This is a genomic window from Mucilaginibacter sp. NFX135, assembly GCF_048565145.1.
Taxonomy (GTDB): domain Bacteria; phylum Bacteroidota; class Bacteroidia; order Sphingobacteriales; family Sphingobacteriaceae; genus Mucilaginibacter.
Map to the genome: position 1 here is coordinate 1,670,680 of NZ_CP183412.1, position 57,671 is coordinate 1,728,350.

The following is a 57,671-nucleotide window of genomic DNA, read 5'->3' on the forward strand; positions in this document are numbered from 1 at the left end:
AACCCATGGATGATCTATTCTAAAGTTAAAGGCGTTGATCCTTCCCAGTTACAAACGTCCTTTTATGAAGGTGGTCAATTGCCAAACACAAGAAACTTAGGGTTTAACATTAAGCTAACATTCTAATAAGCTCAGAAAATCATGAAAAAAATATCTATAAGTAAATATATTATCGGGGCCGGTGTAATTATCCTGGCTTCATGTAAAGTGGGGGGCGATGTTAATGTTAACCCCAACCAGTCGCCAAACGCGCAAGGTGGCTATTTGTTAAATAGCGCGATACAATTTTTAGGCGGTGTAAATGGTGCTGGTGCTACAACTAACATCAATTCATTTGCTGGCGAATTATATTCCCAGTATATGTCTGAAACGTTTTATACCAATGAATCATTGTTTGCATTAAAGCAATATGATTACCAAACGTATTATACCGGGCCGTTGAAGGATCTGCAATCGGTTATTGATGTTAACACCAACGTGACAACTAAAGATCAGGCAACAACACTAAGATATGGTTCAAACAATAATCAGATAGCGGCTGCAAGGATACTTAAAGCATTTATCTTCTTGACAATAACCGACAGGTGGGGTGATATCCCTTATACGCAGGCATTAAAAGCAGATGCAAATTTCTCCCCGGCTTTTGATGCTCAGAAAGATGTATATGCAGCTTTAATGAAAGAATTGGATGATGCCCAAAATCAATTTGATGATAAAGGCACATTGACAAATGATATCTTATTTAGCGGAGATAATACCAAGTGGAAACATTGGGCAAACTCTTTACACGCTATTATGGCATTAAGGTTATCAAAAGTTGATCCAACAACGGGCCGCACCGAATTTGCAAAAGCGGTGGCAGCTGGTTTAATGGCATCAAATGCCGATAATGCATCATATACTTATCTGGCCGCTCAAACAAACGAAAATCCATATTTTGCTAATTACCGAAATCGGTATGATTATGCCGTTAGTAGTTTGGTGGTTAATACACTTACTACGCTTAACGATCCCCGATTAACTGTTTATGTAGCACCAACATCAGCCAATACCTATGTAGGTTTACCTTATGGTACCTTTGGTGATGCCCTGGACAATTATAACGCCGGTACAAGAGATAATCCAGGTAACGTGTCATTAATAGGTTTGGCGGTGTCAAACCAGAGCTCACCAACCGTATGGACGTCATATGCACAGGTGTTATTTACTGAGGCCGAAGCGGCTCATTTAGGATGGATACCTGGCGGTGATGTAGCCGCGGGTAACTTTTATGACCAGGGTGTAACAGCATCCTTAACGCAGAATGGTGTAAGCGACGCTGACGCTCAGACTTATTTGGGTCAAGCCTCCGTAAAGTTTTCTGCTGGTACTGCAATGGAGCAAATACATACGCAAAAATGGATTGCTGGATTTTTAGGAGACGGGTGGGAGTCATGGGCTGAATATCGCAGAACAGGCTTACCTAAGCTGCTTGATCCGGTACCAGGATCATTAAGCCCAGGCCAGAATATTCCGCGCAGACAACAGTATCCTCAAACAGAGATTGATCTGAATAGGACTAACTACAACGCTGTAGTTGCCCGTCAGGGTCCGGATGCGCTTAATACCAGGGTGTACTGGGATAAACAATAACTATATACTATAAACAACAATGGCTGCCTTAGCAGCCATTGTTGTTTATAGTAATAAAAATATGCATCTTATTTGATTTTCAAATATTTGTGCTTACCTTTGACCCTCCTTGAAAGGAGGTATTTTAGGAATTATGATCATTATCAACGTAAAAGAAGGCGAATCATTGGATAAAGCATTGAAACGCTTCAAGAAAAAATTTGAGAAAACAGGTGTGTTGAGAGAGCTTCGCAGTCGTCAGGCATTCGAGAAAAAATCTGTTACTCGTCGTCATGTTGTTAAACATGCAATCTACAAGCAAAATATGAATCAGGAAACTGTTTAATTCTTGTAAAAGAATTTTTCAAATTTCTTAACACTATATTAAAACTATTTGTACATTCAATCTCTGGATGTTCAAATGGTTTTTATGTTTTTAGAGCGGTTTATCCAATACATTAAGTTCGAAAAGCGATACTCTCCCCATACCGTATCCGCTTATAGATCAGACCTGGATCAGTTCATGCGCTTTTTGAACCCGGGAGAAACGAATAGCGTTCCCAAATCAACTATTACCCATCCTAATCAGATAAGTTATCATGACATCCGCAACTGGATGGTGGAGCTTATGGAGCAAAAAATTATAGCCCGTTCTGTAAACCGCAAAATGGCCACGCTGCGTAAGTATTTTAAATTTTTATTGCAGGAAGGCATTATTACGGATAATCCAACATCCAAAATACGGTCGCAAAAAATACCCAAGAATCTTCCGGTTGTTGTTGAGGACACTCGTTTGGCCCAGATGCTGGATGATAACGAAATATTTACAGATGATTTTATAGGTCAGCGCGACAAGCTGGTTGTTGAAATGTTATTTGGTACCGGTATGCGTTTGGCCGAGCTCTTGAGTCTTAAGGATCAGGATATTAACGAATATGAGGGCACACTAAAGGTTTTAGGTAAACGGAACAAAGAGCGCATCATTCCTGTAAATACAGAGCTGCGAACTTTGCTGGCTAAGTACCAAGAGTTAAAGAAAAATCAAAATTTTGATAACAATTCACTAACATTAATCGTTACAAATAAAGGAGCTGCTGCTTATCCGAAACTAATATATTTAATAGTGCATAAATACCTCTCCAACATATCAACCCAAGATAAAAAGAGCCCTCACGTACTCCGGCATACGTTTGCAACCAGCTTGCTCAATAACGGAGCCGATTTAAATTCAATAAAAGAACTTTTGGGTCATGCCAATTTAAGCGCGACTCAAATTTATACACACAATTCAGTTGAAAGATTAAAGTCTATTTACAAACAAGCCCATCCAAAGGCGTAATTCAAGGAGGAAACATGAAAATTACAGTGCAATCCATTCATTTTACCGCAGACAAGAAATTATTAGATTTTATTCAGAAAAAGGCTGATAAGCTGGATACGTTTTATGATCAGATAATTAGCGGGGAAGTTTATTTAAAACTGGAAAATGTAGAAGATGAGGCAAATAAAATAACGGAGATAAAATTGTTGCTTCCGGGTAACCAGATTTTTGCAAAAGAGAAATGCAAAAGTTTTGAAGAAGCTACCGATCTGGCCATTGAAAGTCTCCGCAAGCAGATAGAAAAGCACAAACAGAAGAAAACCATTGCCGACACCGCAGCCAAAAAGGCTATCTTGATGGCGGCCGAGGACGATTTATAGTATAAAAAAGCCCTTTTTTAGGCAAAAATCGACGAGTTTTTCACTCGTCGATTTTTTTTGATAAAAAATTTTGTACGGGTTTAATTTTTTGTAGATTTGCAATCCCTTTCAGAGAGGTGCTAAGCACTGAAAAAAAAGTTAGGATTGTTCTTTAAAATATAAAAAAGCTTATTAGTTTTGCCGCTCTCAATTTTGAAACCTCTTTAAGGTTATAAAATAAGAAAAGCTAAATAAATATAAGCCTCCTTAGCTCAGCTGGTAGAGCGACTGACTTGTAATCAGTAGGTCATTGGTTCGATCCCGATAGGAGGCTCAGTTTTTTTCGGATTGAAGTGTTTAGCTTCAACTTTGGACATTTTAAATCCGGAATTAACTAATGGGGGGATACCAGAGCGGTCAAATGGGACGGACTGTAAATCCGTTGCTTCGGCTACGAAGGTTCGAATCCTTCTCCCCCCACTGGAAATTCCAGAACAAGCTAAATTCTAAATTCTAAATCAATTAGAGTTTAGAGTTTAGTTTTTGGAGTTTAAAAAAGCGGAAGTAGCTCAGTTGGTAGAGCGATAGCCTTCCAAGCTATAGGTCGCGAGTTCGAACCTCGTCTTCCGCTCGGGAATTAATTAATGAGTTATTGAATTGCTGAATTAGTGATTAGTAGGAGTTTAAAATTCAATAATTCACTAAATCATTAATTCAATAATTAAAATAAGCCGACGTAGCTCAGGGGTAGAGCACTTCCTTGGTAAGGAAGAGGTCATGGGTTCAAATCCCATTGTTGGCTCAATAAAATAAAGAGTAAAACAAGAATACATTTTTAAGTATAAATTAACCTACAAAATAATTATAAATCATGGCAAAAGAAAAGTTTGACCGCAGTAAACCGCACTTAAACATCGGTACAATCGGTCACGTTGACCACGGCAAAACAACCCTTACTGCAGCTATCACTAAAGTATTAGCTGATGCAGGTTTATCAGAAGCTCGTTCATTTGATTCAATTGACTCAGCTCCTGAAGAAAAAGAGCGTGGTATCACCATCAATACAGCACACGTTGAGTATTCAACAGCTAACCGTCACTATGCACACGTTGACTGTCCAGGTCACGCGGATTATGTGAAAAACATGGTTACTGGTGCTGCTCAAATGGATGGTGCAATCATTGTTGTTGCTGCTACTGACGGTCCAATGCCACAAACCCGCGAACACATCCTGTTAGCACGTCAGGTAGGTGTACCTGCACTTGTTGTATTTATGAACAAGGTTGACATGGTTGATGATCCGGAATTATTAGAATTAGTAGAAATGGAAATTCGTGAATTATTATCATTCTACGAATATCCAGGTGATGATATCCCAGTTATCCAGGGTTCTGCATTAGGTGGTCTTAACGGCGATCCTACCTGGGTTGGCAAAATCATGGAGTTGATGGATGCTGTAGATAACTACATCCCTATCCCTCCACGTTTAACTGAGCTTCCTTTCCTGATGCCAGTTGAAGACGTATTCTCAATCACTGGTCGTGGTACTGTTGCTACCGGTCGTATTGAGCGTGGTGTAATCAACTCAGGTGAAGCAGTTGATATCTTAGGTATGGGTGCTGAGAACTTGAAATCAACCGTAACTGGTGTTGAGATGTTCCGCAAGATCCTTGACCGTGGTGAAGCTGGTGACAACGTAGGTTTATTGTTACGTGGTATTGAAAAAACTGATATCCGTCGTGGTATGGTTATTTGCAAACCAGGTTCAGTAACTCCACACACCGACTTTAAAGCAGAAGTTTACGTATTATCAAAAGCAGAAGGTGGCCGTCACACTCCATTCTTCAACAAATACCGCCCGCAATTCTATTTCCGTACAACTGACGTAACTGGTGAGATTTCACTGGCCGAAGGTGTAGAAATGGTTATGCCAGGTGATAACGTTACCATCACTGTAAAATTGATCAACGCTATCGCTATGGAAAAAGGCTTACGTTTCGCTATCCGTGAAGGTGGCAGAACAGTAGGTGCTGGCCAGGTAACTGAAATCTTAAAATAAGAATTTCAAAAAAGGTTAATTGGAAACATAAGTTTGACTGTAAAAAGCAAACTTATGTTTTCTTATTATAAAATATACACGGGAATAGTTCAACGGTAGAATAGAGGTCTCCAAAACCTTTGATCAGGGTTCGAATCCTTGTTCCCGTGCATAAGCAAACAATAAAAAATGGCAGGCGTAGCTGAATATATTAAAGAATCATACATCGAGTTAACTCAAAAAGTAACTTGGCCAACCTGGCGCGAACTGCAAAGCAGTGCTATATTAGTACTTGTGGCAGCAATTATTATAGCGTTAGTTATTGTGGGTATGGACCAGATCATTAATTATTTGCTTGGTATATTTTATCATTCGCTAACATAACATCAAGGAGACAACGATGAGTGATCAATTGAAATGGTATGTAGTTAGGGCCATCAGTGGTAAAGAAAAGAAGGTTAAGCAATACATAGATGCCGAAATTAGTCGTTTGGGCATTACGCATTTGGTACCGCAGGTATTAATACCTACCGAAAAGTACTATCAAATGCGCGACGGAAAAAAGATAGCTAAAGAGCGTAATTATTTTCCGGGTTATGTATTGATGGAAGCTGTGCTTGACGGTGAAACCGAACACATCATCAAAAATATAAACAGTGTGATAGGTTTTTTGGGTGATAAAGCCGGAAACGCTATTCCACTTCGCCAGGCAGAAGTTAACCGTATTTTAGGTAAGGTTGATGAAATGAGCGCGCAAGGCGAAACAATGAACGTACCTTATTACATCGGCGAAAACGTGAAAGTTATGGACGGACCGTTCAATGGCTTTAGCGGCGTTATTGAAGAGGTTAATGAAGAAAAAAAGAAACTGAAAGTAATGGTAAAGATATTCGGGCGCCGTACGCCGCTTGAATTGAATTACATGCAGGTAGAGAAAGAATAAGTTTGGTGAGCAGTGAATAGTTGATTAGAGAATGGTTGACTATAAACGATACACAATAATAAAATACAAATAAGCGTGTTTGATATTAGCGGAGTGATAACTACTCACCACTCACTAACCAACCACTCACAAAATCTTAAATGTTACTTAGCTTCCACTTACTAACATTGAGTTATAATTAAAGTAAATTAAAATGGCAAAAGAAATCGGTGCGATGGTAAAGCTGCAGGTAAAAGGCGGCGCTGCAAACCCATCACCTCCAATTGGACCTGCTTTAGGTGCAAAAGGGGTGAATATCATGGAGTTTTGCAAGCAGTTTAATGCACGTACCCAGGATAAGCCTGGTAAAGTGTTGCCTGTTTTGATTACTGTTTACGTTGATAAGTCTTTCGATTTTATCATTAAAACCCCTCCGGTTGCAATCCAATTATTGGAAGTAACAGGATTAAAAAGTGGTTCAGCAGAGCCCAACCGTAAAAAAGTTGCCAATGTAAATTGGGAACAGGTTGAAACTATTGCTAAAGATAAAATGGTGGATCTAAACGCATTCACAGTTGAATCAGCCATGAAAATGGTGGCAGGTACTGCCCGTAGTATGGGAATAACCGTATCAGGTACGGCTCCCTGGAATTAATTAATTTATATTAAAATCAGTTTAAGACAGTGGCTAGATTAACAAAAAATCAGAAAGTGGCACTCTCCAAAATTGAGGCTAACAAATCGTATTCATTACAGGATGCGTCATCTTTAGTAAAGGAATTAACCTTGACCAAATTTGATTCATCAGTTGATATAGACGTTCGTTTAGGTGTTGACCCGCGTAAAGCCAATCAAATGGTGCGTGGTATTGCAACATTACCTCATGGAACCGGTAAAACTGTACGTGTACTGGTGCTTTGTACTCCTGACAAGGAACAAGAAGCAAAAGACGCAGGTGCAGATTACGTAGGTTTGGATGATTATATTGCCAAGATTGAAGGTGGATGGACTGATGTTGATATTATCATCACTATGCCAAGTGTTATGGCTAAAGTAGGTCGTTTGGGTCGTATATTAGGCCCGCGTAACCTTATGCCTAACCCTAAATCAGGAACAGTAACTCCAGAAGTTGGAAAAGCGGTAACTGACGTAAAAGGTGGTAAAATCGACTTCAAAGTTGATAAAACAGGTATCATCCATGCCTCAATAGGAAAAGCATCTTTCTCTGCGGATAAAATTTATGAGAATGCATTAGAAGTATTGCAAACTATCTCAAAATTAAAACCATCTGCAGCTAAAGGAACATATTTCAAGAGTATCCATATCTCTTCAACTATGTCGCCAGGAATTGCAATTGAAACCAAAACAGTAGCGGGGATTTAATCATGAATAAAGAAGAAAAATACGATCTTGTTCTTGCCCTTACTGAGCAAATGAAAGAGTACGGTAATTTTTATATTACCGATACCTCTGATTTGACGGTTGCAAAGATCAATGACATTCGTCGCAAATGTTTCGACAGCGACATCAAAATGCAGGTAGCAAAAAATAGCTTGATCAAAAAAGCTATGGAAGCTGCAGGCGGCGACTTTAGCCCGATATATGATGTATTAAAAGGTTCATCATCAATCCTTTTCTCTAAATCAGCAACTGCTCCGGCAAAGCTGATCAAACAATTGAGAAAAGCAGGTGACAAACCAGTTTTAAAAGCAGCATATATTGACTCAGCAGTGTTTATTGGCGACAACCAGATCGATACATTGATCAAGTTGAAATCAAAAGAACAACTGATTGGCGAGATAATAGGATTACTACAATCACCTGCCAAAAACGTTATTTCTGCATTACAATCAGGCGGAAATACAATTGCAGGCCTTGTAAAAACATTACAGGAAAGAGGTTAACGAACGCCTTATTAAAGTTCGATATTAACAAACAAAAAGCATTAAAAGTAAAATTTAAATAAAATGGCGGATTTAAAAGCGTTTGCTGAACAGTTGGTAAACTTAACAGTAAAAGAAGTAAACGAATTAGCTCAGATCTTAAAAGATGAGTATGGTATTGAGCCTGCTGCTGCAGCTGTAGCTGTTGCTGCTGCTCCTGCTGGTGGCGATGATGCCCCTGCTGCTGCTGCAGAACAAACTGCATTTGACGTTATCCTGAAAGAAGCAGGTGGTTCAAAATTAGCAGTTGTTAAATTAGTAAAAGATTTAACCGGCTTAGGTTTGAAGGAAGCTAAAGATCTTGTTGACGGCGCACCAAAAGAATTAAAAACTGGTGTAACTAAAGAAGAAGCTCAATCTTTGAAAACTCAATTAGAAGAAGCTGGAGCAGTAGTTGAGGTTAAATAAGTTAACCCAATAAAAATATAGCATCAGACTCCGACCTATTTTGGTCGGGGTCTATTGCTGTTTATATACAATAGACTTGAGATATTAGATTTGGGATTTGAGATCTTTTGCGGGATATAGCCTGCGAAATTTTTTAGTCTCAATACTTACGTCTCATATCTCACTTCTAAATACAGGTTTATTAATAAACTAAAATTATAATACCTTGGCAAACAACAATAATCAAAGAGTAAACTTTGCAACCAGCAGAAAGGTACTTGATTACCCTGATTTCCTGGATGTGCAGTTACAATCTTTCCAGGAATTTTTTCAATTGGAAACCACCTCAGACAACCGTTATAAAGAAGGTTTGTTTAAAGTGTTTGCTGAAAATTTTCCGATATCGGATTCAAGAAACATCTTTGTTTTAGAGTTTCTTGATTACTTTATTGATCCGCCACGTTACGATATACAAGAGTGTATAGAGCGCGGATTAACTTACAGTGTGCCTTTAAAAGCCAAGCTTCGCCTTTCATGTAATGATGAGGAGCACGAAGATTTTGAAACTATTGTACAGGACGTGTACCTGGGAACTATCCCATACATGACCCCTAAAGGTACATTTGTTATAAATGGTGCCGAGCGTGTAATTGTTTCACAGTTACACCGTTCGCCAGGTGTGTTCTTTGGCCAAAGCCGCCATACCAACGGTACAAAATTATACTCTGCCCGTGTTATTCCTTTCAAAGGTTCATGGATTGAGTTTGCTACAGACGTCAACAACGTGATGTATGCTTACATTGACCGTAAAAAGAAATTCCCGGTTACTACACTGCTTCGCGCCATTGGTTATGACTCTGATAAAGATATATTAGAGCTGTTTGAACTGGCCGACGAAGTAAAAGTAAGCAAATCTGGTCTGAAGAAATTCATTGGCCGTAAGCTTGCTGCAAGGGTGCTTAAAAAATGGGTTGAAGACTTCGTGGATGAGGATACTGGTGAAGTGGTTTCTATCGACCGTAATGAGATCATCCTTGAGCGTGAAACCGTATTGGAAGACGATCATATTGATATGATCATTGATGCCGGTGTTAAAACCATCATTCTGAACAAGGAAGATGCTGCCACCAGCGGTGATTATACTATTATATACAATACCTTACAGAAAGATACTTCGAACTCGGAGAAAGAAGCGGTTGAGCACATCTACCGTCAGTTACGTAACGCTGAACCACCTGATGAAGAAACAGCTCGTGGTATCATCGATCGTTTATTCTTCTCTGATAAAAGATATGATTTGGGCGATGTGGGCCGCTACCGCATCAACCGTAAGTTGAAACTGAATACCTCTGATGAAACAAAGGTATTAACCAAGCAGGATATTATTGCCATAGTGAAGTATTTGATCAAACTGATCAACTCTAAAGCTGAGGTGGATGATATTGACCACTTGTCAAACCGTCGTGTTCGTACAGTGGGTGAGCAGTTATATGCTCAGTTTGGTGTTGGTTTGGCACGTATGGCACGTACTATTCGTGAGCGTATGAACATCCGTGATAACGAGGTGTTTACGCCAACCGACCTGATCAACGCACGTACATTATCATCAGTGATCAACTCGTTCTTCGGAACAAACCAGTTATCACAGTTCATGGACCAAACCAATCCACTGGCAGAGATCACGCACAAGCGTCGTCTGTCAGCCCTTGGGCCCGGTGGTCTGTCACGTGAGCGTGCTGGTTTCGAGGTTCGTGACGTACACTACACCCACTACGGTAGGTTGTGTACCATTGAAACTCCGGAAGGACCGAACATTGGTTTGATTTCATCACTTTGCGTACACGCCAAGATCAACAACTTAGGCTTTATCGAAACACCATACAAACGTGTGGTTGAAGGTAAAGTACAGGTTGACGAACCGGTTATCTATTTATCTGCAGAAGATGAAGACGGTAAAACCATTGGCCAGGCTAATGCTCATTATGATGATAAAGGGGTGTTTGCATTGCCAAAAGTAAAAGCACGTTTTGAAGGTGACTTCCCGATCATTGACCCGGAGAAACTTGATTTAATGGATATCGCTCCAAACCAGATCACTTCTATCGCGGCTTCATTGATTCCGTTCCTGGAACATGATGATGCTAACCGTGCGTTGATGGGATCGAACATGCAACGCCAGGCCGTACCATTGTTACGTCCTGAAGCGCCAATTGTTGGAACCGGACTGGAAGGACGTGTGGCAAAAGATTCACGTACACTGATCAACGCCGAAGGCGATGGTGTAGTGGAGTATGTTGATGCCAACGAGATCCGTATTAAATATGACCGTGATGAGCTTGACCGTTTGGTTTCATTTGATGGCGATTCAAAAAGCTATCGTTTAACCAAATTCAAGAAAACCAACCAAAGCACCACCATGAACCTGAAGCCGATTGTTAAAAAAGGCCAAAGAGTATCAAAAGGTGAAGTTCTTTGCGAAGGTTATGCTACTCAGAATGGTGAGCTTGCATTAGGCCGTAACTTAAAAGTGGCGTTCATGCCTTGGCAGGGATATAACTTTGAGGATGCGATCGTAATATCTGAGCGTGTGGTTTCACAGGATATTTTCACTTCACTTCACGTTGAAGAGTTTGAACTGGAAGTACGTGATACCAAACGTGGTGAAGAGGAATTGACACCGGATATCCCTAACGTATCAGAAGAAGCTACCAAAGACCTTGACGAAGACGGTATCATCCGTGTAGGTGCCGAGGTTAAAGAAGGCGACATCCTGATTGGTAAGATCACTCCAAAAGGTGAATCGGACCCATCACCGGAAGAAAAACTGTTACGTGCCATATTTGGTGATAAAGCAGGTGACGTTAAAGATGCGTCATTGAAAACTCCGCCATCTATTGCAGGTGTGGTTATTGATACCAAATTGTTCAGCCGTGCTAAAAAGACCTCTAAGGCCGAAGAAAAAGCACAGTTGGAGAAACTGGATACTAAACATGAAAGAGCTGTAAAAGAACTTAAAAATACTTTGATCGAAAAGTTATTTGAGATCGTGAATGGTAAAACATCACAAGGTGTTTACAACATTTACAAAGAGCTTTTAGTGCCAAAAGGTGTAAAATTCACCCAGAAAATTTTAGTTGAGCTTAGTTACGAAAACATTAACCCAACTAAATGGACAACTGATGATGATAAAAACGATCAGATCAAGCTTTTGCTTCATAACTACAACATCAAAGTTAATGAGGAATTAGGCGCTTATCGTCGTGATAAATTTGCTATCAGTGTAGGTGATGAACTTCCATCAGGTATCGTACAAATGGCTAAAGTTTACATCGCTAAAAAGCGTAAGCTTAAAGTAGGTGATAAAATGGCCGGCCGTCACGGTAACAAGGGTATCGTTGCACGTATTGTACGTGATGAGGATATGCCTTTCCTTGAGGATGGAACACCAGTTGATATTGTGTTGAACCCACTGGGTGTACCTTCACGTATGAACTTGGGTCAGATCTACGAAACCGTATTAGGCTGGGCCGGTAAAGAGCTTGGTATTAAATTCGCTACCCCAATTTTTGATGGTGCAAGCCATGAAGAAGTGGAAGAGTGGGTTAAAAAGGCAAACTTACCAGAATCAGGGCGTACCTATTTATACAATGGCTTAACAGGCGACCGTTTTGATCAGCAAACTACAGTAGGTATTATATACATGCTGAAATTAGGTCACATGGTTGATGACAAGATGCACGCACGTTCAATCGGGCCATACTCATTAATTACACAACAACCATTGGGTGGTAAAGCTCAGTTTGGTGGTCAGCGTTTTGGTGAGATGGAGGTTTGGGCATTGGAAGCATTCGGTGCATCAAACATACTGCAGGAAATATTGACCGTTAAATCGGATGATGTTATCGGTCGTGCCAAAACTTACGAGGCTATTGTTAAAGGTGAAAACCTGCCAACTCCATCTGTTCCTGAATCATTCAACGTATTGGTTCATGAGTTAAGAGGTTTAGGTTTAGATATCACGTTAGAATAATTATTGAATTATTGAGGGATTGAATTATTGATTAATTCATTCCTTCAATAATTTTCGAATTCGATAATTCAATAATTCATTCCTTCAATAATTAAAAACAAAGGAGACTATGTCTTACAAAAAGGATAATAAAATCAAAAGTAATTTCACCACAATTACGATCAGCTTGGCCTCTCCTGAGTCCATCCTTGAGCGTTCAAGCGGTGAGGTTTTAAAACCAGAAACCATCAACTACAGGACCTATAAACCTGAGCGCGATGGTTTATTCTGCGAACGTATTTTTGGTCCGGTTAAAGATTATGAGTGCCATTGCGGTAAATATAAACGTATCCGTTACAAAGGTATCGTGTGCGACCGTTGCGGTGTTGAAGTAACCGAAAAGAAAGTACGCCGCGAGCGCATGGGCCACATTAACCTTGTAGTTCCTGTTGCTCATATCTGGTACTTCCGTTCATTACCAAACAAAATTGGTTACCTTTTAGGCTTGCCAACAAAAAGGCTTGACCTGATCATATACTACGAGCGTTATGTAGTTATCCAACCAGGTATCAAAGAAGCTGATGGTATCAATAAAATGGATTTCCTGACAGAAGAGGAATATCTTGACGTATTAGACACCCTTCCAAAAGAAAATCAGTATCTTGATGACAAAGATCCACAGAAATTTGTGGCCAAAATGGGCGCTGAGGCTCTTGAAGAGTTATTAAAGCGCCTTGACTTGGATGAGTTATCATTCAGCCTTCGTCACCAGGCAGCAAACGAAACTTCACAACAACGTAAAAACGAAGCTTTAAAACGTTTACAGGTTGTTGAGGCTTTCCGTGATGCTAAAACCCGTATCGAGAATAACCCTGAGTGGATGATCGTAAAGATCGTTCCGGTTATCCCGCCTGAGTTGCGTCCGTTGGTACCACTGGAAGGTGGCCGTTTCGCTACTTCGGATCTGAATGACCTTTACCGTCGTGTAATTATCCGTAACAACCGTTTAAAACGTTTGATCGAGATCAAAGCACCGGAAGTTATATTACGTAACGAAAAACGTATGTTACAGGAAGCTGTTGACTCGTTATTCGATAACTCACGTAAAGTAAACGCGGTAAAAACAGAAGGTAACCGTGCCCTGAAATCACTTTCAGACATCCTGAAAGGTAAACAAGGCCGTTTCCGTCAAAACTTATTAGGTAAACGTGTGGATTACTCTGCCCGTTCGGTAATTGTTGTAGGTCCAAACCTTAAATTACACGAGTGCGGTTTACCAAAAGATATGGCTGCCGAGTTGTTTAAACCATTTATCATTCGCAAAATGATTGAGCGTGGTGTGGTTAAAACAGTAAAATCTGCCAAAAAAATAGTTGACCGTAAAGACCCATTAGTTTGGGACATTTTGGAAAACGTATTAAAAGGACACCCTGTATTACTAAACCGTGCGCCTACGCTGCACAGGTTAGGTATTCAGTCGTTCCAGCCAAAACTGGTTGAAGGTAAAGCGATCCAATTGCACCCATTAACTTGTACAGCCTTCAACGCGGATTTTGACGGTGACCAGATGGCCGTTCACGTACCCCTTGGTAACGCGGCAATTTTGGAAGCCCAAATTTTGATGCTTGCATCACACAACATTCTTAACCCTGCCAACGGTACACCTATTACTGTACCATCACAGGACATGGTGCTTGGTTTGTATTACATAACCAAAGGCCGTAAAACAGATGCAACCCGTGTGGTAAAAGGCGAAGGTTTAACCTTCTACTCTGCAGAGGAAGTTATTATCGCTTATAACGAGAAAAAACTTGACCTGCATGCCTTTATTAAAGTTAAAGGTTTAGTAAAAGAAAAAGATGGCAGCATAGTAAGCAAAATCATTGATACTACCGTAGGCCGCGTGTTGTTTAATCAGCATGTACCGGTTGAAGTAGGTTACATCAACGAATTGCTGACTAAAAAATCACTGCGTGATATTATTGGTGAGGTAGTGAAAATTACCGGTATGGCCCGTGCAGCTCAATTCCTTGATGATATTAAGGAGTTAGGTTTCAAAATGGCATTCCAGGGTGGTTTATCATTTAACCTGAAGGATATCAATATCCCTGCAGAAAAAGTTACACTGATCGAAACAGCTTCTAAACAAGTTGAAGAGGTAATGGGTAACTACAACATGGGTTTCATTACCAACAACGAGCGTTATAACCAAATTATCGATATCTGGACACGTATCAACAACCGCTTAACCGCGAATGTAATGGACATCCTGAGTAACGATAACCAGGGCTTTAATTCGGTATACATGATGCTTGATTCTGGTGCCCGTGGTTCCAAAGAGCAGATCCGTCAGCTTGCCGGTATGCGTGGTTTGATGGCTAAACCTCAAAAATCAGGTTCAGGTGGAGAGATCATTGAAAACCCGATCCTTTCAAACTTTAAAGAAGGTTTGTCGGTATTGGAGTATTTCATCTCTACTCACGGTGCCCGTAAAGGTTTGGCGGATACGGCGTTAAAAACAGCAGATGCTGGTTACTTAACCCGTAGGTTGCATGACGTTGCCCAGGATATGATCGTAGGTGAAGTTGATTGCGGTACTTTAAGAGGTATCTACACAACTGCACTAAAAGATAACGAAGATATTGTTGAGCCACTATATGACCGTATCTTAGGCCGTACTACCTTGCATGATGTACATGACCCTATCACCAACGAATTGTTGGCGTCTGCAGGTCAGGATATCACAGAAGAGGTAGGTAAAAAAATCGAAAATTCTCCATTAGAAGGTATCGAAATACGTTCAGTATTAACCTGCGAAAGCAAACGCGGTGTTTGTGCACTTTGCTATGGCCGTAACCTGGCCAGTGGTAAACGTGTGCAAAAAGGTGAGGCTGTGGGTGTAATTGCTGCACAGTCTATCGGTGAGCCGGGTACACAGTTAACACTACGTACCTTCCACGTGGGTGGTACTGCATCAAACATTGCTGCAGAATCACAGATCAATGCTAAGTTTGATGGTATCATTGAATTTGAAAACGTACGTACGGTTGAATATACTACTGCCGAAGAAGGTAAAGTAGATGTGGTATTAGGTCGTTCAGGTGAATTCCGTATCATTGAAGAAGGCAGCAATAAGGTAATTGTTACCAATAACATCCCATACGGTTCATACCTGTATGTAAAAGATGGCAGCAAAATAACCAGAGGCGACCGTATTTGTTCATGGGATCCGTATAACGCGGTGATCATATCTGAATTTGCAGGTTTAACCCAGTTTGAGGCTGTATTGGATGGTATCACTTTCCGCGAAGAATCAGATGAACAAACTGGTCACCGCGAAAAAGTAATTATCGATACCAGGGATAAAACTAAAAACCCTGTTATTCAAATTACTGATACAAAAGGTAACATCATCAAAGGATATAACATTCCGGTAGGGGCACACATCGCTGTTGAAGAAGGCGAAAAACTACAAACAGGACAGGTTATTGCTAAGATCCCTCGTTCAACTGGTAAAACCCGTGACATCACTGGTGGTTTGCCACGTGTAACCGAGTTATTTGAGGCTCGTAACCCATCAAACCCTGCTGTAGTAACAGAGATTGACGGTGTGGTAACCCTGGGTGGCGTTAAACGTGGTAATCGCGAGATCACTATCGAATCAAAAGACGGTCAGGTTAAAAAATACCTTGTTCCATTGTCAAAACACATCCTTGTACAGGACAACGACTTTGTGAAGGCTGGTATGCCATTGTCAGATGGTTCTATATCACCTGCTGATATCCTGGCTATTAAAGGCCCGGCTGCAGTACAGGAATACCTGGTAAATGGTATACAAGAGGTTTACCGTTTACAGGGTGTGAAGATCAACGATAAGCATTTTGAAGTTATCGTTCACCAGATGATGCAGAAAGTACAGATCGAAGACGCCGGTGATACCCGCTTCCTGGAACGTGAAGCTGTTGACAGCTGGGATTTCATGACCGAGAACGATGAAATATTTGACAAAAAGGTTGTTGTTGAGCCAGGTGATTCAACTACATTAAAAGCCGGTCAGATAGTTTCATTAAGAAGGCTGCGTGATGAAAACTCTGTTCTGAAACGTAGGGATCTGCGGTTGGTGGAGGTTCGTGATGCTATTCCTGCAACTTCAAGTCCGATACTGCAAGGTATTACCAGGGCTTCGTTAGGTACCAAATCATTTATCTCAGCTGCATCATTCCAGGAAACTACCAAGGTTCTGAATGAAGCCGCTATAGCAGGTAAAAAAGATCTGATGCTTGGCTTGAAAGAGAACGTTATTGTTGGTCACCTGATTCCTTCTGGTACAGGCTTACGTGAATATGAAAATATCCGTGTAGGTTCACAGGAAGAATTTGATCGCTTAATGGCTTCAAAAGCCGAAGAAATAGAAGCTTAATTATCCCTCGATATTAGTAAAGCCTCCCGTAAACCGGGAGGCTTTTTTGTTTTGTAGCCCTCAAAATGACAATTAATAGAATTTTTAAAAAAAAATAAAACAAAAGATAAACAAGGTGGTTTTAGAGTTTCATTGTTTACAATGAAGCATTCATACGAGAAGGCTGAACAATATTTGTTATTATTGGAAAGTTTTTGACAAATGAATAGCTTATTTTAGTAATATGGAAGAACAAAATGAAAATCAACTGAATATTGAACTTTCTGAAGAAATAGCAGAAGGGATTTATTCAAACCTGGCAATAATTACTCACTCGAGTTCAGAATTTGTACTTGATTTTATTAGAGTAATGCCCGGAATACCTAAGGCAAAAGTAAAGTCACGGATTATTTTAACACCGGAACATGCTAAACGTTTGTTAACCGCATTGGAAGACAATCTGGAGAAATTTGAATCGATTAATGGACGTATTAAAGTTCAGCAAGAGCCTTCCGGATTTCCAATGAATTTTGGCGGAACAATGGGGCAGGCTTGATTTTGATATTTGTATTAAAATGCCGTTAGAATTGATAATTGGCAATGAAAATGGGCATTTATTTGATAATATTTTTATTTTTTGTTTATTTATAGAAAAAGTGTGTAGATTGCGATGGATTTGTATGCGTATATTTTGCATCACTGCTATGATATGAGTGTAGTGATGATTGTACAAATTGAATACTAAAAATATTGTTTTCAGAGATTTATTCATCATTTTGTTTTTAATGTATAACGTAATAATCTTCTATAATTGAATGAATGTTAAAGTTAACCCAAAGAGAATTTTCGCATGATATTGAAACAACCATTTTTATTCTTACCCCTATTAATCCTTCTCATCTTATGATACTTAAAAAAAACTCTCTTTCAGTAGTTCAAAACTGAATACATAATTTAAAATATAGCTTAAAATATGATCAATTTCGACAGAATTAAAACCCCTATACTCTTTTTGACCATCATATTGTTATTTTCTTCGTGTTTTGATGCAAAGAAAATAGCATATTTTCAGAAGGCACCTAATCAATCAGATACGATATCGACCTCGCGTTTATATGTTCCGCATATTCAAACTGGTGACATTTTATCAATATATATAAACTCATTAAGTCCGGAAGCCAGTAGCTTTTTTAACCCTTACACTCAGGCAACCGGAGCAGTAGCTGCAAGCAGCGCCAATACCCAATCTTCAACACAGGGTATTTCTACGGCACCAGCACTTACCCAGTCTTCATCACCTGGTTTTTTAGTTGATGCATCCGGAAATATTGAATTACCGCTTATTGGCGTAATAAAAGTAAGTGGCCTTACTACAGTTGACGCAAGAGACACTATTAAAAGGCATTTATTGACATATTTGAAAGAACCAACCGTAACTGTACGTATTTCAAATTATAAGATTTCTGTATTAGGAGAGGTAGCCAAACCTTCTGTTTATGTTATCCCAAATGAACAGATCACACTTCCCGAAGCATTAAGTATGGCAGGTGATCTTACCATTTTTGCTAAAAGAAACAATATTCAGATAATTAGAGATGTAAATGGGAAAAAGGAGTTCGGCACCATTAATTTGAATAGCCGCGATGTGTTTAACTCTCCTTATTATTATTTACATGCAAACGATGTGGTGTATGTTGAACCGGGTAAAAGTAAGGCTCAGGTTAACGATAGAACATACATTCTGGTACCATCAGTGGTTAGTTTAATTACTGCTATAATTCTTCTTACAAAAAACTAATTTACAAGTATAACAATACATGAGCATCAACGATCTATCTAGCCAATTAGTAAAGGATACCATTGAGAATGAGGTTAGTTTTTGGGAGGTTAGTTATAAATATATAAGAAACTGGAAGTGGTTTGCTATATCTATAATTATTTTTATGGGCCTGGCCTATATATTCGCTGCTTACCAAATTCCACAATATAAAGTTGAAACCGACGTGTTAATCAAAGATGATAAAAACTCGGTAGGTGGCAATGAGAAGGATATCCTAAAGCAGCTTGACCTTAATTCATCAAATAAAATTATTGATAATGAAGTCCAAATTTTAAAGTCCAATACCTTAATGGAAAAAGTGGTGGATTCTTTGCACCTCCAAACGAATTATTACGTACGTAACCATATTTCAAAAAAAATTTTATACAAAAACAAACCTTTTAAAATTGACTTATTTAAAAGTAATTCGGAAAGTTATAATACAACCTGGAAAGTTCAGATCATAAATGATAATGAAGCTTTACTTAATGGTAAAAAAGTTCTGCTTAATCACCCGGTTGAAACAGACGCGGGTTTAATACAGATTACACCGCAAAATCCCAAAGGATCATTATATCATTATATTGTTTATGTGGATTTTATGACTGTTGCAGAAGTTGCACAGCAATATATTGATAAACTAAATATTGACCCGGCCAGCAAAGATGCAACTGTACTAATTATAACATTGGAAGATGCTGTTCCACAGCGGGGGCAGGATGTACTGAATAAACTGGTTGAGGTTTATAACAATGCAGCAATTGAAGATAAAAATAAAATTACTTCGGCTCAGCTAGTGTTTATTAAAGAAAGACTGGATGGCTTAGCCCAGGAATTAAATTTGGTCGAAAAAAATGTTTCCAATTATAAATCCAGCAATAGTATAACAGATGTTTCAGCTCAATCACAATTGTTTTTGCAAAACGTAGCAACGAATGATGTTGAGCTGAATAAACTAAATCTTGCGGAAGGTAGTATTAAAAACTTAGAGCAATATTTAAGTAGCTCTGATGATGATAAGGTAAATCTACCCTCTGTACTGGGGATTGATGATCCAACAATATTGGGTTTAGTTCAGCAATTAGCAGAGGCTAAGATAAAAAAAGAAAGTTTACTCCGCACCATACCTGAAACCAACCCTGTTGTTAGTTCTATTAATGATCAGATAAAATCGTTAAAGCAATCACTTTTAGAAACTGTACAGAACGTTAAACAGGGGATGGAAATAACCCGCAGCCAATTAAATAACCAAAGCAAAAAGTTTGAAAATATTATCAAAAGCGTTCCGTCAAAAGAGCGAGGTTTGATAGATGTAATGCGTGAACAGGAAATTAAAAACAATCTGTTTACATACCTTTTACAAAAACGCGAGGAAACAGCGCTGTCATTAGCTTCATCGGTAGCCGATAGCCGTACAATTGATGTGGCTAAGTTTGTTGATAAACCCATTAAACCGGTAAAAAAAGTTATCTATATTTTATTCTTTTTAGGTGGCATTTTAGTACCCTTCCTGATAATTTATTTGAGAGAATTATTAAATATTAAGGTAAGACGGCGGTCTGACATTGAGAAGTTTACCAAAACGCCAATTCTTAGTGAAATTGCGCACCTGGATGAAGTAGCTCCATTGGTAGTGGTTACAAGACCAAGGTCAAAAATATCAGAACAGATTAGGGTTTTAAGAACAAACTTACAATTTGTTAGCCCCGAAAAGGAACGTAAAGTTTTGTTATTTACATCAAATATAAGCGGTGAAGGTAAATCTTTTGTTTCCTTGAACTTGGGGGCAAGTTTAGCTACCACTGATAAAAAGGTGATAATATTAGAGCTCGATCTTCGCAAACCTAAATTACACTCGACTCTCGGAATAGAAAATACGACGGGTTTATCAAATTATCTTATAGGGAAAGTAAATTACAAAGACATTATAAGAAAAATACCTCAGTTGGATAACTATTTTATTATTACCAGTGGAGCTGTACCACATAATCCTGCTGAGCTGCTGGTTAATGGAAAGATTGAAATATTAATTAACGAACTCATTAAGGAATTTGATTATGTTTTACTTGATGCGCCACCTGTAGGATTAGTGACCGATGCGCAAATATTAAGCAAGTGGGCTGATGCCACTATGTTTATAGTAAGGCATAACTATACTGTTAAAGCCCATTTAAGAGCAATTGACGAATTATATCAGCGTAAAGTATTTAAGAATATGAATATCATATTCAATTCTGTTGATGCTGATCAGGCGTACGGCTATGGTTATGGCTATGGCTATGGTTATGGTTATTATGATGAAGCTAAGCCAGCGAAAGGACTATCCAAGCTTTTACGTCGAAATAAATAACTCATATATAGGGTGAAGCTACATTATGCAAATTCAAATGTATAAGTGTAGTTCATCAAATCTCGGATTCATAAATCTTAAATTTTGTTATAAAGATATATGAAGTTAACATGGTTCATAATTACAGCTGTTCATGAAAAATATACTGATAACCGGAGGGGCTGGCTTTATAGGTAGTAACCTTATAAAGAAGCTATTATCAACCAATAAATATAATGTAGTTTGCATTGATAATTTTGATGATTTTTATTCATTAAAGCAAAAGGACTTAAATATCAGTTCTTTTAAATATCATGAAAATTTCTCGCTTATCAGAGGCGACATTCGTAACCTGCAAGATTTAGAAAAAGCTGAAAAAATTGATGTAATAGTTCATCTGGCTGCTAAAGCTGGGGTACGACCGAGCATTTTAGATCCTATATTATACCAGGATGTAAATGTAAGTGGAACACAAAATTTACTTGAATTTGCCAGGAAAAATGATATCAAGCAGTTTGTGTTTGCCTCGTCAAGTAGTGTGTATGGTGTGAATGAAAATGTGCCTTGGCATGAAAATGAGCGATTGTTGCCCATCAGCCCTTATGCTTCAACAAAGCTTTCAGGTGAAATGCTGGGACATGTATATAGCCATTTATATGGCATAAGGTTTATAGCTTTAAGATTTTTTACTGTTTACGGCCCCGGTCAGCGCCCAGATCTTGCTATTCATAAGTTTTTTAAATCTATCCTCAATAATACTCCTATACCTGTTTTTGGGGATGGTTCAACAAGCAGAGATTACACTTTTGTTACTGATACCATTCAGGGTATCGAAGCCGCAATAGAGTATAGCGGATCTGAATTTGAAATCATTAATCTTGGAAATCATCAAACGGTAACATTAAAGGGGCTTATTGAAGCAATAGAAAACATCTGCGAAAAGAAAGCGATCATAAACAGATTGCCAAATCAGCCGGGTGATGTATCACAAACCTACGCTGATATTGCAAAAGCCGAAAAACTATTAGGCTATAAACCCCAGGTAAAGTTAGAAGAAGGCTTATCTTCTTTTTTGGAATGGTATAAGAAAGAATCGGAAAATATTTAGTAGTCGATTTCTTTGGACCAGTAGGATCAGGTATGGTTATCAAAATAATTAATTTAAAGATTTGGACCAAAGGATAAAGAAATTTCTTTCTGGATTATTAACGCAAGGCTTATTCCAGATTACATTTATGGTGCTGCAAATAACGATAGCCCCACTGTTGATAAAAAACGGTGGTTCAGCATCGTTAGGCGGGTATGCCTCTATCATGCAAATTGTGGGTTACCTTACCCTGCTTGATCTTGGCTTTACAAGCATGTTATCGCGCTATCTCTCCCAATCTTTTAACGATCCGGTTGACGGGAAAAAGAAATTTATAAATATTTTTAATATTGGCCGTTGGTACCTGTTTGTAGCTTGTGCCATCATGGGACTTATCATTGCTTTGTTAAGTTTCATTTTGCCTTCGTCACTGGGATTAAAAGATTCCTTACAAACGGATGCACGAAATGCAATGATCATATTAGCCATATGGTATTGTATCCGTTATTATTTTACCATGTTCAACATTGTTTTGTATGCAACACAAAACATGAAAGTTGCAAATATATGCCTCACTATAGGTATTTGTTTGCGATTTATTTTAACCTTAATTTTTATTAAGCTTCACTATGGTATTACAGGCATTGTTTTAGCCAATGTTATAGGAGATTTTCTGGCTGCATTTTCCCAGATGATATATTTCAAAGTGAAGAATCCGGATATAAAATTCTCCTGGAAGGTATACGACAAATCTGTATTTAAACAACTTTTTTCTTTCGGAATAGACTCATTTTTGATAAACATAGCAACCAGAGCATTTCAAAGTAGCACTGTTTTTATTGCCGGTATAATGGTAGGGGCTGTTTCTGCAGGGCATTATTATTCAATGGTTACCCCGCCCATGATGATGTTTACTTATATAAATTTAATCATGTATAACTTATTACCAGGAATGAACGAAATGGTAATAAAAGAGGAATGGGAAACCTTACGAAATCTATACCTGCAAACGTTGAAGTCAAAAATAACTATTTTGATAGCGGCATTTTGGGGGCTGATTTTATTTCACAAATACATAGTTTTGGTTTGGGTAGGACCAAGTCAGTATGAAGGATTTTACTTTACTATACTGCTTGCTTTTTACATGGCAGTAGTTACCCTTGCCAGTTTAAATGAAAATGTTCTAATTGTACTAGGCACCATCAGGTGGTATGCAAGGTTACAGGTTTGTATCACTATTGCAGGTTTATTGTTAACCGTTTTGGGTGGTTACTTTTTTGGTTTAAAAGGTATAGTGTTAGGAAACCTGATTGTACTTACCCCTTCGTCCTGTTATGTGTTTTATCGGTTAGCAAAACAACTTGAAATCCTAAATAGATTAAAGGAGGCATTACCATCGTTAAAATATACATTTATTATTAGTGCAGTATCGGTTTTGATTTTAATGGCAGATGAACGGGTTTCCGGTAAAATACATCTGGTTTTATTAATATTCACCGCTATAACTTATCTATTAATTTTATGGTTTACCGGTTTTAATGCAGAACAAAGAAAACAAACCTTAAACATAGTGAAAAAACGAAGATGAAGCTATTAGTAATGGGTAATAACGGACATCTTGGTGGCCTGAGTGTTCACTATACTACTTTGGTGAAGTACTTACAGAAGGCTGATTTCCAGATTATGTGCATTAATATAAATGATACAAATGATAAGATTTTCAATAATAAAAGTATTGAGGAAATTAGTATTCCGTACAAACCGACTACAATAATTGATAAGGTAAAAAAGGTTTTGAAACTTGCCGGTGCCGGGCGCAGGGCAAAAGCATTTGCTCCTGATGTATTTATTGCAACAGGCTTAGGCTATGGTTATGCACTGATAGCCTCTAAATTGCCAAAATCTACCTTTAAAATATTTGAGGAAGTGCATTTTGAAGCTACAGCCGATAAACTGAGGTTAAAAATGGTAAATGATTTTGATGCGGTTGCGGTACAAACAAAGGGGATGATCAAGCCATTTACATTAAATGTATCAACGAGTAAGCCTGTTGATTTTCTTCCCTGTTTTTCAAAAGAGTACGAGGCAGATAGTTATAAAGCTATACCAGCTTTAGATGAGGGTATCCGTATTGCTTATTTTGGACGCTTAGCCTGGAATAAAGGACTAAAGGATTTTATAAAGGCAACGGCTGCGGTTTTTAAAACTAATCAACATATAACACTGAATATTTACGGAGGCGGACCTGAAGCGAAAAGTATCCAGCAGGAAATCGATGACCAGGGTTTGAACAATCAGATCTTTTTGAAAGGGTTTTATAGTGATGCAGAATTTCCTGATCTTATCAGTAATCATCATGGCGTGATCATTCCTTCAATAGCTACAGAAGGTTTACCCTTGGCTTTAATTGAATCTATGCGATTTGGAAGGCCTGTTTTTGCAACCACAATTGGCGCAATGCCCGAAGTAGGCGAAACAAATAAGGAGGGCTTATTTATTTCAGAGATTGATAAAGATAGCCTGCATTCAAATTTTAGTAGCTTTATTGATATGATAAACGGGAACAAGTTTAGCGCCCAGTATATAAATAATATTTACGAAGAGAATTATAGCAATCTTGCATTTAACAGGACCTGGTTAAAAATGCTTAGTGATCCTAAAGGTTACTTCTCTGCTAGTAAAAGTACAGTATCATGAAAAAATTTAGCAATAAAAAAGTCTTAATCACAGGAGCTTCAGGTTTTTTAGGTACGTATTTGGCCGATTTATGTAGTCAGGAAGATGCAATGTTATATGGCATTGATATCCGGGAACCTTTTAAAAAAGAAATATGGAGCGGATTTTCAACAGCGGGATTATTAGATAATGAAACAGAATTGTTATTTAAAAATAACAGTTTCGACTATATATACCATTTGGCAGGTGGTGCGTCTATACAATTATCGGTAGAAAACCCCTCCGAAGATTTTAATAACCTGGTACCCCCAACATTAGCATTCCTGCAGTGGATAAAACAATATTGTTCTGCTGCACATTTTGTGCTTTTTTCAAGTGCCGCTGTTTACGGTAATCCAGATTCGTTGCCTATAAAGGAAACCGCTGTTTTAAAGCCTATTTCTCCTTATGGTATTCATAAATTACTGGCCGAAAATCTGGTTCAGCATTACAGCAATTATTATAACATAAGAAGCAGTGTTTTACGAATATTCTCTGCCTATGGAGAGGGCCTGCGTAAACAGCTTTTCTGGGATGTGCTTAACAGGTATAAGACATCACTGGATAAACTTCAGAACAATGAAGTGGTTGAATTAAGTTTATTTGGCACAGGTCAAGAATCAAGAGACTTTATTCATGCTAAGGATGTGGCACAGGCAGCTGTTTTAATTGCAACCTGCGATGCGAGTGAAGAAACACGGTTTAATGTATATAATGTTGCTAACGGTAAAGAAACTAGTATAGGGGAGGCTGCGAATTGTTTATTTAAAGAAGCTGTAAGTTTGCCTAATATTAAATTTGACGGAGTGGCTCGCACCGGTGATCCTGAAAAGTGGAGAGCGGATATAAGTAAATTACAACGTATAGGGTTTAAAGAAACCGTAAGTATTGATAGTGGCTTAAACTCGTTATATGAATGGTTTATGAATTTGAGTAACTGATAAGTTTAAATGCAAATAGTGTGCAATGTTGAAGTGGTAAAATAATGAGAGAGTTTTCGTTTATACTTTTATTGATTTCTACTATTATTCCTGTAATACAGGCATATAAGGATAGGGATAAAATATACCAGCTTCCATTTCTATATAGTATGGCAGTAATGGTGTGGATATTGCCTACTTTATTAGGAGTTATTGATAATAAAAAACTAGTAACAGATTCAGAGTATATCAGATATTGTTTGTTTTCAGTATTATGCTATTGGGCTGCAATAGTAGGATATATAACTTATGGCAATAAACGAAAACCTAAAGTTGAAGTTATTAATGCCTATGATCCCGATAAAATGAGCCGGTTTCTATATGTGATCATGGTTATATCTTTCGGTGCCCTCATTGTTATGGGGGGATATGATGCTGAATCCCGTAATGGGGGTACTTACGCGGTATTATTGTATCCTGCCCGCTGTTTACGCCCTGCTACAATTATGCTTTTAACGCTTTATTTAGTAAAACCGTCTAAAGACAAGATGTTTTTTTTGATTATATCTGTTTTATTTTCCCTTAAAATAATTATTATCGATGGACGGAGGAGTGAAGTGTTTAACCTCATGATCACAATTGTCTTTCCATTATTTTTTATAAAAAACATTAGGGTTAAAAGAAGTTTGATTCTGCCGGCGGTTTTTGTTGGGGTTTTTGTAATCACAGTTTTGCCAGCATATAGGAATTATTCACTAAAAGGAAACTTTAGTTCATTGGCCGATATTTCTCCAACAGCTGTAATGGCATCCTATGTAGTTGGGGACAATAGAAATGAGGTAGTTGATGCAGCCAGAAATGTCGAAGTAGCAGATCTAAGTGGTGATTATAACTGGGGAATAACCTTGTATAATGCATTTATTTATCAATATGCAAGTAGTAATATCTTTGGCGCCAAGTTTAAAGAAGAATTAATGATTCCTTATAATCTTGACCTTGTAAAATTAAGAGACCAGCATGCTAAATACGATGGAGATGAATACAGATATTACTTATCGCCAACCGGGTTTGCTGCGGTGTTTTTTGAATTTGGATATTTAGGTTTCATCTTGTTCTTTTTGTTCGCTATCATTACTAAAAGGTATTATTTAAAAGCTATCAGAAGGGATAATATATCAGCCATAATGTTTTATTGTTTTTTCTCCACATTTATCCTTTTTTCCATTTATGATTCTATGCTATTTATACCTACTAATATAATTATGTATCTGTTAGTATTTGTCGGGGCCAGAAAGTTTTCCCGAATTCATAAAAAGTTTTATATAATGGAAAAGGTTTAAAGATGACAAAATTTATAGTTGGGCAATTGGGTGTTCCAAGACATTCTGCTGCTGCCAAAGCACTTTACGAAAGAGGGTTACTGGATCAGTTTGTTACTGATACTTATTTTTCTACAAAAGGAAGTTTGGCTAATCTTCCATTAATTGGCCCAAAACTAACCGCAAAATATAAAAAATATGATCCGGGTTTCACCAATGATGTGGTGTCTGGTGATTGGCTAGGTGCACTGTCATTTCGTTTCAGGCTAAAGTATTCCGACCGGATAACTGCTTTTAAAGCTGCAAATAAACGTTTAGGCGATAGATTGATAGCTTATGCAAAGGATAAGCAGCCTGGTAAATATTTTGGCTTTGATACTATTAGTATCGATTTTTTGGAATGGGGGCATGATAAAGGATGGAAAGCATATCTGGAACAATGCGTAGCTCCCCGAAGTAGTCAAATTGAAATGTGGCAGCTTTTTCAAGAAAAATATGGGATTGATTACTCTTCACATATTGATTATTGCCGCTTTCAACAGGATATTGAACGTAAGGAATGGGGTTACTCAAGTAATATCATTGTCCCATCTGAGTATGTGAAAAATGAACTGATTAAAGATGGATCAGTTGATATAAACAAAGTTTCCGTAGTGAACTATGGGTATACACCCAATGTGAGCCGGGAAACCATTCTTAATCAAATAGAACAGAAATTTGCGAAAAAGCAGAATTCATTTAATATTTTATTTGCTGGCAACTCAGGATACAGGAAAGGCATAAAAGATATTTTAACTATAGCCGAGGCATTTAAAAATGAGCCGGTACAATTTCTTTTGGCGGGTCTTTTAGAAAATGACGCTCAGGACCTGGTACAAAAGTATCCCAATAAAAATTTAATTTACTTAGGAAAGCTATCAAATGAGGAGTTGGCTAAACAATATTTAAATGCCGATCTGTTTTTCTTTCCGTCTTACCTGGAAGGTTCAGCCTTAGTTTTAATTGAAGCCATGAGCTGGGGATTGCCTATTGTAACAACCTATCAAAGCGGAAGTGTTATTGAAGATGGCCTAAACGGTTTTTTAAATAATTCCGGAGATGTAGAGGGGTTGAAAAGCAGTATCACTAAATTGTTAGCTCAACCCGAATTGAGATTTAACATGGCTATTAGTTCGTTGGAAAAATCGGCTCTTTATTCAGTCAAAGAATATGGAATAAAACTGACTGATGTTTTAATAAATAAATAATCCCCTAAAATTAATTATTAAAAAGGATAAGATAAGATGCACGAAAAAGAATTTGCAAGACCTGCAACTGGCAGCACCCTTCAAAAAATACGTGCTTTCGGCCCTCGGTTACCTTTTGCATTAGTATGGTATTTTGGCAGGTGGATAAGACAAAAGTTTAACCTAATCTGGATGCTCACCGCTGGCCGGTATGGCTTTAGGCACATCGGAAAAAATGTAGCTATTGATGGCATGCCGGAATTTATCTGGCCTTGTGCCGATATACGATTAATGGATAACGTACGCATCGGAAAACGGTGTGTTTTCCAGGGGGCACCGCAATCAAAAATAGTTATCGGCAATAAGGTGTCCATAAACGATGGTTGCTATATTACCTCACTCTTCTCTATAACCATAGGTGAAAGTACATCCATAGGTGAGTATACCAGTATAAGAGACTATAACCACAAGTTTGACGATGTACACGTCACTATAAAAAATCAAGACTATTACGGCGCCCCCATTGAAATTGGTAAAGATTGTTGGATAGGCCGGGGCTGTATCATTTTACCTGGTGTTATAATAGGTGATGGAGCAGTAATTGGAGCAAATTCAGTTGTAAGTAAGGATGTGCCTGCATACTCGGTGGTGGCAGGAGTACCCGCCAAAGTAATTAAAATGCGAAACAATGGAGAATGATTTAAAAGGCTTTTTTGTTGATAAATCATCAGATGTAAGAAAGCGTCAGAAACTATCGTTAGGGCAATCTATTTGCTTGACTTTTTATTATTGCATTGCCAAACATTTACCTGATACCCCGTTGCCTTTAAGCGGGTTGAGCATGCGGATAAGAAAAATGCTGGCCAGAAAGATATTTAGAAAAGCCGCTAAAAATTTCAAAGTACACGCAGATGTGGATTTTGGAACTGGCGTAAATGTAGAGATTGGTGAAAATTCATCATTAAATAAAGGCGCCTGGATAGGCAATGATACGGTGATTGGTAATGAAGTGATGATGGGGCCCAATGTTTCCATTCTGTCGGCCAGCCATCATTTTAGTGATGTTACTATACCTATGACACACCAGGGAGCCACTCCTCGTAAACCTGTAATTATAGGTGATGATGTTTGGATTGGTACCCGTACCATAATACTCCCGGGAGTACATGTAGGCAGCCATTCTATAGTAGGGGCGGGCAGTGTTGTGACAAAGGATGTACCTGAATGGGCTATTGTTGGTGGCAATCCGGCTAAAATAATTCGTTACAGAAAATAAATATATGCTATGAAAGTACTTTTATTGAGTGCCTCTAACTCTCGTAATGCAGGAGGCTTGTACAACAGTGTCAGAAACCTGGGGCAGTCCCTTTTTAAATTAGATGACATAGATCCTGTTGTATTAGCTTTCAGGGATGAGTACAGCGACCTGGATATAAAAGCATACGAACCGCTTAAATTGGAGGAATATCATATAGTCGGCACCCCTAAGTTAGCTTACTCCCGCGATCTTAAGAGTAAGGTATATCAGATAATGCCTGATATTACACATACTCAGGGAATTTATTTATATTCATCCTATGTGAATTTAAAATACTCACAAAAAAACCACAAGCCTTACTTAATAGCCCCGCGAGGTATGTTAGATAAATGGATACTAAACGTACGGGGTTGGAAGAAAAAGATCGGCTTAACTTTATACGAAAGCGAGCACCTGAAAAACGCAAGTTGTATACATGCCCTTGGCGAGCCTGAATATGAGGCAATCAGAAGTTTTGGTTGTAAAAATCCGATAGCTATTGTTCCTAATGGTGTTTTTTTACCTGCTAAAACACCTCCGGCTGATGGTGTAATACCAGATTGGAAGGTTAATGACAATCGTAAAACCCTATTGTTTTTGAGTAGGCTGCACCCTAAAAAAGGTATTGAAAACTTAATGCATGCCTGGGCTAAAATAGGTAGTGATAAAAAGAACTGGAAAATTGCCATTGCCGGCGAAAGCAATGGTAAAGAGTATTTAAATACCTTGTTACAGTTACAAGCTAAACTGGGTCTGCAAAAGGATGTTATTTTTATAGGACCGCAGTTTCATAAAGAGAAGGATATGTGTTTTCGGTCGGTGGACGCATTTATTCTGCCATCGTTTAGCGAGGGTATGCCAATGGCAGTGCTTGAAGCCTGGTCATATAATTTACCCGTTGTAATTACGCCGGCCTGTAACCTTCCGGAAGGCTTTACGGCCAATGCGGCATTGAAAATTGAGCCCGATGCCGATGATATTGCAAGGGGATTAAACGAGTTTTTTGCTATGTCTGATCAGGAACTTACTATCATGGGTAATAACGGATATGAACTGGTAAAGCAAAAATTTACATGGGAGTCAATAGCGGTACAAATGAAAGATGTGTATAGCTGGGCAATTAATAATACACCCCCACCTGCAACGATAAAATTTGATTAGGAATAACAACTAATACACCTCTTTCTTTTAAGAGGATAAAAAATGATTTTAAAAAAGATGGTTAACTCGTTAAAAAAAATCAGTACAAGTCTCTTTTCAGAGATAACGGAAATCCCCGAAATATTAAAGCAGTCTCATTATCCTTCACTTGATGGCTTTAGGGGTGTTTCTATAATCTTTGTTATTATTTTCCACATCAACGAAGGAAAAAACTTTTTAATTTTTAACGGCGGCCTTGGGGTAGCTATCTTTTTTGTAATCAGCGGTTTCCTGATAACAACGTTGCTTATTAAGGAAAAAGTTAAAACCAAAACGATATCTCTTAAACGGTTTTATATAAGACGTTTGCTAAGGATATTTCCGGTTGCGTATCTGTATATATTTGTAGTTCTGTTACTGAATTACTTCTTTAAATTACATATAAGTTTTGTAACCTTTGTTGCTGCCGGGCTTTATATAATGAACTTCTCTTATTTTCTTAAACACTATAATTCCATAATTACACAGCATTTTTGGTCATTATCGGTTGAAGAGCAGTTTTATATGTTTTTCCCTTACCTGCTAAAAAAGAACTTTAAGGTTTACTTGTGGATAATCATTTTTATAGTGTTTTTATTACCCGTTATTTTGTTATTAGCTGACTATGTTCACCAGTTAAATACAGGTATTGTGTATGCTGGTACCCATTATCTAATTAAATTTCAAAGCATTGCTGTAGGTTGCTTATTTTCTGTATTGATGTTTAAAAACTATTTTAATTTTACGTTTATCTCAAAATATAAAGTAGTTATTAACCTACTTATTATAGCCTCATTTTTCTTTATTCAGTATGATCAGAACTATAGTGTGAAAATTGTATTCACAAATCTCCTGATCTCATTTTTGGCGGCGTATCTAATAATTTCAAACCTGGTGCATAGCAGCGATTTTATTTTTAAATTTTTAAATTCAAAAATAATGGGATTTATAGGGGTGCTCTCATACAGTCTTTACATATGGCAGCAACTATTTACTACCACAACAAAAAACCTGCCTCCTTTTATGAGCAAGCTGCCATTTAATATTTGCTTATTGGTTATTGTGGCTTGTATATCTTACTATTTTTACGAAAAGAAATTTTTAAAGCTAAAGGATCGGTTTGAACCCAAAACAAAATAATTTTTCAGCATGTTCTGATAAGCGTTTTTGCTTAGTTCTTCCACCTGTTTTTTACAAAGGTTGCGGGGTTGCCCTTATATATCCTATTGGCGGGTAAACTAGATACAACAATTGTACCTGCGGTTACAATTGTATCTACACCCACTGTAACGTTAGGCCCAATAAAACAGCTTGCACCGACCCATGCACCATCTTCAATGGTGATAGGGCCATTGCGGTATGGCATTGTTGGATCAAGGTAATTATGATTACCACCACACAGAAATGCTCTTTGGGAGATACATGCATTATTGCCGATTACAGCTTTATCAAAGTTTAATATAAACACCTCTTCTCCTATCCATACATCATCGCCAATTTCAAGGTTCCATGGCATATGAATATTTACACGAGGTTTAATAACCACGCCGGTGCCAACTTTGGCTCCGAATAATTTTAAAAGAAACTTTTTAAGCGCGTTAGGGAAGGGGAAAGCGGTCAGAAAAAACACCATTTTAAACAAATACCAGCTTACTACTTTTAACTTGGATGCCTTACGGTCAAAATTTGTTGCAGGGTTAAAATCCTTAAGCCTGACTTTTGATTGAATGTTTTCCGGAATCATTAATAATTGTTATCGGGTTGTTGATGTAATGTACTATTATTGTATATCTGCAGTATAAATTAAGAGAGAGAATTTATTTATAAAAAAAGAAAACACAAAGAGGCTCTTTTTGTTTATTGCTCAAATCGAATAAATTAATTGTTGCACAAATATGTAAATCTATTTGATTGTTGTAAAACGATTAATGATTTATCACAGCTAAATTAACCTTAAAATACAATAAGTACGTTAATACTTTAGTTATCACATAACTCCTGCAATAAATTAGTAAATAAATTTCTAATGAAAAAAGCAATTTTTATTTTCTTAGTTGTAGTTCAAATTTGTAAGGCGCATGCTCAAAGTACTACACTAAGCCTGGAGTTGTATGGGGCAAAAGCCGATGGCGTTGTCTTGTCAGACGGTAATATTAATGCCGGGAGTTCAGTATTAACCAGCCCAAGCGGAGCATTTAAAAAAAGCGACGTTGGTAAACAAATTTATATCACAGGGGCCGGTACGGGGGGCAATACTTTAATAGCCCAGATATCGTCTGTGAACTCGGGCTCATCAGCTAGCTTGAGTACCAATGCTATGACTTCTGTAAGCAGTGCGGGTATTACTTATGGCACTGATTGTACCAACGCGTTTATTACGTTTAATAAAAAGGCCCGGACATTAAATGGCAAAAAAGTCATTTTGAAAATGCAGTCGGGAACTTATCTAACTTCCTTTAATAACTGGATAAGTGGCATTAAAAACCTTACCGTTAACGGGAATGGTTGTAATGTGATTTGTACGCATGGGGCTATTGATCCATTAGGATCTCCGCATGCCAACGCTGGTCTTTATTCTCCTTCCTGTTTTGACAATGTGGATAATAATTATTACACTAATAAAAACATATCCGACGTTAGCTATGGCTATAAAATAAATAGCGCTCAGGCTAAAACAAATCTTATAAAAACCATAAGTCCACAGGATGCCGGCAATTTTAACGTGGGCGATTGGGTGCTGCTTTATGGTCTGCATCATGAAGATTTTGGTGGATTTCCGCCCGACCCAAGATATTTTGAGTATGCTAAAGTTAAAACGATAGATGCAACTTCGGGAACCATTTATCTGGATAGAAAGCTGGTTAATAGTTATGATTCCGGATGGCCCGATGGCTTGTTAAAAGGAGGAGTAGGGGCACCAAGAATTATAAGTTTGGACAGAGATAATTTTACCACAATGGAAAATTTAGTGATGAACGATATCACCTTTCTTCCATTTAATGGTTGGACAGGAAAATATGCAGTAAGTATCCGAAATGGAAGATTTGAACTTTATGGGTTTATTAGAGCTACCATTTCAAATTTAAATGCACCTGCTGCCTATTTAGGCCAAGGTAAGAAATTAATAATCAACCGAACTACATTTAAATATTACTGTGAACCCGATAAAGTACTGGATTCAACAATAATCAGGAGCTCCAACATTACCTCTATGACAAATGCGGGTGGTTTAAATGTATTACAATTATTGAATAGCACATTTAATGGACCGCTTAATGCCAGTCCACGGGTAATCTATATGGATGGTAATACCTTTAATACTACAGGTACTACCTCACAATCATTATTAAGCATAGCTTTTAATAAAGGTACAGATTCAATCAAAATAGGATCTAATATCTGGAATTGTACAAACAGAGCACGCACCGCGTTGTTTTCTCCAGCCAATTCAATAAAAATGACTGTTGGGAGTGTGGTTGATAATAATACCGTAACAGTTCCATATACTGCGTTTGTTCGTGATAAAAATTCCAGGCAGGTAACTCCTAATGCTATTGGTTATACAGCTAATAAGAGTAATAAATTTGTAGTAAAACGGGTATTCAGATACGATGCTGATAATATTGGGGTTATGGGTACTTTTACCCAGACACCTAACCCCGGCGATGTATTTGTATTCTCTTTAGCCCCTAACATACAGGTTTTGGGTAAGCAAACTAAAAACGGATCATTTGCCGGCCAGTACAAGCTTTTTCAGAATGTAGATACTAAAACAAACTTGATGTATAAGGCGAATTCTTATAAATAACTCAAATTTTAAACGCATTAAAGTTAATTATTATACCTGTTGTTAATGGGATAACATCTTTAAAAAGATTGACTGTTGGTAGACGCAATGATTATGGTGGAAAAGTTTATACAATAAAAATTAATAAAATTCACGGTTATTTGATCGAATAAATTTACTTTTGGTATTATAAAATTGAAAAATTTATAATATAAAAAGTAGTTATTGGTATTCTAATTTAAAGATGAGTAAAAAAAAAATTCTTCTCATCAGCCACAATTTCTCTCCAGAACCAACCGGCATCGGTAAGTATAACGGCGAAATGATTGATTGGTTGGCAAAGAACGGATACGATTGCACCGTTGTTACTACATACCCTTATTATCCATATTGGAAAGTACAGCCGCCTTATAAAAATCGCTGGTATAAAAAGGAGGTAATCAAGTACCCCCAAAATGGTAATTTGTTAACAGTATTCCGCTGTCCGTCATACGTACCCGCAGATCCGACCGGGAAAAAAAGAATGATTCAGGACTTCTCGTTTTGGTCATCCATGTTCTGGAAAATCCTTCAATTGGTAATTACGCGTAAAAAGTATGACCTGATCATTACTGTGGCGCCTCCTTTTCATTTAGCTTATTTAGGTTTAATGCTTAGAAAATTAAATGGGGGTAAATTACTTTACCATATTCAAGATCTTCAGATTGAAGCGGCACAGGATTTGAACATGCTATCGAGCAAAAAGCTGTTTGACTATATATTTAAAATCGAAAAGGATATATTGACGAAAGCTGATCATGTAAGTAGCATCTCTGAAGGAATGATCGGTAAAATAAAGGCTAAGGTAGATAAGGACATTTTGTTTTTTCCGAATTGGGTTGATACTACTCTTTTCTTTCCGCTTCCATCGCGTCATTTATTAAAAAATAAGTGGGGATATCAAACAAATGATATAGTTTGTTTGTACTCTGGGGCAATAGGTGAGAAGCAAGGGCTTGATAACATACTAAAGGTTGCCGAGATTTTGCTTGATGTAAAAAATATTAAATTTATAATTTGTGGTTCTGGCCCGTATAAAGACAAGCTTATTAAAACAGCCAATGAGCGCGGGCTCGAAAATGTGCAGTTTTTACCGGTGCAGGAAAAAGAAGTGTTTAATGAGTTTTTAAATATGGCCGATCTTCACCTTATTTTGCAGAAAGCAGGTGCAAGTGACCTGGTGATGCCATCTAAGTTAACAACTATTTTGGCTGTAGGTGGAGTTTGCATGGTTACTTCTTCTGAAGACACATCATTGTATAATGTTGTAAGCAAGTATAATGTGGGTTACATTGTTGAACCTGAAAATGAAGAACTGCTTGCAAAAGCCATTGGTGAAGTTGAAACGAATTCGGATATTGAACTAAAAAGAAATAATGCGAGGGATTACGCTTTAAGATTTCTCAGTATAGATAATGTTATGGGAGATTTTATGGATAACATTATTTAACAATGTTCTTGTTTTTTTATGAAAATATTAATTAAATAGCATATTTAATGATATATTGCAGGGTTTTTATTGTTAATTATGTAAATAGTCAAAAAAAACGGAACTTTGTGGTGTTGATGTTTAAATATTTTAAGTCACTACTATATAAACTATGAAAAAAATTGCCCTCATTACAGGTATAACCGGACAGGACGGTGCTTACTTAACAGAGTTGTTATTAGCTAAAGGATACGAAGTGCATGGCGTTAAACGCCGTAGTTCTTTATTTAATACCGATAGGATTGATCATTTGTATCAGGATCCTCATGATGATGACCAAAGGTTGATACTGCATTATGGTGACTTAAGTGATAGCACCAATTTAATACGTATCATTCAGCAGGTTCAACCCGATGAGATCTATAACCTGGGTGCAATGTCTCATGTAAAGGTAAGTTTTGATACGCCGGAATATACAGCTAATGCTGATGGTATCGGAACATTACGTTTATTAGAGGCTATCCGTATTTTAGGATTAGAGAAAAAAACAAAAATTTATCAGGCTTCTACGTCTGAGTTATATGGTTTGGTTCAGGCTGTTCCACAGTCAGAAACTACCCCTTTTTATCCTCGTTCCCCATATGCGGTGGCCAAAATGTATGCTTACTGGATAACCGTGAACTACAGGGAAGCTTACGGCATTTATGCTTGTAATGGTATCTTATTTAACCATGAGAGCCCTTTGCGCGGCGAAACATTTGTAACCCGTAAAATAACAAGAGCAACAGCTAAAATAGCGATGGGTTTACAGGATAAATTATTTTTAGGTAACCTTGATGCACAACGAGATTGGGGACATGCTAAAGATTATGTTGAAGCGATGTATCTGATCCTGCAACAAGAAACACCTGAAGATTATGTTATTGCTACTGGTGTAACCACAAGAGTGCGCGAGTTTGTTCGACTGGCTTTTGCAGAGGTTGGAATAGTTGTTGAATTTAAAGGTGAAGGTGCAAAAGAAAAGGGTTATGTAGTAAGTTGTGCAAACCCTGATTTCCAAATTGAAATTGGTAAAGAAGTAGTTGCCGTTGATGAAAAATATTTCCGTCCAACCGAAGTGGATCTCTTAATAGGCGATCCTACAAAATCAAAAACAAAGCTAGGATGGGAGCCTAAATATGATCTGCAGCGCCTTGTAAAAGAAATGGTTGCATCTGATGTGGATCTTTTCAGAAGAGAGAAATTGTTAAAGGATTCAGGCTACGCTATTAGAAACCAGTTCGAATAAACGATATAATGGATAAAAATTCCAGGATATATATAGCAGGCCATAAGGGCATGGTTGGGTCTGCTATATATCGAAAATTACATAAAGAGGGGTTTGATAATATCATAACCCGTAATTCATCCGAGTTAGATCTTCGTGATCAGCGAGCAGTTACGGAGTTTTTTGATGCTGAAAAACCTGACTACGTATTTTTGGCTGCAGCTAAAGTAGGCGGCATTATCGCTAATAATACATACCGGGCAGATTTTCTGTATGAAAATTTGCAGATCCAGAACAACGTTATTCATTCATCTTATGTTAATAAGGTAAAAAAACTAATGTTTCTGGGTTCAAGTTGTATTTACCCCAAATTGGCTCCGCAACCCTTGAAAGAAGAGTATCTACTAACGGGATTGCTTGAACATACCAACGAACCTTATGCCATAGCCAAAATTGCAGGTATAAAAATGTGCGATGCTTATCGTGACCAGTACGGGTGTGATTTTATTTCGGTAATGCCTACCAATTTGTACGGTTATAATGATAATTATCACCCGCAAAATTCGCATGTATTGCCGGCGCTTATCCGTCGTTTTCATGAAGCGAAAGTGCAGCAATCGTCTGATGTTACTATCTGGGGTACAGGTTCACCAATGCGCGAATTTTTATTTGCTGATGACCTGGCTGAAGCTTGTTATTACCTAATGCAGAATTATGACGAGGCCGGTTTGGTAAATATTGGTACAGGTGAAGATCTGTCGATCAAGAATCTGGCCCTGCTCATCAAAAAAATAGTTGGTTATGAAGGTGAAATTAAATTTGATACCTCGAAACCAGATGGAACTCCAAGAAAATTAATGGACGTCTCTAAACTGCATAGCAAAGGCTGGAAACATACTATTGAGTTAGAAGATGGTATAAAGTTAGCTTATCAGGATTTTCTTTCTAAAATATAAATAAGTCAGAGGAACAATAAAATATGTCAACTCGTAAACGGATATTAATAACCGGAGCAGCCGGCTTTCTGGGTTCGCACCTGTGCGACAGGTTCATCAAAGAAGACTACCATATAATTGGCATGGATAACCTGATCACCGGCGATCTGCGTAATATTGAACACTTGTTTAAACTGGAGAATTTTGAGTTTTATAACCATGATGTATCCAAATTTGTACATGTTCCCGGCGAGCTGCATTACATACTGCACTTTGCTTCACCGGCAAGTCCTATTGATTATTTAAAGATCCCGATCCAAACCTTAAAAGTAGGTTCATTGGGTACACATAACCTGCTGGGGCTGGCCCGGGCCAAAGGTTCCCGGATGCTGATCGCTTCAACCTCTGAAGTTTATGGCGACCCGAACGTAAACCCCCAGCCCGAAGAATATTGGGGTAATGTAAACCCGGTAGGTCCAAGAGGTGTTTATGACGAAGCCAAACGTTTCCAGGAAGCCATTACCATGGCTTATCATACTTTTCATGGCCTGGAGACCCGCATTGTGCGGATCTTTAATACCTATGGCCCCAGGATGCGCTTAAATGACGGGCGTGTATTACCCGCCTTTATTGGCCAGGCGCTAAGAGGCGAATCATTAACCATGTTTGGCGATGGTTCACAAACCCGATCATTTTGTTATGTAGACGACCTGGTTGAAGGCATTTACCGCCTGCTGCACAGTGATTACGCGCAACCGGTAAACATCGGTAACCCGGATGAGATCACCATTAAACAATTTGGTGAAGAGATCATCAAGCTAACCGGTACCGATCAAAAGCTCATCAGCCTGCCCTTACCGGTTGATGATCCTAAACAGCGCCGGCCGGATATTACCAAGGCCAAAGCTATTTTAGGATGGGAGCCCAAGGTATCCCGGAGCGAGGGCTTAAAGATCACCCTGGATTATTTTAAATCCCTGCCCGAAAAAGAAATAAACCACAAGGATTTTGCATACTATAATAAATAACATACACTACCATACTATATAAGAAGCATAAAACAATCGTAATATAGCGGATGAAGGTGGATATGATCCGGGTGTATTACATTTAACATTAACAATTAAACTACATGAAAAATATTACGAAGATTTGCTGTATTGGAGCAGGGTACGTAGGTGGCCCAACCATGGCAGTAATTGCTAAAAAATGCCCACATATTCAAGTTACCGTAGTGGATTTGAATGTGGCACGCATTGCAGCCTGGAATGATGAGGATACAAAAAATATCCCCGTTTATGAACCTGGTTTAAGCGAAGTAGTAGCTGAGGCGCGCGGGCGTAATTTGTTTTTTTCTACCGAAGTAGACAAGGCCATAGACGAAGCCCAAATGATATTTATATCTGTTAATACACCAACCAAAACCTATGGCGCCGGTAAAGGGCAAGCTGCTGATTTGAAGTGGATTGAGCTTTGCGCAAGACAGATTGCGAGCGTTGCCAAGGATAATAAAATTATTGTTGAAAAATCCACCTTACCTGTCAGAACAGCAAGCGCCATAAAGGATATCCTTACCCATACAGGTAACAATGTTCAGTTTCAGATACTATCAAATCCGGAATTTTTAGCCGAGGGAACAGCTATAGAGGATTTGGATGCCCCTGATCGTGTATTAATAGGCGGCGACAGCACCCCGGAAGGTAAAATAGCTGTACAGGCTCTGGTTGATGTGTATGCTAACTGGATCCCAAGAGAGCGTATATTAACCACTAATGTTTGGTCGTCAGAGTTGTCAAAGCTAACAGCTAACGCATTTTTGGCACAACGTGTATCATCCATTAACTCACTTACCGAAATTTGCGAACAAACAGAAGCAGATATTAATGAAGTTGCAAGAGCAATTGGAACAGACAGCAGAATTGGCCCTAAGTTTTTAAAAGCTTCAGTAGGTTTTGGTGGTTCTTGTTTCCAAAAAGATATTTTAAACCTGGTGTATATAGCCCGTAGTTATGGTTTGCAGGAAGTAGCTGATTATTGGGAACAGGTAATTATTATGAATGATCACCAGAAAAGGCGGTTTGCAAATCAGATCATCAAGAACCTGTATAACACAGTTAACGGGAAGAAAATAACATTTTTAGGTTGGGCGTTTAAAAAGGATACAAACGATACCCGTGAATCAGCAGCTATTTATGTAGCCGATCATTTATTACATGAACAGGCTGATATTGCCGTTTATGATCCAAAGGTGCCGGAAGTGCAAGTGTATGCCGATCTGGACTACCTGCGCACCCGGGAGCAAGAAGAGAATAAAAAAGGGGTTAACGTTTTCAAAGATCCTTATGAAGCCTGCAAAGGCTCGCATGCTATTGCTGTTTTAACAGAGTGGGATGAATTTAAAGGTTACGACTGGCAAAGGATCTATGACAATATGTTAAAACCAGCTAAAATATTTGACGGAAGGAATTTACTTGATGCTGATAAATTAAGGGCCATTGGATTCCAGGTACGGTCAATAGGTACTAATGTTTTGGAAAAGTGATCTATTGTGCCTAAAGAAGTTTAAGTTTAGAGGCAGTTGCGAAATTCGTAACTGCTTTTTTATTCTGTATTTTTAACCCTGATATTTGTATTCAACATATATTACATGTTATTAATCCCCCTTTTTACCATATGAATAAAAACAATTATGCGATCATCATGGCAGGCGGCATCGGAAGCCGTTTTTGGCCAATAAGCCGGTCATCGCATCCCAAACAATTTATAGATATCCTGGGCACAGGCAAAACGCTGATCCAAAACACGTACGAACGTTTTCTGAAAGTATGCCCTAAAGAAAACATTTATGTAGTGACCAATGAGAGCTACACCAAACTTGTAAAACAGCAGTTGCCGGATATGGCCGATGGCCAAATCCTGACCGAGCCGGTGATGCGCAATACAGCACCCTGTGTAGCTTACGGCTGTTTTAAGATCGAAAGCCTGAACCCGGAAGCGGTTATCGTAGTGGCCCCCTCAGATCAGCAGATCCTGGACGAGGACGCCTTTGTGACAGCTATTGAAAAATCACTGCAGGCGGCAGTTTCAACCGACAGTCTGATCACCCTGGGTATCAAACCATCGCGCCCGGATACAGGTTATGGTTATATCCAGTATACCGACCAGGCCATTAACCAGGATTTTCATAAAGTAAAAACATTTACTGAGAAACCTACACTGGAGATAGCGAAAACCTTTATCCAGAGCGGTGACTTTTTATGGAACGCAGGCATCTTTGTATGGTCGGCTAAGGCAATCGTAAAAGCTTTCGGGCGTCACCTGCCCGAGATGCATGAGATCTTTGCAGAAGCCCGGCCGGTGTATAATACCGAAGAGGAAAAGAGTTATGTGCATAAAGCCTATCAGCAATGTATCAACATCTCGATCGATTACGGGATCATGGAAAAGGCCGACAATGTGTATGTACTGCCATCGGCTTTTGGCTGGAGCGACCTGGGTACCTGGGCCTCGATCTATGACCTGGCCGAGAAGGACTATGTAGGCAACGTGGTGATCCCCTCAGAAAAAGTGATCATGTATGATTCATCCAACTGTATGGTGAATGTACCGGGCGAAAAGCTGGTGATACTGCAAGGGCTGCATAATTTTATCGTAGTAGAATCCAACAACACACTGCTGATCTGTCCGCGAGACCAGGAACAGAATGTAAAACAGGTGGTGGCTGATGTGAAAGCCAAGTTTGGTACTAAGTTTATTTAACATCCAGTTTTGTTCATTTTTGAATAATAGCTCACAACTTTAATAATATGTAATAGCTTTGCATATCCGGTTTTGATCGACGAGAAACATTAATAATATATGACTATTACTCCAACCCCGATTGAGGGGCTTATTGTTTTAACCCCGCGTATTTTTAACGATGACAGAGGGTATTTTTTCGAATCATTTAATGAAAGAACTTTCTGGGATGCCGTAGGGGTTAAAATTCAATTTGTACAGGATAATGAATCATTCTCAACAAAAGGAGTATTACGTGGCCTTCATCTGCAAAAAGGAGAGCATGCGCAAGCAAAATTAGTAAGAGTAATACAAGGAGAAGTATTGGATGTAGCTGTTGATTTGCGTAAAAATTCACCAACTTATGGTCAGCACTACAGTGTGGTATTAACGGCAGATAACCATCAGCAGTTTCTTATCCCCAAAGGCTTTGCGCACGGGTTTGTGGTATTAAGCGATACTGCCATTTTTCAATATAAATGTGATAATTATTATAATAAACAGGCCGAAGGTGGTTTACACTATGCCGATCCTGCTTTAAATATTAACTGGCGATTAGGTGCGGATGAGTTGATCGTTGCAGATAAAGATAAAGAATTGCCCTTTTTAAAGGATGTTACCGATCTCGGGTTTTAATAATAAACATCAATTTTTAGACAAGTATAGCTATGCAAAACATTGTGGTTTTTGGGGCTTCCGGACAACTGGGGCAATGCCTTAAAAAAGTTTCGGCCGAAAAGGACATAAATTCCATCATTTTCCCCCCTGAAGCAGAAGCCAATATCCTGGATACTGATGCCATATCAAATGTATTTGAACAATACAGACCGGCTTACGTCATTAACTGTGCTGCCTATACTGCTGTTGATAAAGCGGAAGATGACGTGGATATGGCCCGTAAAATAAACAAAACTGGGGCAGCCAACCTTGCGCAGGCCTGTAAGCAATATGGTGCTATATTGGTTCATACGTCAACAGACTTTGTTTTTAAGGGTGATAAACCTTATCCGCTTGTTGAAACGGATCTAGCAGATCCTATAAGCATATATGGTCTTACTAAGTTGGAAGGTGAACAGGATGTTATGGGTATATTACCACAGCACTTCATTATACGTACCAGCTGGTTGTACTCTGAATACGGTAATAATTTTGTGAAAACCATGCTCAAATTAGGTGCCGAACGCGATGAGCTCAAAATTATAGCCGACCAGGTAGGAACGCCTACTTATGCCATTGACCTGGCTGCTGTCATATTAGCTATCATTACATCGGGCAGCGAAAGTTTTGGAATTTATCATTACAGCAATGAAGGGGTAACCTCTTGGTATGATTTTGCAAAGGGGATATTTGACCTGTCAGGAACCCAGGTGAAAACGTATCCGATACGCACCAACGAATATCCAACAAGGGCCACCCGGCCCGCATTTTCTGTGATGGACAAAGCAAAGATCAAAACTACTTTTAATATCCAGATACCTTACTGGCGGGATAGCCTGATAACCTGTTTAGAAAGACTTAGTCCACCAGCCCCCTGAAGGGGGAGTTTGCCGATGTGCAAATGACAAATTTTAGATGTGCAGATAAAAATGCCATCAAAAACAAGGCCCTGTTTCTTTTGAGAAACAGGGCCTTGTTTTTTAAATCCTAAATAGGTACCCCATTTTGTTAAAAAAGTGGGTTTGCATGATTTTACACTTTTTATGGTTAATATTGATTTATATAATTGATAATCAATTAATTATGTTTTTTAGAAAAAATTATGTAAACCCCAGTTTATAACAAATTAGTCCGCTTGTTAAGGGATTATGCTTACCCCTATCTTTTAAATACAAAGCCATTTACTAAACCATCTGCATATCCAAAATTTGCACATCTGCACATCAAGAAGCTCAGGGAGTTACGCCAGTATTGTTCCGGCGGCTACGGTTTCGTTAGTGGCCTCGTCAACCAATATCAATGAGCCGGTGATACGATTTTTACGATACTCATCAAATACAACGGGCTGGGTAGTACGCAGGCGTACGCGGGCCATCTCATTCATTTTGATATCACCTGCATTTTCCAGTTTTTCCATCGTATTAATGTCCAGTTTGTAGCTTACCTCTTTAATAATAGCCATTACCTCACGGGTAGTGGTTTTTAAGTGGTATTTAGCACCGGGGCGTGGCCCTTTAGTGCCCATCCAGCAAAGCATAACTTCCAGGTCCTGGCTTACTTGGGGTTCGCTATCGTCTTTTACGATCATATCACCGCGGCTGATATCAATATCGTCTTCCAGCGTAATAGATACAGACATAGGCGCAAACGCTTCTTCAACCGGTCCGGAATAGGTATCTATAGATCTGATTGATGATGTTAAACCAGATGGCAGAACGGTAATTTTGTCGCCCGGCTTAAATATGCCTCCGGCAATCCGGCCAGCATAACCACGGTAGTCGTGATATTCGGCCGCGTGCGGGCGTATTACTGTTTGTATCGGGAAGCGGGCATCTGAGTGGTTCTCATCACTGCCTATATGGATAGTTTCCAGGGTATGCAGCAGGCTCTCGCCTTTATACCATGGCATGTTTACAGAATCGTTTACTACGTTATCGCCTTCCAGCGCGCTGATGGGTACATAACGAATGTCGGTAACATCAATCTTGGCTGCAAAATCTTCGTATTGTTCAACTACCTTGTTAAATGCCTCTTCGGAATAGTCGACCAGATCCATTTTATTGATACATACAATAATATGAGGAATCTTTAATAGCGAGGCGATGAAAGAGTGTCTGCAGGTTTGCTCTACAACACCTTTGCGGGCATCTATCAGCACCAAAGCTAAATTAGCCGTAGAAGCGCCGGTAACCATGTTGCGGGTATATTGGATATGCCCCGGGGTATCGGCAATGATGAATTTACGTTTAGGGGTGGCAAAATAACGGTAGGCAACATCAATGGTAATACCTTGTTCTCTTTCTGACCGTAAACCATCAGTAAGTAAAGAGAGATCAATATGCTGTAAGCCCTTTCTTTCGCTCGACTGTTTTACGGCCGCCATCTGATCCTCAAATATCGATTTGGAATCATATAATAACCGGCCAATAAGCGTGCTTTTTCCATCATCTACACTGCCGGCTGTTGTAAAACGTAATAGTTCCATTTTAAATACTAAACTCTAAATACTAAACTCTAAATCCATGAACTTGGAGTCGGACAAAATTCCAAAATCGAAAATTCGAAGTCCGAAATCAAAAATAACCTTGTTTTTTTCTGTCTTCCATTGATGTATCAGAGCGCTTATCATCGCTTCTGTTACCACGTTCGGTGCTGCGGGTGGCTGATACTTCTGCTACAATTTTTTCCAATGTATCCGCGTCTGATTCAATGCCACCGGTTATGGTGATATCGCCCAGTGTGCGGAAACGCATCAGCTTGTTCTCCACTTTTTCGCCATCACGCAGTACTAAAAACTCTGATGCCGGAAGCCAGGTACCATCACGGTAAACGGCTTCGCGGTTATGAGCAAAGTAAAGGGAAGGGATAGCAATGTTTTCCTGCAGGATGTAATTCCAGATATCCATTTCGGTCCAGTTACTAATCGGGAACACCCTGAAATGCTCACCCATGCGTTTACGGCCATTGAAAATATTCCAAAGCTCTGGTCGCTGGTTCTTTGGGTCCCACTGGCCAAACTCATCGCGATGCGAGAAGAAACGCTCTTTTGAACGTGCTTTTTCCTCGTCACGCCTTGCGCCTCCGATAGCCGCGTCGATCTTGTGACTTTCGATCGTATCCAATAAGGAAACTATCTGGAGTTCGTTACGGCTGGCGTTTATGCCGCTTTCTTCAACAGCGCGGCCTTTATCAATAGCTTCCTGTACGGATCCAACAATGAGCTGTACCCCCAGGTCTGCCACCAGGCTATCTCGGAATGCCATAGTTTCTGGAAAGTTATGCCCGGTATCAATATGAATAAGGGGCATAGGTATTTTGGCGGGCCAAAAAGCTTTACGAGCCAGGTGAGTTACCACAATGGAGTCTTTTCCGCCGGAGAACAATATGGCAGGGCGATCAAACTGGGCTACAACTTCGCGTATAACGTATATAGCCTCTGATTCTAATTCCTGCAGATGAGTAAGATAATATTTATGCATTTTAAAACGAAAATCCGCTAAATCCACCTAAATAGTAGTATTTGGCAATCAAACTGCAATATTAGCAAATTATGCGTATTTTATCGCTATCTAATCTATTTTAAACCTGAAAATTAACGCCATTTTCATGAAACCTGAAAAGAGAGGTAAAACCCAAATAAATTCTTAAATATACCTGAAATATGACGGATATGTTATTAGTATATTAAACTAAATGAAGTTAAACAGCAATAATAATATTCTACCGTTAAAATATGTTATATATGGCAACCTACGCATAGGTTATGCGTAAAAAATAACTACTTTTAAAAATCTATAATACAAATCAATCTAATGAAAGGAATTATTTTAGCGGGAGGATCAGGCACCAGACTTTATCCAATTACCAGGGCAATAAGTAAACAGCTGATGCCGATTTATGATAAGCCCATGATCTATTATCCCTTGTCGGTTTTAATGCAAGCCGATATCAGGGAGATATTGATCATCACCACCCCCGAAGATAACGAAGGATTTAAACGCCTGTTGGGCGATGGAGCCGAACTGGGCTGTAAATTTGAATATGCTATACAGGAAAAACCAAACGGACTGGCGCAAGCATTTGTAATTGGCGAAAAGTTTATTGGCAATGATAAGGTTGCGCTAATACTGGGCGACAACATATTTTATGGGACGGGCTTTAGCGAATTGATACGCAGCTTTAATGATGTTGATGGCGCAGCTATTTTTGCCTACCATGTGGCCGACCCGGAAAGATATGGTGTTGTGGAGTTTGACGCGGATTTTAAAGCCGTATCTATTGAAGAGAAACCAGCTGCGCCAAAATCCAGATTTGCGGTACCGGGATTGTATTTTTATGACAATAGTGTTATCCAGATAGCCAAGGATCTTAAGCCTTCGCCGCGTGGTGAATATGAAATTACCGATGTAAATAAATATTACCTGGAGCAGGGAAATTTACACGTAGGGGTAATGGATAAAGGTACAGCCTGGCTGGATACCGGAACTTTTGACTCGTTAAGCGATGCTACCGAATATGTACGCGTGATTGAAAAACGCCAGTCGACTAAAATTGGTTGTATTGAAGAGGTTGCTTACCGTCGTGGGTTTATTGATGATACACAGTTAAAAGTGTTGGTAGCTAAATATATTAAGAGCGGCTACGGTGTTTACTTGCAAAGCCTGCTATCATAAAACTGTATCAATAGTACCGGTCATTTGATCGAGTATATTTGCATCGCTGGCCTGGAACCAGTGAAAGGTATTGTCTTTACGGAACCAGGTGAGTTGTCTTTTGGCAAATCGCCTGGTATTTTGTTTGATCATTTCAATAGCTTTTTCAAGACTGGTTTTACCATCAAAATAATCAAACAATTCGGTATAGCCTACGGTGTTGAGGGCATTAAACTGACGGAAAGGGAGCAATGCCTCTGCTTCGGTTAATAATCCTTGTTGTACCATCAGATCAACCCGGTGGTTAATACGGTTGTATAATACCTCACGGGGCAAGTTAAGTGCCAGTTTAATGATATTAAATGGACGTTTGTTTATGGTAGCCTGCCGGTATGAGGAGAAGGGTTTGCCCGAACTTTCAAAAACCTCCAAAGCCCTGATGATACGTTGAGGGTTACCCAGATCTACCTCGTTATAATAAACCGGATCGACCGATTGTAATTGCTGTTGAAGATAGCCGATCCCTTTTTCTTCCAGTTCCTGGTTTAGTCTTTCCCTGATAGCAGGATCGGCTGTTGGCAGATCATCAAAACCCTCGCATATCGCCTTAATATATAAACCAGAACCTCCGGCCAAAACCACTTTATTGTGTGTCTTAAATAGCTTATCCAACAAAACAAGCCCCAGTTTTTCAAAATCGCCAACAGAAAATGGTTCGGTTATAGAATGTGAGTCAATGAAATAATGTTTTACAGCTGCTAACTCCTGTGTATTGGGTTTAGCGGTACCTATACTCATTTCCCTAAAAAACTGCCTGGAATCGGCAGATACCACTACCGTATTGTAATGTCTGGCCAATTCAATAGCCGCTGCCGTTTTACCCACAGCTGTTGGGCCTGCAACTACGATGAGGGTTTTGTTTTTGGGGATCATAGCTTATGGTTCATAGATCATAGCCGATTTTCTCAAGGCTATAAAAAAATGTATTACCTGACAATGAACCATTAACTATGATCCATGAACTGCGAAGCAACTAATTAATAATCATCGCCACCACCACGGTGCGGACGATCTTCTTCATCAAAGCCTTCGTCGTCGGCAAATTCGTTGCCAAACTCATCTTCTTCCTCTTCTTCGGCTTCGTGTTTTTCTTCGGGCAGATCATCAACTTCAGTATCGGTTACTTCAGAAAAATCTTCTGCATCCTCGGGTGTAAAAGCCATTTCATTCAGGAAGTCGAAATCCTCGTTTGTAGGCGGCAATACGGTTGGGTTAAATACGTTACCGAATTGTTTTGGAGCTTCACCAACAGATTTTATAACGGCAGGATAAGTTGTACCCGGTGTTTCGTCAAGAATGATCTTCATCAGTTCGACATGAAAATCAAAAGGGCGGTCGAAATTAAAAGTATAGTAAAATTTTTGATGCGGATCATCAATAAAACTCAGCAGTTTTACATTGCTCATTAATGATACGCCACGGTCAATCCTTTTTTGATTAGGCAAATAAGTAATTTCTTCACCCTTTGTCCATTGATCATTACTGATATAAAAAGAAGATGAAAACTCGGGATTGTAGCCGGTTGATTGGTGTATTGCGCGGTGGAGATCTTCGAAGGTTTGATTTGATTTAACATCAATCTCTCTCATTACGTCATCATAATCTTCGAAAGTTACCCTGAACCTGTATAGTGCCATTGTTTTTGTGAATTTTGGGAACAAAAATAATCTTTTAATTCAATTTTGTGTCTGCTACAACTTTTAAGCCAATTTCTAAACCTTTACTTATTGTGAAATTTAAAGCTGCTTCTCGGGTGTTTGGAATTTCGCCTTCCAGTATGGCTTCACGTATCTGATTTTTGATAATTCCTACCTCACGACCTTCTTTAAGGCCAAAAAGCTGCATAATGTCATTACCTGTAACAGGTGGCTGCCAGTTTCTGATGCTGTCGCGCTCTTCAACATCTTTTAATTTTTGTTGAACCAGCTCAAAATTGTTACGATACTTTTTTACTTTATATTCGTTTTTGGTGGTAATGTCTGCTTTACACAACAACATCAGGCCTTCAATATCATCTCCCGCCTCAAAAAGTAATCGGCGAACCGCCGAATCTGTAACAATAGACTGTGATAATACAATGGGTCGTAAATGGAGCTGCACCAGCTTTTGTACCTGCTTCATTTTTTCGTTAAGCGGTAATTTTAACTGGGCAAATATTTTGGGTACCATGCGTGCTCCGCGATCCTCATGACCATGAAACGTCCAGCCGTGACCAGGTTCAAAGCGTTTGGTGGCCGGTTTGGCAATGTCATGTAATATGGCGGCCCAGCGCAGCCAAAGATCTGTCGTGGTTTCGCAAATATTATCCAGTACCTGCAGGGTATGATAAAAATTGTCTTTATGACCCTTACCGTCGATATAATCAACCCCATATAGGTTGGCCATCTGCGGGAATATTTTATGCAGCAGGCTGGTATCAAATAAATAATTAAATCCGATAGATGGCACCGGCGACAAAATGATTTTATTCAGTTCGTCGGTAATACGTTCTTGTGATATGATGCTGATGCGGTCGGCGTTGTTCCTGATCGCTTCTACGGCTATTTCATCTATCCGAAAATTAAGCTGTGTAGCAAACCTGATGGCCCGCATCATGCGCAGCGGATCATCAGAAAAGGTTTCATTGGGATTAAGCGGCGTACGGATCAGTTTCTGTTCCAGATCAGCTATACCGTTAAACGGATCAAGCAGATCGCCAAAAGTATCGGGATGAAGAGAAATGGCCAGCGCGTTGATGGTGAAATCGCGGCGTTTTTGATCGTCCTCTAATGTGCCGTCTTCTACTATAGGTTTCCTGGAATCGCGGCGATATGATTCTTTACGAGCGCCCACAAATTCCACTTCCAGGTCCTGGTATTTAAGTGATGCTGTGCCAAAGTTTTTATACACGGCTACCTTTACTTTGAGCCTGGCCGCTACAGCTTCGGCAAAAGCGATACCATTACCTATTATAACAATATCGATATCTTTTGAAGGGCGATTAAGAAAAATATCGCGTACAAAGCCACCAATAGCATAAACCTGCAGATTATGCTGTGCCGCAAGTTTTGATATGATTGAAAATACAGGATGCTGAAGGTGGGCTTTCATGTAGCTTAATAAAATTCTGAGTTCTAAAACCTAAATTCTAAAACGAAGGTCAAAGGTAATGGTAATTTTTAAACTCTAAATTCTAAAACCTAAATTCTAAATCAGAAAAAAAGAATCAAGAGTCAAGAGCCAAGAGTCAAGAGTCAAGACACAAAAAGGCGTAGTTATTTTTCTTGATTCCTGGCTCTTACCTCTTGACTCTCTCTTCTACCTGCGTATAAACTCAAACCGGCCATCGGGAGCCAGTTTCATAATGGTTGATGGATTTTTGATCTCTTTGCTATGCTGATCAATATCAACTACATAATCAACACCATCAATGATCTCCTGATCGATCTGTGAAAAATATTGCGGGGATGGCTTACCGCTGATATTGGCTGAGGTTGACACCAAAGGTTTGCGCAATCGCTGTATCAACTGCTGGCAAAACTGGTGACTGGTAACGCGGATACCTATACTGCCATCGGGCGCTATTAAAGCCGGTGAAATATTTTTGGCACCCGGCATAACCAGGGTCAAGGGGCTTTCGGCGTATTCGATCAGGTCATAAGCCAGGGCATTAACCTCCTGTACATAGCTTTCCAGCTTGTTTTCGGTATCCAGCAAAATGATCATGCTTTTGGCTTCATCGCGCTGTTTCAGGCGATAGATCTTTTGCACGGCTTCGGTATTGGTGGCATCGCAGCCAATACCCCAGATAGTATCGGTAGGGTACAGGATAATGCCGCCTTCCTGTACTATTTTAAGTGCTTTGGCAACTTCGTCTTTAAGCATGGTTGGTATATTTTTATTAGAATCAAGAACCAAGAGTCAAGAAAATAGTTAAATATTTTTTCTTCTTGATGCTAATATCTTGACTCTTGATTTAACGCGTTTATAATTTGCAATTCATCCAGCAGTTCCATACAACGCGGAACGCCATAAAGCTTGCAGGTATTGCGCACACAAGGTTCGCAAGTTAGTTTACCATAACGCAGTACGGTTAAATTTTGTTTGTTATATGGAGCCGTGTTATGCTCATTGCCGGCACCAAACAATACAATAACGGGTGTGCCTACACTGTTGGCCAAATGAGCCGGACCTGAATCGGTGGTTAATATGGCTGCGCTTTGCGCCATCAGGCTGCATAAACCTGGCAAGTCAGTTTTGCCGGCATAGTTTTCCAGTCTTTCCTGGTTGTCAGAACCCGCAATAAGCTGACGTACAAAGTCTGCCTCCTTGGGCGAGCCGATCAATCCAAAAGTAACGCCCGGAAAAACGGCGGTTAATTGATTCAGCAGCGCTTGTCCTTTATCCAGCGGCATCCTGCGTGAGGATGCTTCGGAATTAAAATTGATCAGCACGCGGTTATTTTGCTTGGGTGATGTTATGGGAACATTTAATTTTACCTGTTTATCGGTTATTGTTTTACCGGTAAATTGCTCCAATAAGGATACATATTCGTCAACCCGGTGCAGGTTAGCAGGTTTTTTGAGAGAACTGGTCAATAAAAAAAAGCCGCCTTCCTTGCCAAAACCTACCCGTTTTTTTGCTCTGGTAGCCCAGGCCATCACTAATGATGAAAGGGATTGGGGCAAACTAAAAAAGAGGTCGTATTTTTCGGATTTTAGATTTTTACCAAAACGATAAACACCGTTGAGGCCACTGAACTCCTGCTTTGAAAAGGGATAGATGCGGGTTAAGCCTGGTATAAGCGGGGCAATATTACTGAGCTCTTTTTTAATGATTACGTCGATCTGAGCATCAGGATAAAGCTGACCAACCGCGTTAACAAATGCGGTGCTCATCACCACATCGCCAAGCCAGTTGGGCAGCCTTATCAGTATCTTCATTTTTTGAGATATGGGATATAACATCTCCCATCTAAATTAAACCGCTACGTTATTTTCCCTTAACGCGTCGTTCAATGATGTTTTTTTGTCAGTTGATTCCTTGCGGGTACCGATGATCAAGGCACAAGGTACCTGGAAATCGCCTGCAGGGAACTTTTTGGTATATGAACCAGGAATAACTACCGAACGCGCCGGTACGCGGCCTTTATATTCTACCGGGGTTGAGCCGGTTACATCAATAATTTTGGTCGACGCGGTTAAAACTACGTTGGCACCTAATACGGCCTCATGTTCTACATGTACGCCTTCAACCACAATAGCGCGTGATCCAAGGAAACAGTTATCTTCAATAATAACCGGGGCAGCCTGTAATGGCTCCAATACACCGCCAATACCTACACCACCGCTTAAGTGTACATGCTTGCCTATCTGTGCGCATGAACCTACGGTAGCCCAGGTATCAACCATAGTACCTTCATCAACATAAGCGCCAATGTTTACGTACGATGGCATCATGATAACACCTTTTGCCAGGTATGCGCCATAACGGGCAATACCATGAGGAACCACGCGTACACCGGCAGCTTTATAATTGGTCTTCAGTTTCATTTTGTCATGAAAAACAAAAGGGCCAACTTTAATTTCTTCCATCTGACGGGTAGGGAAATACAGCACTACTGCTTTTTTGATCCACTCGTTCACATGCCAGCGTGAACCAATCGGTTCGGCCACACGGATCTCGCCTTTGTCTAACCGTTCAATAACGGTTTCTATGGCAGTGGTATATTCATTATAATTCAGCAGATTCCTGTCTTCCCAGGCATCTTCAATCAGTTTTTTAAGATCTTGCATTGGTAAAATTAAACTTTTGGCAAATTAAAGGAATTTTAGGGAGAATTGCTTGAAATTAGGCGATTAGTCGCTAACCTTTTAAAACGCGGTTTAATTAGGCTGAAGCTACAGAAGTTAAGACTAAGCAGGAAAAAATACTCAACAAGCTTGATAAGATTAGAAACGTCATTCGCAATCAATGATACCGGTATAATTTTTTAATTTTATAGCTATTAGTTATGAAATATAAAATTATAGCACCGATAGAAAATTTACAATTAGAACCTAATACCTCAATTGAGTTGATAAAGTTTGTCTTTACAAATCATAATTCCGATTTCGAAGCAATAACTGAGGGTGAAGGTTTTGATACATATATTGGTGAAAGTGGATTGTCCGAATTTTTCAATGGTACTTTTCTGTATTATATGGGTGACTTTGATGAAGCAGAATCTAATTCAAAATTTAAAACCATTCCAGAGTTTCTAAATCAGTTTCATAGCAAACTGAATTTCTTATTTAATTTGTTATGGTTTGTTAAGGATAATTCAATAGTTATAAATAATTTTTACTGTAAAGATTTGGAAAATAACACTTCTATACTTTAGCCAGTAGGAATTCTGTATACGATTCATCAGGTTTCCCTTCCAAAACTACATTTACGGTAGAGGAAGCAAAGAAAGCTTGGGATTTGAATATTTCAGTAGGCAAACACTTTTTAAAAGTGGTTGATGAGATTCCTCAAATTCCAGAAGATATTCAGTCTCGGTTTTCTAATATTAACCCGATAAGGTTTTTTCCTTACAATGAGTTAAGCCGATTGAACAGAGCTTATATGTTTCTAAGCGAGGCGAGAGGAACCCACGCCATTCAATCCAAGGTGTCAAATTATATAATGTGTCTGGAATGTATGTTTAGTACCGATGCAATTGAAATCACTCATAAAGTTTGTGAAAGGGTGGCTTTTTTTATTAATGATGAGAATCACACTAAAAAGGCAATATTTGAATTAATAAAAAGTGCTTATGATGTTAGGTCAAAATACGTTCACGGTCAGAAGCTGCCATCGAAAACTTCAACTTTTAATCAATTGAAAGAGCTTTCCGAGAAGATGGACGACTTAATTCGTAGGGTATTCTTGAAAATTATCAAAACAGATACAGATGTGTTTTCTTTTGGTGATACACCATTAAACGAATACTACAAAGACTTGATCTTAGAATAACTTATTTACATAAGTAACCTATTTCCTAAGGAAAAATAGGCTAATGGATATTACTGCTAAAGCATCAGGCTTTACCTGCTTAATATTTTCTTGGTCACAAATTCATCAAAAAAGTAAGTGCGGTAAGCATTGCCAATGGATATTTCATACTTGCGTATGTTCACCGTGTTATTATCAAAAGCGGTTATTTGATTAATGTTGATGATATAAGATTTGCTGATACGGGCAAAAAGGTTTTGGGGCAGTTGTTCATGAATGGTTTTAATATTCATGGCCGTTATGATCTTTTGATCATCGGTTTGCATCACTACATAATCTTTAAGGCCCTCTATAAACAGAATGTCTTTAAAATAGATCTTAATATATTTCCGGTCGGCTTTAACAAAAAAGTAGTCCTCCGCTACATTCTCAATTTTGTTGTTCGAATGATCGGCTTTTAAAATATCCTGGTAAAACTGTGCCCTATTCACCGCTTTCAAAAAGCGTTCATACCGTATGGGTTTAATCAGGTAATCAATAGCTTCAACCTCAAAACCTTCTAAGGCATATTCTGCATAAGCGGTGGTGAAGACAAGTAAGGTTTTTGCTGGTATCATTTTAGCAAACTCCATTCCGCCGATGCCTGGCATTTGAATATCCAGAAAAATCAGATCGACCGCGGTCTCATTAATAAATTTTGCCGCAGCATTGGCGCTTCCAAAACTATTAAGTAATTGTAGATTAGGGGTTTTGTTGATAAATAACTGAATGGCCTCCCGTGCTAAGGGTTCATCATCTACAATGATACAATTCATAAGATAATCTTTAAGTCTACACGAAATTTATCTTTATCATCCTGGATCCTGAAAAAATGCTTTTCGTGATAAAGCAATTCCAATCTCCGCTTTACATTTCCCAGCCCCAAGCCACCATTACCATTATTGCGGATCATTTCCAGCCGGGGTTTTGAATTGATACAAATAAAATTGATCTCGTTATGATTTACTTTAAAAAATACATGAATATAGGATGTGTTTTCGGCATCCATGTTGTGTTTCACCGCATTTTCAACAAAGGTAATAAAAAGCGAGGGGGATACCTGTACACCACTGATGTCTCCCTCACGTGACATGATAAACTCAAAATTGTCACGCCGTATTTTTTCCAGGTTCAAAAAATCTTCCAGAAAACGGATCTCCGCGGTGAGCAAAACTTTGTTTCGGGTACTGTCATAAAGCTGGTAACGAAGCAGGTCGCTTAATTTCATCACCACCTGCGAGGCCTTTTCGGGATTGGTTTGTGTTAACACATTAACATTATTCAGCATGTTAAATAAAAAATGCGGATTGATCTGGTTTTTTAATTGTTCCAGTTCGGCCTGTATGGTAACAGTTTCCAGATCATTGATCCGCTGGTTAACTACAATGGAGTGCTGAAATAATTTAATAGCGGCAGAGGCAGCTATCAGGATCAGGAATATCAGCGTAATAAAAGTAAAGAGCAGCACACTGGGGCTTTCGTTGCTGGCCTTATAATGAAATTTAAAATAAGGATTGATCAGGTATCTTCCGGATACAAAAAATAACAAAGCCACAACAAATAGTACAATTACCCAAATAAAGTATTTTACGTAACTGGCATTGTATACATAACGGGGGATCAATATATACATGTTGATATAAAACAACAACATCAGGATAAGAAAGAAGGTAATTTTTAAATAGGTGTTAACCGGTTCAATAAAGGTATCCCTGGTGCTTGAAAAGATAACTCCGAGAAATAAGATCAGTGCGATATGCCTGTAAACTCTATATTTTGCGCTGCTTAAAAATTGAATCAGCATATCATTATTTAATTCCTTTGTGTCGGTTTCAGGTTTCATTGGATGTCTGATCTTTTAAAAATAAACATTTTAAACGGGGTGTAAATTTTGTTTATACCAAATGTGTAAATTATTATACCAAATGTTACTTTAATAATTTTATTAATGCCCATCTAAATTTTCTTTACACTCCATTTTTTTAGTATAAGCGATAGTGTACTTGCTATAATTTGTACTGGCTTTCGTATAAATTAAAATAGTTTAGTGATGGATCCGGATAACTTAGCGCTATATGCAAATGGCCAGATCTATCTTTACTATTTTCATAACACTGACCGCCATTGCCGCCTACGCTCAAAAGAAGGCTACCATTAACGGAACCGTTAAAGATGCTGTTACAGGTGAAACCTTAATAGGTGCCTCAGTTACCATTCAGGAATTACCGGCGGTTGGAACGGCTACTAACAATTATGGCTTTTATTCGCTGGCTGTTATTGAGGGAGAATATACCTTATTATTTACCAGTGTTGGTTATAAAAAGATAGCTCAAAAAGTGTCACTTCATAAAAATGAGGTTATTAATATATCCTTATCCCCCAAAAATGATTTGCAGGAAGTTATTGTGAAGGGCAAGCGATTTAGTAATGATAATGTGGTATCGCCTCAAATGGGTGTTGAGAAATTGAACATGACGCAAATAAATCAGGTACCAGTTTTATTAGGGGAAAGGGATATTCTAAAAACTATCACCTTAATGCCAGGTATTAAATCGGCTGGTGAGGGTAATACCGGCTTTTATGTGCGTGGAGGAGGATCAGACCAAAACCTGATCTTGCTGGATGGGGCCCCGATATATAACGCGTCGCACCTGTTAGGTTTCTTCTCAACCTTCAATTCTGATGCTATTAAGGATGTAAGTATCTATAAAGGAGGTATGCCGGCAGAATATGGCGGTCGCCTGTCTTCAGTTCTGGACGTTAAGATGAACGATGGGAATGATAAAGATTTTACGGTGCAGGGCGGTATCGGCCTTATTGCTTCGAGAATTAAAGTTGAAGGCCCGATTGTAAAAGATAAAGGATCATTCATGGTGAGCGCCCGCAGAACATATATCGATCTTTTTTTAAAAGCGGTACCGGACTCAAGCATCAACGGAAGCTCCATATATTTTTATGATATCAATGCCAAGGCTAACTATCAGTTTGATGATAAAAATGCCATTTATATATCCGGGTATTTAGGCAAAGATGTTTTGGGCTTAAAAGACGTTTTTGGAACAAATTGGGGAAACTCGGCAGGAACTATCAGGTTTACCCATTTGTTTGGCAGCAGATTGTTTTCCAATACTTCATTAATCTACAGTAATTATAATTACATGGTAGAAAGTTTTCAGAATAATGATGGCTTTA

Annotated in this window: 51 protein-coding genes and 5 tRNA genes (2 of these 56 only partly in view); 45 read left to right on the forward strand and 11 right to left on the reverse strand. The window is 38.8% G+C overall.

Translation table 11 applies throughout. From position 1 onward, the window contains the following. The 32 genes from ACNURT_RS07270 to ACNURT_RS07425 all read left to right on the forward strand — a co-directional run. A protein-coding gene (locus ACNURT_RS07270; RefSeq protein ID WP_419701175.1) for a SusC/RagA family TonB-linked outer membrane protein crosses the window boundary here: on the forward strand, window positions 1–126 show its final stretch. It extends 3,060 nt beyond the left edge of the window; the window shows 126 of its 3,186 coding nt (coding positions 3,061–3,186); its start codon lies off the left edge, out of view; it ends in the stop codon at window positions 124–126. 15 nt (window positions 127–141) lie between these two features. Continuing rightward, the gene (locus ACNURT_RS07275) at window positions 142–1,632 is read left to right on the forward strand and encodes a SusD/RagB family nutrient-binding outer membrane lipoprotein (protein WP_419701176.1); all 1,491 of its coding nucleotides are present in this window, start codon (window positions 142–144) and stop codon (window positions 1,630–1,632) included. 133 nt (window positions 1,633–1,765) lie between these two features. Further along, window positions 1,766–1,957, forward strand: a complete 192-nt coding sequence (gene rpsU, locus ACNURT_RS07280; protein ID WP_076374884.1) for a 30S ribosomal protein S21 — start codon at window positions 1,766–1,768, stop codon at window positions 1,955–1,957. A gap of 48 nt (window positions 1,958–2,005) precedes the next feature. Then, window positions 2,006–2,950, forward strand: coding sequence for a tyrosine-type recombinase/integrase (locus ACNURT_RS07285; protein WP_419701177.1), 945 nt, complete (start codon window positions 2,006–2,008; stop codon window positions 2,948–2,950). A 14-nt stretch (window positions 2,951–2,964) separates the two neighbouring features. Next, window positions 2,965–3,312 carry a ribosome hibernation-promoting factor, HPF/YfiA family gene (gene hpf, locus ACNURT_RS07290; protein WP_370993779.1) on the forward strand — a complete coding sequence of 116 codons (348 nt, stop codon included), beginning with the start codon at window positions 2,965–2,967 and terminating at the stop codon, window positions 3,310–3,312. 240 nt (window positions 3,313–3,552) lie between these two features. Continuing rightward, window positions 3,553–3,625: transfer RNA gene (locus ACNURT_RS07295), tRNA-Thr, on the forward strand. Between the two features lie 65 nt (window positions 3,626–3,690). Further along, window positions 3,691–3,771 (forward strand) — tRNA-Tyr (locus ACNURT_RS07300). 78 nt (window positions 3,772–3,849) lie between these two features. Beyond that, window positions 3,850–3,922: transfer RNA gene (locus tag ACNURT_RS07305), tRNA-Gly, on the forward strand. A 99-nt stretch (window positions 3,923–4,021) separates the two neighbouring features. Further along, a tRNA-Thr gene (locus ACNURT_RS07310) sits at window positions 4,022–4,093 on the forward strand. 69 nt (window positions 4,094–4,162) lie between these two features. After that, window positions 4,163–5,350: an elongation factor Tu gene (tuf, locus tag ACNURT_RS07315; protein ID WP_090473141.1), complete on the forward strand. Its 1,188-nt coding sequence runs from the start codon at window positions 4,163–4,165 to the stop codon at window positions 5,348–5,350. Window positions 5,351–5,428: 78 nt separating this feature from the next. Next, window positions 5,429–5,499, forward strand: a tRNA-Trp gene (locus ACNURT_RS07320). Window positions 5,500–5,518: 19 nt separating this feature from the next. Next, on the forward strand, window positions 5,519–5,713 hold the full coding sequence (secE, locus tag ACNURT_RS07325) for a preprotein translocase subunit SecE (protein WP_076374892.1): 195 nt from the start codon (window positions 5,519–5,521) through the stop codon (window positions 5,711–5,713). Between the two features lie 16 nt (window positions 5,714–5,729). Beyond that, window positions 5,730–6,272: a transcription termination/antitermination protein NusG gene (nusG, locus tag ACNURT_RS07330; RefSeq protein WP_076374894.1), complete on the forward strand. Its 543-nt coding sequence runs from the start codon at window positions 5,730–5,732 to the stop codon at window positions 6,270–6,272. Between the two features lie 193 nt (window positions 6,273–6,465). Beyond that, the gene (gene rplK, locus ACNURT_RS07335; protein ID WP_090473140.1) at window positions 6,466–6,906 is read left to right on the forward strand and encodes a 50S ribosomal protein L11; all 441 of its coding nucleotides are present in this window, start codon (window positions 6,466–6,468) and stop codon (window positions 6,904–6,906) included. A gap of 29 nt (window positions 6,907–6,935) precedes the next feature. Next, window positions 6,936–7,634, forward strand: coding sequence for a 50S ribosomal protein L1 (gene rplA, locus ACNURT_RS07340; RefSeq protein ID WP_370993778.1), 699 nt, complete (start codon window positions 6,936–6,938; stop codon window positions 7,632–7,634). Between the two features lie 2 nt (window positions 7,635–7,636). Then, window positions 7,637–8,155 (forward strand): 50S ribosomal protein L10, encoded by a 519-nt coding sequence (gene rplJ / locus ACNURT_RS07345; protein ID WP_370993777.1) that lies wholly within the window; start codon window positions 7,637–7,639, stop codon window positions 8,153–8,155. A gap of 63 nt (window positions 8,156–8,218) precedes the next feature. Beyond that, window positions 8,219–8,602, forward strand: coding sequence for a 50S ribosomal protein L7/L12 (gene rplL, locus ACNURT_RS07350; RefSeq protein ID WP_090473137.1), 384 nt, complete (start codon window positions 8,219–8,221; stop codon window positions 8,600–8,602). A gap of 205 nt (window positions 8,603–8,807) precedes the next feature. Beyond that, on the forward strand, window positions 8,808–12,611 hold the full coding sequence (gene rpoB, locus ACNURT_RS07355; RefSeq protein WP_419701178.1) for a DNA-directed RNA polymerase subunit beta: 3,804 nt from the start codon (window positions 8,808–8,810) through the stop codon (window positions 12,609–12,611). A 109-nt stretch (window positions 12,612–12,720) separates the two neighbouring features. After that, window positions 12,721–17,010: a DNA-directed RNA polymerase subunit beta' gene (rpoC, locus tag ACNURT_RS07360; protein ID WP_419701179.1), complete on the forward strand. Its 4,290-nt coding sequence runs from the start codon at window positions 12,721–12,723 to the stop codon at window positions 17,008–17,010. 223 nt (window positions 17,011–17,233) lie between these two features. Next, entirely contained in the window at window positions 17,234–17,545 is a 312-nt protein-coding gene (locus tag ACNURT_RS07365) for a DUF3467 domain-containing protein (RefSeq protein ID WP_419701180.1), read from the forward strand. 417 nt (window positions 17,546–17,962) lie between these two features. Beyond that, a complete protein-coding gene (locus ACNURT_RS07370; protein ID WP_419701181.1) occupies window positions 17,963–18,787 on the forward strand; it encodes a polysaccharide biosynthesis/export family protein in 825 nt (274 codons plus the stop codon). A 19-nt stretch (window positions 18,788–18,806) separates the two neighbouring features. Continuing rightward, a complete protein-coding gene (locus ACNURT_RS07375) occupies window positions 18,807–21,158 on the forward strand; it encodes a GumC family protein (protein WP_419701182.1) in 2,352 nt (783 codons plus the stop codon). Window positions 21,159–21,291: 133 nt separating this feature from the next. Then, a complete protein-coding gene (locus ACNURT_RS07380; RefSeq protein WP_419701183.1) occupies window positions 21,292–22,245 on the forward strand; it encodes a GDP-mannose 4,6-dehydratase in 954 nt (317 codons plus the stop codon). A gap of 61 nt (window positions 22,246–22,306) precedes the next feature. Then, window positions 22,307–23,812, forward strand: a complete 1,506-nt coding sequence (locus ACNURT_RS07385; RefSeq protein ID WP_419701184.1) for a lipopolysaccharide biosynthesis protein — start codon at window positions 22,307–22,309, stop codon at window positions 23,810–23,812. Further along, complete coding sequence (locus ACNURT_RS07390; RefSeq protein ID WP_419701185.1) at window positions 23,809–24,921, forward strand: glycosyltransferase family 4 protein; 1,113 nt, start codon at window positions 23,809–23,811, stop codon at window positions 24,919–24,921. Before ACNURT_RS07385 ends, ACNURT_RS07390 begins: the two co-directional genes overlap by 4 nt. Then, entirely contained in the window at window positions 24,918–25,880 is a 963-nt protein-coding gene (locus ACNURT_RS07395; RefSeq protein ID WP_419701186.1) for an NAD-dependent epimerase/dehydratase family protein, read from the forward strand. Before ACNURT_RS07390 ends, ACNURT_RS07395 begins: the two co-directional genes overlap by 4 nt. 44 nt (window positions 25,881–25,924) lie before the next feature. Further along, on the forward strand, window positions 25,925–27,199 hold the full coding sequence (locus ACNURT_RS07400) for an O-antigen polymerase (RefSeq protein ID WP_419701187.1): 1,275 nt from the start codon (window positions 25,925–25,927) through the stop codon (window positions 27,197–27,199). Between the two features lie 2 nt (window positions 27,200–27,201). Further along, on the forward strand, window positions 27,202–28,425 hold the full coding sequence (locus ACNURT_RS07405; protein WP_419701188.1) for a glycosyltransferase family 4 protein: 1,224 nt from the start codon (window positions 27,202–27,204) through the stop codon (window positions 28,423–28,425). 36 nt (window positions 28,426–28,461) lie between these two features. Continuing rightward, a complete protein-coding gene (locus ACNURT_RS07410) occupies window positions 28,462–29,103 on the forward strand; it encodes an acyltransferase (RefSeq protein WP_419701189.1) in 642 nt (213 codons plus the stop codon). Then, window positions 29,093–29,680: an acyltransferase gene (locus tag ACNURT_RS07415; RefSeq protein WP_419701190.1), complete on the forward strand. Its 588-nt coding sequence runs from the start codon at window positions 29,093–29,095 to the stop codon at window positions 29,678–29,680. The genes ACNURT_RS07410 and ACNURT_RS07415 overlap by 11 nt, the downstream gene beginning before the upstream one ends. Window positions 29,681–29,689: 9 nt before the next feature. Beyond that, window positions 29,690–30,862, forward strand: a complete 1,173-nt coding sequence (locus ACNURT_RS07420; protein ID WP_419701191.1) for a glycosyltransferase — start codon at window positions 29,690–29,692, stop codon at window positions 30,860–30,862. Between the two features lie 57 nt (window positions 30,863–30,919). After that, on the forward strand, window positions 30,920–32,020 hold the full coding sequence (locus ACNURT_RS07425; protein ID WP_419702117.1) for an acyltransferase family protein: 1,101 nt from the start codon (window positions 30,920–30,922) through the stop codon (window positions 32,018–32,020). 31 nt (window positions 32,021–32,051) lie between these two features. Here the strand turns inward: ACNURT_RS07425 and ACNURT_RS07430 are convergent, their stop codons facing one another. Continuing rightward, window positions 32,052–32,624: a WcaF family extracellular polysaccharide biosynthesis acetyltransferase gene (locus ACNURT_RS07430; protein WP_419701192.1), complete on the reverse strand. Its 573-nt coding sequence runs from the start codon at window positions 32,622–32,624 to the stop codon at window positions 32,052–32,054. 282 nt (window positions 32,625–32,906) lie between these two features. Here ACNURT_RS07430 and ACNURT_RS07435 point away from each other — a divergent pair, with 282 nt between their 5' ends. From ACNURT_RS07435 to rfbD, 9 genes are all read left to right on the forward strand, one after another. After that, window positions 32,907–34,688, forward strand: a complete 1,782-nt coding sequence (locus tag ACNURT_RS07435; RefSeq protein WP_419701193.1) for a hypothetical protein — start codon at window positions 32,907–32,909, stop codon at window positions 34,686–34,688. 223 nt (window positions 34,689–34,911) lie between these two features. Next, entirely contained in the window at window positions 34,912–36,156 is a 1,245-nt protein-coding gene (locus ACNURT_RS07440; protein ID WP_419701194.1) for a WcaI family glycosyltransferase, read from the forward strand. 151 nt (window positions 36,157–36,307) lie between these two features. Further along, entirely contained in the window at window positions 36,308–37,423 is a 1,116-nt protein-coding gene (gene gmd, locus ACNURT_RS07445) for a GDP-mannose 4,6-dehydratase (protein ID WP_419701195.1), read from the forward strand. A gap of 8 nt (window positions 37,424–37,431) precedes the next feature. Then, window positions 37,432–38,358 (forward strand): GDP-L-fucose synthase, encoded by a 927-nt coding sequence (gene fcl, locus ACNURT_RS07450; protein ID WP_419701196.1) that lies wholly within the window; start codon window positions 37,432–37,434, stop codon window positions 38,356–38,358. 23 nt (window positions 38,359–38,381) lie between these two features. Then, window positions 38,382–39,365: a UDP-glucuronic acid decarboxylase family protein gene (locus ACNURT_RS07455; protein WP_419701197.1), complete on the forward strand. Its 984-nt coding sequence runs from the start codon at window positions 38,382–38,384 to the stop codon at window positions 39,363–39,365. Window positions 39,366–39,469: 104 nt separating this feature from the next. Then, window positions 39,470–40,879, forward strand: a complete 1,410-nt coding sequence (locus ACNURT_RS07460) for a UDP-glucose 6-dehydrogenase (RefSeq protein ID WP_419701198.1) — start codon at window positions 39,470–39,472, stop codon at window positions 40,877–40,879. A gap of 131 nt (window positions 40,880–41,010) precedes the next feature. Continuing rightward, window positions 41,011–42,096, forward strand: coding sequence for a mannose-1-phosphate guanylyltransferase (locus tag ACNURT_RS07465; protein WP_419701199.1), 1,086 nt, complete (start codon window positions 41,011–41,013; stop codon window positions 42,094–42,096). A 99-nt stretch (window positions 42,097–42,195) separates the two neighbouring features. After that, window positions 42,196–42,750: a dTDP-4-dehydrorhamnose 3,5-epimerase gene (gene rfbC / locus ACNURT_RS07470; RefSeq protein WP_419701200.1), complete on the forward strand. Its 555-nt coding sequence runs from the start codon at window positions 42,196–42,198 to the stop codon at window positions 42,748–42,750. 32 nt (window positions 42,751–42,782) lie between these two features. Then, window positions 42,783–43,649 (forward strand): dTDP-4-dehydrorhamnose reductase, encoded by an 867-nt coding sequence (gene rfbD / locus ACNURT_RS07475; RefSeq protein WP_419701201.1) that lies wholly within the window; start codon window positions 42,783–42,785, stop codon window positions 43,647–43,649. A 362-nt stretch (window positions 43,650–44,011) separates the two neighbouring features. On the opposite strand, the gene cysN is transcribed toward rfbD, so the two are convergent. Further along, entirely contained in the window at window positions 44,012–45,256 is a 1,245-nt protein-coding gene (cysN, locus tag ACNURT_RS07480; RefSeq protein WP_419701202.1) for a sulfate adenylyltransferase subunit CysN, read from the reverse strand. A gap of 88 nt (window positions 45,257–45,344) precedes the next feature. Then, window positions 45,345–46,250 carry a sulfate adenylyltransferase subunit CysD gene (cysD, locus tag ACNURT_RS07485; protein WP_172336407.1) on the reverse strand — a complete coding sequence of 302 codons (906 nt, stop codon included), beginning with the start codon at window positions 46,248–46,250 and terminating at the stop codon, window positions 45,345–45,347. A gap of 333 nt (window positions 46,251–46,583) precedes the next feature. Here cysD and rfbA point away from each other — a divergent pair, with 333 nt between their 5' ends. Then, window positions 46,584–47,444 (forward strand): glucose-1-phosphate thymidylyltransferase RfbA, encoded by an 861-nt coding sequence (gene rfbA / locus ACNURT_RS07490; protein ID WP_419701203.1) that lies wholly within the window; start codon window positions 46,584–46,586, stop codon window positions 47,442–47,444. Here the strand turns inward: rfbA and miaA are convergent. The 6 genes from miaA to ACNURT_RS07520 form a co-directional block, all read right to left on the reverse strand. Continuing rightward, a complete protein-coding gene (gene miaA, locus ACNURT_RS07495) occupies window positions 47,439–48,356 on the reverse strand; it encodes a tRNA (adenosine(37)-N6)-dimethylallyltransferase MiaA (protein WP_419701204.1) in 918 nt (305 codons plus the stop codon). The genes rfbA and miaA overlap by 6 nt on opposite strands. Before the next feature lie 104 nt (window positions 48,357–48,460). Further along, a complete protein-coding gene (locus ACNURT_RS07500) occupies window positions 48,461–49,120 on the reverse strand; it encodes an IS1096 element passenger TnpR family protein (protein WP_370999286.1) in 660 nt (219 codons plus the stop codon). A 34-nt stretch (window positions 49,121–49,154) separates the two neighbouring features. After that, window positions 49,155–50,573, reverse strand: coding sequence for a CCA tRNA nucleotidyltransferase (locus ACNURT_RS07505; protein ID WP_419701205.1), 1,419 nt, complete (start codon window positions 50,571–50,573; stop codon window positions 49,155–49,157). Between the two features lie 207 nt (window positions 50,574–50,780). Then, window positions 50,781–51,347: an L-threonylcarbamoyladenylate synthase gene (locus ACNURT_RS07510; protein ID WP_419701206.1), complete on the reverse strand. Its 567-nt coding sequence runs from the start codon at window positions 51,345–51,347 to the stop codon at window positions 50,781–50,783. A 71-nt stretch (window positions 51,348–51,418) separates the two neighbouring features. Continuing rightward, window positions 51,419–52,405 (reverse strand): glycosyltransferase family 9 protein, encoded by a 987-nt coding sequence (locus ACNURT_RS07515; RefSeq protein WP_419701207.1) that lies wholly within the window; start codon window positions 52,403–52,405, stop codon window positions 51,419–51,421. A gap of 36 nt (window positions 52,406–52,441) precedes the next feature. Next, entirely contained in the window at window positions 52,442–53,257 is an 816-nt protein-coding gene (locus ACNURT_RS07520; RefSeq protein ID WP_076374254.1) for a 2,3,4,5-tetrahydropyridine-2,6-dicarboxylate N-succinyltransferase, read from the reverse strand. A gap of 218 nt (window positions 53,258–53,475) precedes the next feature. Between ACNURT_RS07520 and ACNURT_RS07525 the strand changes: the two genes are divergently transcribed. Together ACNURT_RS07525 and ACNURT_RS07530 are read left to right on the forward strand one after the other, a co-directional pair. After that, a complete protein-coding gene (locus ACNURT_RS07525; protein WP_419701208.1) occupies window positions 53,476–53,844 on the forward strand; it encodes a hypothetical protein in 369 nt (122 codons plus the stop codon). Between the two features lie 83 nt (window positions 53,845–53,927). Continuing rightward, the gene (locus ACNURT_RS07530; RefSeq protein WP_419701209.1) at window positions 53,928–54,461 is read left to right on the forward strand and encodes a hypothetical protein; all 534 of its coding nucleotides are present in this window, start codon (window positions 53,928–53,930) and stop codon (window positions 54,459–54,461) included. A 71-nt stretch (window positions 54,462–54,532) separates the two neighbouring features. Here the strand turns inward: ACNURT_RS07530 and ACNURT_RS07535 are convergent, their stop codons facing one another. Together ACNURT_RS07535 and ACNURT_RS07540 are read right to left on the reverse strand one after the other, a co-directional pair. After that, entirely contained in the window at window positions 54,533–55,255 is a 723-nt protein-coding gene (locus ACNURT_RS07535; protein WP_419701210.1) for a LytR/AlgR family response regulator transcription factor, read from the reverse strand. Further along, window positions 55,252–56,322: a sensor histidine kinase gene (locus ACNURT_RS07540; protein WP_419701211.1), complete on the reverse strand. Its 1,071-nt coding sequence runs from the start codon at window positions 56,320–56,322 to the stop codon at window positions 55,252–55,254. The genes ACNURT_RS07535 and ACNURT_RS07540 overlap by 4 nt, the downstream gene beginning before the upstream one ends. 238 nt (window positions 56,323–56,560) lie before the next feature. Here ACNURT_RS07540 and ACNURT_RS07545 point away from each other — a divergent pair, with 238 nt between their 5' ends. Next, a protein-coding gene (locus ACNURT_RS07545; protein WP_419701212.1) for a TonB-dependent receptor crosses the window boundary here: on the forward strand, window positions 56,561–57,671 show its start. The gene runs 1,214 nt beyond the window's last position; only the first 1,111 of its 2,325 coding nucleotides appear in the window; it begins with the start codon at window positions 56,561–56,563; the stop codon falls past the right edge of the window.

What these genes read in the sequence shown, in the direction of transcription:
- ACNURT_RS07275 (WP_419701176.1), top strand. Translation starts at nt 142, where the DNA reads ATGAAAAAAATATCTATAAGTAAATATATTATCGGGGCCGGTGTAATT.
- rpsU (WP_076374884.1), top strand. Translation starts at nt 1,766, where the DNA reads ATGATCATTATCAACGTAAAAGAAGGCGAATCATTGGATAAAGCATTG.
- hpf (WP_370993779.1), top strand. Translation starts at nt 2,965, where the DNA reads ATGAAAATTACAGTGCAATCCATTCATTTTACCGCAGACAAGAAATTA.
- tuf (WP_090473141.1), top strand. Translation starts at nt 4,163, where the DNA reads ATGGCAAAAGAAAAGTTTGACCGCAGTAAACCGCACTTAAACATCGGT.
- secE (WP_076374892.1), top strand. Translation starts at nt 5,519, where the DNA reads ATGGCAGGCGTAGCTGAATATATTAAAGAATCATACATCGAGTTAACT.
- nusG (WP_076374894.1), top strand. Translation starts at nt 5,730, where the DNA reads ATGAGTGATCAATTGAAATGGTATGTAGTTAGGGCCATCAGTGGTAAA.
- rplK (WP_090473140.1), top strand. Translation starts at nt 6,466, where the DNA reads ATGGCAAAAGAAATCGGTGCGATGGTAAAGCTGCAGGTAAAAGGCGGC.
- rplJ (WP_370993777.1), top strand. Translation starts at nt 7,637, where the DNA reads ATGAATAAAGAAGAAAAATACGATCTTGTTCTTGCCCTTACTGAGCAA.
- rplL (WP_090473137.1), top strand. Translation starts at nt 8,219, where the DNA reads ATGGCGGATTTAAAAGCGTTTGCTGAACAGTTGGTAAACTTAACAGTA.
- rpoC (WP_419701179.1), top strand. Translation starts at nt 12,721, where the DNA reads ATGTCTTACAAAAAGGATAATAAAATCAAAAGTAATTTCACCACAATT.
- ACNURT_RS07365 (WP_419701180.1), top strand. Translation starts at nt 17,234, where the DNA reads ATGGAAGAACAAAATGAAAATCAACTGAATATTGAACTTTCTGAAGAA.
- ACNURT_RS07370 (WP_419701181.1), top strand. Translation starts at nt 17,963, where the DNA reads ATGATCAATTTCGACAGAATTAAAACCCCTATACTCTTTTTGACCATC.
- ACNURT_RS07375 (WP_419701182.1), top strand. Translation starts at nt 18,807, where the DNA reads ATGAGCATCAACGATCTATCTAGCCAATTAGTAAAGGATACCATTGAG.
- ACNURT_RS07380 (WP_419701183.1), top strand. Translation starts at nt 21,292, where the DNA reads ATGAAAAATATACTGATAACCGGAGGGGCTGGCTTTATAGGTAGTAAC.
- ACNURT_RS07390 (WP_419701185.1), top strand. Translation starts at nt 23,809, where the DNA reads ATGAAGCTATTAGTAATGGGTAATAACGGACATCTTGGTGGCCTGAGT.
- ACNURT_RS07395 (WP_419701186.1), top strand. Translation starts at nt 24,918, where the DNA reads ATGAAAAAATTTAGCAATAAAAAAGTCTTAATCACAGGAGCTTCAGGT.
- ACNURT_RS07400 (WP_419701187.1), top strand. Translation starts at nt 25,925, where the DNA reads ATGAGAGAGTTTTCGTTTATACTTTTATTGATTTCTACTATTATTCCT.
- ACNURT_RS07405 (WP_419701188.1), top strand. Translation starts at nt 27,202, where the DNA reads ATGACAAAATTTATAGTTGGGCAATTGGGTGTTCCAAGACATTCTGCT.
- ACNURT_RS07410 (WP_419701189.1), top strand. Translation starts at nt 28,462, where the DNA reads ATGCACGAAAAAGAATTTGCAAGACCTGCAACTGGCAGCACCCTTCAA.
- ACNURT_RS07415 (WP_419701190.1), top strand. Translation starts at nt 29,093, where the DNA reads ATGGAGAATGATTTAAAAGGCTTTTTTGTTGATAAATCATCAGATGTA.
- ACNURT_RS07420 (WP_419701191.1), top strand. Translation starts at nt 29,690, where the DNA reads ATGAAAGTACTTTTATTGAGTGCCTCTAACTCTCGTAATGCAGGAGGC.
- ACNURT_RS07425 (WP_419702117.1), top strand. Translation starts at nt 30,920, where the DNA reads ATGGTTAACTCGTTAAAAAAAATCAGTACAAGTCTCTTTTCAGAGATA.
- ACNURT_RS07430 (WP_419701192.1), bottom strand. Translation starts at nt 32,624, where the DNA reads ATGATTCCGGAAAACATTCAATCAAAAGTCAGGCTTAAGGATTTTAAC.
- ACNURT_RS07435 (WP_419701193.1), top strand. Translation starts at nt 32,907, where the DNA reads ATGAAAAAAGCAATTTTTATTTTCTTAGTTGTAGTTCAAATTTGTAAG.
- ACNURT_RS07440 (WP_419701194.1), top strand. Translation starts at nt 34,912, where the DNA reads ATGAGTAAAAAAAAAATTCTTCTCATCAGCCACAATTTCTCTCCAGAA.
- gmd (WP_419701195.1), top strand. Translation starts at nt 36,308, where the DNA reads ATGAAAAAAATTGCCCTCATTACAGGTATAACCGGACAGGACGGTGCT.
- fcl (WP_419701196.1), top strand. Translation starts at nt 37,432, where the DNA reads ATGGATAAAAATTCCAGGATATATATAGCAGGCCATAAGGGCATGGTT.
- ACNURT_RS07455 (WP_419701197.1), top strand. Translation starts at nt 38,382, where the DNA reads ATGTCAACTCGTAAACGGATATTAATAACCGGAGCAGCCGGCTTTCTG.
- ACNURT_RS07460 (WP_419701198.1), top strand. Translation starts at nt 39,470, where the DNA reads ATGAAAAATATTACGAAGATTTGCTGTATTGGAGCAGGGTACGTAGGT.
- ACNURT_RS07465 (WP_419701199.1), top strand. Translation starts at nt 41,011, where the DNA reads ATGAATAAAAACAATTATGCGATCATCATGGCAGGCGGCATCGGAAGC.
- rfbC (WP_419701200.1), top strand. Translation starts at nt 42,196, where the DNA reads ATGACTATTACTCCAACCCCGATTGAGGGGCTTATTGTTTTAACCCCG.
- rfbD (WP_419701201.1), top strand. Translation starts at nt 42,783, where the DNA reads ATGCAAAACATTGTGGTTTTTGGGGCTTCCGGACAACTGGGGCAATGC.
- cysN (WP_419701202.1), bottom strand. Translation starts at nt 45,256, where the DNA reads ATGGAACTATTACGTTTTACAACAGCCGGCAGTGTAGATGATGGAAAA.
- cysD (WP_172336407.1), bottom strand. Translation starts at nt 46,250, where the DNA reads ATGCATAAATATTATCTTACTCATCTGCAGGAATTAGAATCAGAGGCT.
- rfbA (WP_419701203.1), top strand. Translation starts at nt 46,584, where the DNA reads ATGAAAGGAATTATTTTAGCGGGAGGATCAGGCACCAGACTTTATCCA.
- miaA (WP_419701204.1), bottom strand. Translation starts at nt 48,356, where the DNA reads ATGATCCCCAAAAACAAAACCCTCATCGTAGTTGCAGGCCCAACAGCT.
- ACNURT_RS07500 (WP_370999286.1), bottom strand. Translation starts at nt 49,120, where the DNA reads ATGGCACTATACAGGTTCAGGGTAACTTTCGAAGATTATGATGACGTA.
- ACNURT_RS07505 (WP_419701205.1), bottom strand. Translation starts at nt 50,573, where the DNA reads ATGAAAGCCCACCTTCAGCATCCTGTATTTTCAATCATATCAAAACTT.
- ACNURT_RS07510 (WP_419701206.1), bottom strand. Translation starts at nt 51,347, where the DNA reads ATGCTTAAAGACGAAGTTGCCAAAGCACTTAAAATAGTACAGGAAGGC.
- ACNURT_RS07515 (WP_419701207.1), bottom strand. Translation starts at nt 52,405, where the DNA reads ATGAAGATACTGATAAGGCTGCCCAACTGGCTTGGCGATGTGGTGATG.
- ACNURT_RS07520 (WP_076374254.1), bottom strand. Translation starts at nt 53,257, where the DNA reads ATGCAAGATCTTAAAAAACTGATTGAAGATGCCTGGGAAGACAGGAAT.
- ACNURT_RS07525 (WP_419701208.1), top strand. Translation starts at nt 53,476, where the DNA reads ATGAAATATAAAATTATAGCACCGATAGAAAATTTACAATTAGAACCT.
- ACNURT_RS07535 (WP_419701210.1), bottom strand. Translation starts at nt 55,255, where the DNA reads ATGAATTGTATCATTGTAGATGATGAACCCTTAGCACGGGAGGCCATT.
- ACNURT_RS07540 (WP_419701211.1), bottom strand. Translation starts at nt 56,322, where the DNA reads ATGAAACCTGAAACCGACACAAAGGAATTAAATAATGATATGCTGATT.